We start from the raw sequence: 57,671 nt of genomic DNA on the forward strand, positions 1-57,671 counted from the left end.
CAGGCCCACTGCGGAGGCCTGCATCGGTGCCCTGAGGATGGCCGTCAAAAACCGGATGTATCCCGATCACGACCTGATCCACCATTCGGACAGGGGTATCCAGTACTGCAGCACGGACTATGTCAGGGTACTGCAGGCCAAGGGTATAGCGATCAGCATGACCCAATCGGGAAGTCCGTACGACAATGCCGTGGCGGAAAGACTGAACGGGATATTGAAGGACGAATACCGGATATCGGAGACCTTCAGGGACTATGGCGAGGCACTGGCACAGGTGATAAAGGCGGTGGACATTTACAACAACTTTAGGCCGCACATGGCCTGTGACCTGATCTCCCCGCAACAGGCTCATGAGAGCTGGGAGGAAGAAACCCCTCGGGGGATATTTCAACGACCAGTGCTCCAATGAGCTCCGTGTTTGCAGAGGCCAAAAGCAAAAAGGTAGGTAATGGATGACAACCGTAATCGGTAATAAAAAAACAATGACAACTAATATTGGTAAATAGAATATATTTGTAAACTTCAATCAGTAATTTCTTCGAATTCTGTAAACCTATTTCAGTATAAGACAATTAGTCTTTCCCACGGGTTTTCTTCGCTACTCTAACGGATCTCCTTCGGAACTTGTTCGGATCTCCTTCGGATCTCGTTCGGTTCCGACCGAACGAGATCCGAAGGAGATCCCTATCAGATCCCTAAGAATTCCTTGAGAGTCTCAAAGCAAACTCATCCCAATATGGTTCTCAATATATAGTTATCTTAAGGGAATATTGACTCCATTCTAGTTAATACCATCTCTTTGGTGGAAAAGAAACCGTAGCTCTATTTTATTGTTTTTTTCTTCTGATGCGATCTGGATTTACCCATTCATCATATAGCTTTCCCCAACCGTCGTAACGGATCAGGTATTTTCCATCTTTGATTTCCAATACCGTGGCTTGGTACCATGCAGATGACCAAATGACTTCCACCTTATCATTTACTTGATATGTGTTGTTGTTTTGAGGTTGTTGATCTTGCGGTTTGGAATTTACCTTTTGGTCGTTAATTAGAGGCTTTGGATTTTCTTTAGGTTTAGCATCTTCTTTGTTTTTTTTACCAATTCGCGTTCCTGTTGCAGCATGGCCACCAACTTCTCCAAAAAGTAAAATCAATTCATCGGTACTTTCCTTATACCAGAAGTCATAGGTATTCTTTGATAAATCCTGAATTCTGAAATATCGTTTACTATCTTCTGCATACCATGGACGTACTTCCTGTAAGGATCCTTTGGAATTTCCCCAGTCAAATGATCCTTTATTATTAATTTTCAAGGTTCGCATGGCTGCACCAGGCTCATAGCGTTGATAAATTGCATCGCTTTTCTGATGATAGGTTACTGCTCCTGGAATCCAGACATCCCAAGAGCCTGTTATGGCAGTTGGAAGATTTTTGATTTGAGCATTACTCAGCAGGTAGCAAAGTGGGATTAGTAAGATACTAATCATCATTTTTGTCTTCATAATTGGTTAATGTTTTGGTTTGTAATAGAATACAGTAACATCGAAGTTATCCAATAATTTTATTTTAAAATATGATTGTGATTAGCTTTATCCCCTTTTAAAAGGAAATTTGATCAGAAGGGGTTATATATGATGCTAAATTTGATGACAATGGTTTTGTCTAATGTAGATAGCATCGTATGGAGATGGGGTAAAAATATAGTAAGATGGAGCGCTAATTACATTCGTTTTTGTCCTTAAAAAATCGTATATTTGTATACTTTCACAGAGAATCTCATTCTTATCTTCAAGCCAGGCAAGCTTTCCTAAGAACTCACTCTCTTTAAAACATTCGATAACTTTAATTCTAATTAATGGCAAAAACTCAGCTTACATTCAAGAAAAAAGAAACAGCAAAAAGAAAACAATTAAAAAAACAAGAAAAGGTTGAACGTCGCGAACAAAACAAGACGAACAACAACAAAGGCAAATCCTTAGAGGAGATGTTTGCATATGTGGATGAATTCGGAAATATTTCTGATACTCCACCAGCACAACCTTATAAATTTAAGGAAGAGGATTTATTAAGACCTCAGGATATGGAGGAGGAATTTTTACATGGTAAAGTTTCATATTACAATGAAACAGGTAACTATGGATTTATTCGTGATAATTTATCGAGAGAAACCGTTTATTTCAATGATAAATTAGCAGGAATGCAACTTTCCTTAAATCAACAAGTACGTTATAAATACACCCGCACCAAACAGGGCAACCAAATAACAGAGGTTGAACTGGTCAAATAGGTTAAGGTATCGATATAATAAAGGGTTACAATTTGAATTGTAACCTTTTTTGATTCACATATAAATAACGCTTCAAAATTTTTATTATAGATGTTGTTATTAAATGGAATGTTTCATCTGGAATTATACCTAGCAATTGTATAGTTGATCCTTGGTGATCTCTATCGGTTAGTATAGTATTCACGTTTTGAGCAAACGAATAGACTAAATTTATGGCTAGTGTACTTTTTCCTACACCGCCTTTTTGATGGGCTATTGTTTTTATCTTCGACATTTATATTTGTATAGCAATATAACAGTATGACCATAATTAATATAATTGCCTGATTAGTTATGAATGGCAACTTACTTTGGTATTGCTTGTAATTAGAGGTAAAAAATGGACTGAACTATTATTCAATTTATTGACTTTTCATTTCCTCTCCTTTAAAACACGGATTTTTTTAATTAACTTATTTTAAAAATCCTGCCACATATTCTCCGGGTCGTATGGAACTCGATTTAGTCCTATTTCGTCCCAGGATTTATACTTATAATCCCTGCTAATAGAAATATAGTAAGACCATCTCCAAAAACATAAGGGATTGATTTTATAAAGACGAAAGACTTGTTTGTCTTCATCGGAAGGATTTGTTTCTTCTATGAAACGATTTATTGACGAGTTAGTCAAATAAGAATCCTTAAATCCAAATGACTCCTCTCGTGTAAAGGAGGCATTCGAATTAGAATATCTAAAAGGATCATTTCCATCTATCATCAATAAAATGTTCTTGTTGATTATTGGCAAGTTTACAATGATGACGACGATTGCTAGGGTTACAAAAATAAATTTCCATTTCATAGTTTGTTCTAATTTCATTTTGTGCTACCTGGGGGTTTACCGGCAACATTTGTCACACTTGTATTTCCGCTTTTTAGACAGGTTAAAAAACATGACTCACAAATACAATAATTTCCCCTAAAATACAACATTTGTTTTACAACAAACCGAGTTTATATTTTCGCATTTATATTTTATGTCCTCTTTTTAACCCTAGTTTTTGTGCCTTTTCAAATTTTTCACCCAAAGCGTTCTCAACTTGTTCTCTTTTACCACCAGAATAGGTTGGGGTGCTTTCTTCATTTCGCGCAGGCCTAATAAATCGAAAATAAAGGATTTTTAAATCCTTTTTTGACCCATGTTGTTTATATGAATAAGATGGGATTACATATACTTTTAATTTTTGGACATCCTCGTAAAGATAGTTATTGTGCTGCCCTCGCAGATCAATACATACGGGGTGCTCAGGACGCTCAGGTACAAATTCGTCGATTAGATTTAATTGACTTAGAATTTGAACCCCAGGTTCTTGTCCCTTCCCCTCAAAAACAATTTGTTGAACCTGACCTGGTTCTAGCTAAAGAACTTATTTTATGGGCAGACCATTTGGTATTCGTATTTCCTACATGGTGGGGAAATGTACCAGCTCTGGTTAAGGGATTCTTAGACCGGTGTTTTGTTCCGGGTTTCGCGTTTAGGGAAATTCAGTTCGATCATTATGAAAAGATGTTGAGCCCAAGAACTGCTCAAATTATTACCACCATGGATACTCCTGTGTTGGTAGATCAGCTCTTTAATGGTTCTCCACTAAAAAAGTCACTGATCAATGCGACACTCAAATTTTGTGGGGTTTCTCCCGTGCGAATGTTCAAGGCAAGCCCCATTAAGCATTCCAGTCTGGAACAAAAAGAAGCGTGGTTAAAGGAAGCTTATGCCCTAGGCATATCTTTAAACAAGGGTGTTTTAAGTCCATGGGATAAATTCAAAAAGCAAATAAACCCTTGGGTAAAAGCTATACGGTTACAGTTTTATCCCATGACTTTTTTCGCTTATGCCATTGGAGCCTTTGCATTTATAGGTACTACCGGAAATATAAACATCCCATTCTTTCTTTTGGCTTACCTTCTCTTGTTTTTATTGGAAGTCATTGTCGTTTTCCATAATGATTTTAATGACTTTGAAACGGATAAACGCAATCAATCTTTTAGTATGTTTTCAGGCGGATCCAGGGTTTTAGTCAGTGGAGTACTTCAAAAAGAACAATTGCGTAATGCCATTAAGATATTACTTGTTTTTTGCGCCATATTAACAACTTTAGTCTCCTGGTTATCAGTGAATTCATTTGTCTTAAACATAGGATTGATTCTAGTTTTTTTTCTATTAGCCATGTCCTATACAGCAAATCCATTAAAGCTATCTTACCGAGGTTTAGGTGAAATAACGGTTGGTTTCACACATAGCTTTGCGACCATATTATATGCATACGTACTATTTGGCGGTGCTATAACCGATACATTTCCTTGGTTGTTGGGGATCCCGCTGTTTTTGGCCATTGTACCGGCAATTATGATGGCTGGTATTCCCGATTATGAGGCTGATATGGCTGTAGGAAAAAGAACCTTAGCTGTTCAATGGGGCAAGACGATTTTAGCAAGGGTTGCAGCAGTATTGGTCATAGCTGCTGTAGGTTCTGTTTTCCTTATAGAAAATCTAAATGGTTTCAGGATCGAATATGGTTGGCCAATTTATATAGGCCTTTTACATGGAATTTATCTTTCCTATTTGTTATTTAAATTTGCCAACAAGAGGGATAAACCTAATCGGATTGATGGTATTATGGCAGTTGCATTATCCTATATTATGTGGTTTGTATTGCTGCCTTTTTTTAAGTTGATGTAATGATTTTTTACATTTAAAATAAAAAGGCGAACCAAGTAGAATTGGTTCGCCTTATTTTTAAAAATGAATGATCTTAATTTTGTAGAGCATAGTCGATCATGGCATCTAAGTCTTGCAATATTTTCTCACCTTCTGATCCTACTTTTTTGAAGACAATATTTTGATTTGGCCCTAATATAAAGGTAGTAGGTATGGTGTTGACATCCAAGGTGCTGTTAAACGATTTGTCGCTGTTGTAGTAAACAGGAAAAGTGTAATTCGGATTTTTTTCTACCCAATTTTTTGCATCCTCAAATGTATTTCCACTTCCTGTATTTAAAATTATAAACTTAACTTTTGGGTTATCCTTATATTTCAAATATACTTGATGTACATAGGGGAAGGAAGCTAAACATGGAACGCACCAAGTAGCCCATAAATCTAATACTACTACCTTACCTTGAAGGTCTTGACTCGTAAGGGATTTTCCATTCATATCCTTAATAGAAAGTTCTGATGGAAAAGTTTCTCCTTTAATGACCTTCTTTTCCAAACTTTTAAAATAGGCTCCTTTCCAGGCTTTATCTAACCCATTAACATAGGAACTTATCTCTTGATCTGATTTATTCTCTTTAATAAGTGTCTTTCTTAAGGAGGTACGGATCGTGCTGTCATAAGGCGTTAATTTATAGGCATGACTCCAAACCTGAAGTTCTTGATCTATATTTTTGTTATCAGCAAAAACCTGAGCTGCTTTTTTCAATAAATCCTTGCTTTCAACCAGTGGGTAATTCTTGGCTAACAAGGCGTATGCTTCTTGCTTGTGACCTGTTTTTTGCTGAATTAAACCCTGCCTTAATAAGACTTCGGATTGTACTTTGTTAATCTTTTCTTGTCTGGCATCGTCATGACCCACTAAGTATCCTGTTTCCGGAAAATATCGAACTAAAGTTACCGGATAATCGGCAATATTTTTTAAGACTAAATTGTTTAATTCTTGAGCTTTATCTAATAGGATATTATTGTCAATCAATAAGTCCACATAATAGGTATAAGTTCGCCAGGTGTAAGGATTTGGTTCTTTATCTAAAATAAATGGATAATAACTCAATGCCTTATCTGCATCTTTTTTACCGACATAATATTCAAATAAATAACCGTAAGCAGCTTGAAAAGCTTCTTCATTTTCCTTTGTCTTTTTGGGTAAGAGCTTATTAATCTCTGTGATTACATCAGCTGAATCCGGGATATCCAAAAGTCTGCCTAATGTATAGCTCATGCCTAAATTTGAATTTGGAAATTCTTTGATAACTACATTTCGAATGGAATCTACTTTTTGTTTTTCTCCTATGATAAGGAATCCCATGGTTACCTTATTTAGGTTACCATCCACAGTGGGGTTAGATCGAAACTTGTCTTCAATAACTTGCAGTGCTTGTTGTCTATACTTTTCCTTTGAGACCTCATCTTTTGCTGTTTTCATCCGGTACTGTAAAATCTTGAGGTTATTCTCGTAATTCGTAGGAAACAATTGTTGTTCTTTCTGAAAGTAAGCTAGTTGTTGCTGCTCCATACTTTTTGAATTACGGTTTTGATAAGCCGTACTGTAGCCTTTTGCCAAATAATTACCTTCTTTTAGTTTATTTCCTTCATAAACAAATATTTCATAGTGTGTGGTATCCGTTGGACGAATTACAAATTTCTGGTCTGCACTTGTAATAAAGAATGAACTGTAATTGGCATAGAAGGGTAGTTTGAAGTTAATTTCCCAATCTTGATTCACTTTTTTCATTTCCAATCGTTGTGGCATTTCATAAAAATTGGAATAGGAAAACTGTAAAAACAATTGCTTAATGGAGTCTGGAATTTGAACCTTATTAGCTAACAACTTAATTTTTATTTCATCCTTAGGACTTGCCTTCGTTGGATGAATAAGCACGGCATTTTCCTGCGCTTGCAGCGCAAGGTTATTGGCAAGGAGCAGGGTTGCAGCTATAAGTATAAATTTATTGATCATTTTGTTTCAGATTTATATTACTTAAAAGGATAGACTGAGCAATTGGTATACGAGTATCTTCTTGTGTAAAATTACCTTTTGTTTGTGAAAGAACAGCAACAGCGCGATTTGTTCTATTTAAATCGAACCAACGATGTCCCCATTCGCCCAATAACTCCAAGTGTTTTTCTTTCTCTATGGCTATGGCTAAATCATTTGCTGCGATTGTTTCAGGTAATAGGATCAATCCAGCACGCTTGCGAATGGCATTCACATCATCCACTGCAAGTTTGTTTTTGTTGAGCTTAAGCCTAGCTTCTGCGCGGATTAAATACTGCTCCGCAAGTCTTAATACCATATTGTATTCCATAACTGGACTACCAATGCTCGTTCTAATTTTATATTTGTAGGGAGTATAAAATGTTCCGGAAGTAATGGTATATGGTTTTAACCAATCGGTTTTTCTCTTATCGTCAACCTCAAAACTGTCCATTGTTTTTTGGAAAACATTATAGTATCCTCGAGCTGTTGCATTGACAGGAACCATGGAAAAACCTTCCCAGGTATTTACACCTGCAGTGGATGTATTAACCGTTTGAATTTGCCATAATGCTTCCTTACTAGTTTTCAGAAATACCTCATTTAAGTTGTTCATCAGTTGATATCGGGTATCTTCGATGACCTTTGATGCAGAAATTTCTGCGTTTTCATAGTCACCTTTATAAAGATAGACCCGAGCTAATAAAGCAGAAACAGCTTTTTTATTTGGTCTCACACGCTCTGTTCCTTGATAATCATCATCGATATCTGCCTCCGCTTGTTTTAAATCCTGAACCAAGAAGTTATAGACTTCCTCTGGACTAACTTGTCCTTGGGTATTCGAAGAACTCACATCTGAGTTGGTTACTAAAGGGATTTTTTTAAATAAGTTGACTAAATAGAAATAATGAAAGCTACGGGTGAATCTTGCTTCAGCACTTATTTGTTTTTTGATTTCAGCACTTAAGCTAGAATTTTCGACACCTTCAATTACTTTGTTACAATGCCCAATTGTGGAATAAGGCTGACTCCATAAGCGATCCAGGTAATCTGTATTTGGCGTAATATTATTGAGTTTATAGGCATCATAGCTGGTGAAAGCCGAGTAATAATCATCTGCAGTAATGGACATCAGCATTGCCAATAATCCAGAACCAAATTGATTATTAAAATTATTCATGTTGCTGTACACCCCAAGGATGGTTGCCTCGGCGGATTTGGCGTCTTGAAAGGCATTTTCTGCTGACACCTGATCTTTAGGTGGGTCAATATCTAAAAAGCTTTCACAGGATGATAAAAGAAGCGAAAGGCTGATGATACTGCTGTATATGGTCGATTTAATAAGTTTCATGATCTATGTGTAAGATTAATAATGTTCATTAAAAGGTAAGTTGTAAACCGAATGTATAGGTCCTAGGGCTTGGTGTTGCCGTTGTTTTAACAGAACCAAATGGGTTCACTTCAGATACATAAGTTCTATCAAAGCCTTGCATCTCTGGGTCCATGCCTCTAAAATTTGTCCATGTATATAAGTTCTGTGCAGCAAAACTGATCTGTAGTTGCGGGATGTTAATCTGCTTTGACCATTTTGACAGGTTATAACTTAATGCAAGCGTCTTTAATCGAATGTAAGATGCATCATCCCATACGGCAGAAGAGTAGCGGTAATAATCACGATAGTTGGTATAGGCATCATTAGAGGCGGTTGTTGTTGCTCTAGGGATATCAGTGATATCACCTGGTTTTTGCCATCTATCTAAAACGGTTACATCCATATTGGAAAGTCCACCAATATGACTAGCCATAGGTCCATAGGCTATACTAGGACCTTCTTGTTTGACAAATTGGAATAAGAAACTTAAGGACAAATCTTTAAAGGATAAATTATTGTTTAAGCCGCCATAGAACTTAGGCATAAGATTGCCTAAAACAACGAAATCATTGGCTTCATCTAATTCATCATCAGCATTTACATCTGTATATTGACCTAAACCTGTTTCAGGATCTACACCTATAAAATCATAACCTTTCACCACACGTACTGATTCTCCGATAACATAACTATAAGCTGAGGCCGAGTTTTCTAAATCGGGATAAGCCAATAATTTATTTTTAGGAAAGGTGAGATTCAGTTGGGTGTTCCAAGTGAAATTAGAGTTACGGAAATTGGTGCTATTCAATTCAAATTCCCATCCACTGTTTTCTACTAATGCAGGTTGGTTACCAAAGAAATATTCAAAGCCGGTTTGCGGCGCCAATTGAATTTCTATTAACTGATTACCTGAGCGATTATTGTAATAGTTCGTCGTTAAGAAAAGGCGATCGTTGAAAAATCCTAAATCTAAAGCTATCTCCCGTTTTTTATTCTCTTCCCATTTGAAGTTTGGATTGAAAACACGGACAGGGGATAGGCCAGCTATGCCTTGGTATGCAAAACCAGGTTCCCAAGTATCTAAGAACTGGTAATTCCCGATTTGGTCATTTCCAGTAATACCCAAACTTCCTCTTAATTTACCAAAACTTAAGATAGACTGGTCTCTCAAGAAATTCTCCTTTGAAAAGATCCATGCAAAGCCAATGGAGCCGAAATTACCGTAACGGTTGTTCGGGCCAAATCGAGAAGAACCATCTCTACGTCCAGATAAATTCACTAAATATTTCTCTTGGTAGGCATAACTAATCCTGGAGAAAATAGATTGATATCTGTAATCGCCGTATTGGTAATCTCCCACGCTTAAATCACCTGCAGCATGGATATTGTCTAATTGACTGTCGGATGGATAATTGGTTCCATTAAAAAATTTGCCTTCATTTAATGATTTCTGCCAAGTTCCACCAAGTAAGACGCCAATTTCATGGTTTCCAAATTGCTTGTTATAATTTAGCTGAGGCTCAATGATAAATGAGCTAAAATCGGAGTTACCATATCTTGCAGAAGCGGCAGTGCCCACTAATGGATTAAAACCAGTACTTGGTAAGGTTTGCAATTGATCCATTTTCTGCAATTGATAACCCATGTTTAATTTAGCATCCAATCCATCAAGTATCAAATAGCTTAGGCTAGTATTGGCTAATAAAGATTTTGACTTATTGGTATTGCCGCGAACTAAATAGGCCATAGGATTTTGTAAGCTTGTTCCGAACCAATAGAAACTTTGGTCGTCGTTATATAGAGGGTAATTTGGAGCTAGGTTATAAAACTGTGCTATATCAGTTGCTAAGGTATTATTATTGTCTGCATTGAAATTTGCGGATCCATTAATTCTGAATTTACCATTTTTGGATTGGTTAGAGATACTAAGCATTCCTCCTCCACGTTGGTAACTTCGATCTCCTGGTAAAACGTCACCTTGTTTACTGTAACTTCCACTGAGTAAATATTGTAAAGTAGAGGTTCCTCCGTTGAAGGATAATTGCATGGAATTAAAGGCGGCACTGTTACCAAACAGATCCTTTTGCCAATCCTGACTAATTCCTGAATCCCATAATTTAAGATCTGGAGCGTTCGTTTCATCTGGGGTAGTTCCATCATTGGTGAAAGCCTCATTTCTGATTTCCAAATATTGCTCCGTATTCATCATTTCTAGATTTTTGATGGCATGAGAATTACCAACCAGCAAGCTGGCGTTAATTTTTAATTCTTGTGCACTTCCTTTTTTAGTGGTAATTAAGATGACACCATTAGCTCCACGGGAACCATAAATGGCGGTTGCATCAGCATCTTTTAAAACATCAATACGCTCAATATCTTTTGGATTGATAAGCGAAAGTGGATTTTGGTTTCCCGAAGCACTGATGAATTGATTCATGGCATTGTCGGAGAAAGGAACCCCATCAACAATGTATAAGGGACTATTGCCATTATTGATAGAGTTAGCACCTCTTAATTGCACATTATAAGAGCCGCCAGGAAGCCCGCTGTTAGAGGATATACTAAGACCAGAAATGCGCCCTTGCATGGCTGCTAGTGGATCTAAAACAGGTTGTTTTTCTAAATCTTGTGCTGAAACACTGGATACAGAACCAACATTTTTGCGAACACTGGAAGTACCATAACCGATGACAACGACTTCATCAAGATTGCCAAGGTCTGGAACCATACTAATGTTTAATTGACTTGAACCAGAATAAGCTACCTCTTGGGTTTTATAGCCCATAAAGGTAAAAACTAAGGTACCTGAACTTGGACCATCGAAACTAAAATCCCCATTCGCATCCGTTTGAAAGGTTTGGTTGCTTTGTTTTATTCTAATGCTGACATTAGACATCGCTTGTTGATTTTCATCCCTTACTCTTCCTTGGATTCTTTGTTGTTGTTTGTTTCGAGTGGACTTTCCTTTAACCACAATTGTTTCGCCAATGACTTGATAATCCAAATTGTGGTTTTTAAATGCCTGATCTAAGATGACCTTGATCTGTTGGCCATCGCTTTGAATACTGAATTTTGCCTGATCGGTTATTTCTTTCGGGTCAAAGACAAATTTATAAGGGGTTTGCCTTTCAATTTCTTGGACAAGTTTTTCAAAACTTACCCTTTCCAATTTAAGGCTAATCTTTTGGCTGTATGCAAAGCTACTCCAAGAGAGGAGCATCAGGAACAAAAGTGAAAAATAATACTTCATAAATTATTTGATTAAGGTTGTGGTATTGTTATTTATTTGGTTGTAGTATTAAAGTTTGTTGGTTTTGAATGACATCAATTCCGGAGAATTTCAGAATTTGTATAACATCTGAAAATGGTTGATTTCGGTTGAACTTTCCACTCAATGTTTTATTTTGGTAGGCAGCATCGATTTCAAATGAAAAGTTATACCATCTGGCCAATTCTCGGAGTATTTCTGGTAAGCTTGAATCATTGAACTCGAAATATCCATCCTTCCATGCCAACTGATTTACTTTTAAATTGCGTTGAATTTGATTAGCACCTGACTGATTGTTATGTTCAAATAATTCGCCTGGTTTAAGAATGAATTGTTCTTCTTGTTGTTGGATTTGTATGGATCCTTTCTCTAAGAAAGTTTTGATGATTGGGTTCTCAGAAGGGTAATATTTTACATTAAATGCTGTGCCCAAGGCATGTATCTTTGTGCCTGCTACATAAACGATAAAAGGTCTGTTGGGATCTTTTGCTACATGAAAATACGCCTCACCTTCTAAATAGACATCGCGAAATTCTTGGTTAAAAGCTTTAGTAATACGTAAAGAAGAACCCGCATTCATACGAACGCGAGTTCCATCAGGTAAGATTGACTCAAATTCTTCTCCATTTGCAGTTAACAACTGGACTTGGTCATTTATGCTTGTTTTTTCAAGATTTAATAGTGTCTGATTAATCTTTGCAGCTTCATCTTTGTGGTCAAGTATAATGGTTCCTTGAAAAGTACCTGGTGTAAAAGATGTTTTGCTAATTTGTTGTTGGAAGGTTTCTGTATTTCCTGTTTCGGTTCTTTGCCAATATAATAAACTGATAACCGTGAATACCAAAATCAAGGCAGCTGCAGACCAATAAACAGAAGGTTTAAAACTTCTTAAAGGATTTGGTTTGCTGTCTTGTTTTTGAATGATCTTATCATGAAAGGCACTACGAAGATAATGGTCGATGGATTCTAGGTCTAGATCCTCAATTTTGGCATTGATTCGTTGTTTGCTAATGTGATTATACCAACTTTCTACAGCGTTTTTTTCTTGGTCGGAACATTGATTATCCACATATTTCCTTAAAATATCTTCCGTTATTTTAGGCTTAGTCATACTTTGATTGGTTAGTTCAGAAGTATGACAAATAAGAAGGTACTTAGTGGTACATTAAAATGAAAATAAATTTTAATTTTTGTTTTAGGATCAGTAAAGCTTTATAAATCTGTTTTTTAACGGTTCCTTCTGCTATCCCTAAATCAGCTGCAATTTCTTTATAACTCATGTTTTCATAACGGCTTTTCTTGAAAATGCTACGCATCTTAGGTGGTAAATGTTCTATTTCCTGGTTAATAATTTCTTGAAAATCCTTCTCCCGTAAGGTTTCTTCAGGGTTATAGGCGTAGCTTTGAAAAGAGGGGGTATCTAAGAGATTAAGGTAGGTTTGACCTAATTTATTTCTGGCGAGCTTATTTATAACAACATTCCTAATGGAACGGTATAAATAGGCATTGTAGGATTGTTGGATGCTTAAATTGTCAAGACTTTCCCAAAGATTGCTGAATACTTCTTGGACAATATCCTTTGCCTCATCTTGATCATCCATCATCTGATAGGCGTGCAAGAAGAGTTTTTTCCAGTGTGCCTCATATAACACTGTGAATATTTTCCTTTTTTCTTCCAAATCCATTATTCTTCAATACTACAAAATTTATTTTATTTTAATAAAAGTCAGATTTATAAGGTATTGAGGACTATGAATTGGTTTATTACTAAAATAGTTCAAAAATATGGTGTGATAGCTTATGCAATTTGAAGTATATTTTCATCATTACTTAAAGAATTTGCGATATTTATAATATATCCGTAGGAACCTTAATTTGCCTTTATGATAAATATGCCGAAGTTTATTATTGATGAGCAGACTATTAAAGACATTCAGTTGAAAGATTTGAATGGTCGTTCTGTTTTTGATTTTTTCGATGAAACGATTACCGAAGGTGCACATTACTTTTTGAAGGAATGGTTTTATGATCCAATTATTAATAAACAGTCTATTGAAGAAAGACAAATTAAAATTAGACGACTTGAACCACTTGCACAGGAAGATTTTCCATTTCACCGTGTCATTTTAAAGGACATCGAGAAGTTTGTCAAGGCTTCTCATTCTGGTGCAACAGCCTCCTTGAGCCTACTGGATTTTTTAGGAATTCAATCACCAATTTACTATTACAAGAAGCGCAATATCTTAGAAACGACCGAGTTTTTACTGCAGTCACATATTTTCTATAAGAAGATAAATGCTGTACAACATTATGATGATGTACAAGTAATGATTGATAAAATTCAATCTTATTTATCAAAGGTTTTCAAAAATGGGGATTATGATGTTGAGAAATTAAAGGTTAACATATTTAATATTGAAACTTATGAGCGTATGATTCGCTATGAGTTTTCTAATGTTATTAAGGAGGCCATCAAGTTTTTCTATGAGATCGATGCATTACTCGCCGTTGCGAAAGTTTCTCGAAGAAATGGTTTTTCCTATCCTGTTTTGCATGAGAAAAACAGTACTGGTAAAATTAAGATGACGGGTTTATACCATATCTTTCATAAAAATCCTGTCAGGAACGATGTAGAATTGTCTCAAGAAAAAAGGTTGTGGTTTTTAACAGGTGCAAATATGGCTGGTAAATCTTCCATCATTAAGTCCATTTCTGCTGCAGTTTATTTGACGCATATTGGTTTTCCGGTTCCAGCAGATACCCTTGAAACAGATATTATAGATGGCTTATTTACCAGTGTGAATTTACAAGATAATTTGGAGTTAGGTTATAGTCATTTTTATGTGGAGGCTATTCGTTTGAAGGAGATTATGGATCAAATAGAACCTAGTTCTAATGCCTTGGTTATATTAGATGAATTATTCAAAGGAACAAATCATAGTGATGCCTCGCAAGCAATCCTAGAGGTCATGCGCTATTTAGATGAAATAAAGGGGCCATTCGTGATTGTATCTTCACACATTACCGAATTAAGTGAGCAGTTGAAAAGTTTTCCATCTATTGCATTTATGAAAATGAAAATAGATGGGGACGAGGAAGGTTTACCGGTATTTACTTACAAAATTACTCAAGGTATTGCAGAAGAACGTTTAGGAATGTGGTTATTGAAAAGGAGTGGAGTCTTTGAGTCTTTAAATAAATTGGTACCTAAGAATTAACGATTTGGAAGGTCTATTAAAATAGTCGTTCCTTGTTCCGGTTTACTTTTGATTTTAACTGTGCCATGGTTTGCTTGGATTAATTTGTCTACTAGAACCAATCCAAGTCCAGTACCTCGTTCACCTGAAGTGCCAAAAGAAGGATCTTTGATGGTGTGGAATAAGGAGTCTATAAATTGTTGGTCAATACCTACACCATGGTCTTCAATGCTGATAGAAGTATTTTCTTTTTCTTTTGATGCCTTAATAGCAATCAATCCATTAGGGTTACTAAATTTAAGGGCATTGTCCAGTAAATTGCGGAGAATGACCGTAAATTGAATAGGATCAGCATATACCTGTATATCTTGCGCAATTTGAATGTCGATTTGAATCTCTTTTTCCAAGAATCGCTCTTCCATGGATTTGAGGGTTTCATTTACAATTTTAGCCAACATAATTCCTTCAGGCATGGTTTGTAAACCTTGCATATTATGTCTGCTCCATTCTAACAAATTATTCAGATTAATTTGTAAAGTAGACAATTGTTTATGGACTAGTTTTATAGCGGTTTCCTTCCATTCACTCGACATTTGCGTGCCAGAAAGATCTTTGAGCATTGAGGTAGAAGACTGCAATGGTGAATGAATATCGTGTGCAATGATGGCAAAAAGGTGTTTTAAATCACGGTTTAGATCATTAATTTGTGCGCTCTTTTCTTCAATCTCTTCTTGATATTTCTTTTGGATACTTCTTAAGTAATAACTTAAGACGATTAAAATTACCAATCCCCAAATAGAGTTAAATATTAATCTATGTTTAGCTACATGCTCTAAGAATGGAAAGGAATAATCTAGGTACTTAGGAATAATAATTGCGGCAGACACAAAAACAGATAAGATTATCTTGCTGATGTTATCGCGTAAAACCAATAAACTGAGGGCTATGAGACTAATTAAGAAATATTCAGTTGTATTGGGTGATATGAAATTAACAAAGGCTAAAAGGAGCCCCATAGAAGTTAGGAACCAAATTTGACCTGTTTTCAATTTTCTTTTAGCATGAAAGCCTAATGTAAGGATCATCAGACTAGCGCCAATAAAATTAGCAATGCCAATAATTGGGAACTTCCATATATTGATAAATCCGTAGATAAAGATGATAATACTGCAGCTAACAGTTATGATATTCGCTAGGCGAATTTCCTTTTTAACTAAAAAACTATCTTCATCTAAAATCCCTAAATTAAGAATACGATCAATGTTTTCCGGTATTTTCAAGCTATTAATATTTGGTTTTGTAGTATCCTTATTTCATAAAATAAACTACTTGATGCCTTCAATTTTATGAAAGATAGATGCAATTGGAATGTAGTTTATTCGCTACAAATATAGCCTTATATTTTAATTATTATGATGTGAGATAATGTTTGATTATAAAATTTTACCAAAAATCAATAAATATATATAAAAAATGTTGTTTAAACAGGTAATTGTATATGTAACAAAAATGGTTGCAGATCTGCAACCATTTTTTATTATTCCAAATGTGATAAAAATTGAATTTGATTACTTTTTAAGATAAAGATCAAAATATTTAGCAATCTTATCATACATATGGATTCTGTCTTTACCAGAAACATTATGCTCGTGGGTAGGGTATAGGAAATAATCTACTTGTTTTCCAGCTTCAATACATTTTTCTACGAAATCCATGCTATGCTGCTGCACAACCACTGGATCTTGAGCCCCATGTATAATCAATAGATGACCATTCAAACGATCAGCCTTATTTAACATGGATGACTTCTCATATCCTTCAGGATTTTCTTGTGGAGTATCCATATAACGTTCTCCATACATGATCTCGTAATATTTCCAGTCCATTACAGGACCTCCAGCAACTGCAGCTTTAAAAATATCGTTGTGTTTGGTCATAAATGAGCTGGTCATGAATCCGCCGAAACTCCAACCGAACATACCCATATTATCCTTGTCAACATAAGATTGCGATTTTAGGTAATCAATACCAACCATTTGGTCTGCCATCTCTGCTTCACCAAGGTTTCTATGCGTTACACGAGTGAAATCAAATCCACGCGCATCTGAACCACGATTGTCTAGTGTGAAAACGATATAACCGTTTTGAGCCATGTACATGTCGAAATAACCAACACCACCTAACCATCTGTCAGTTACCATCTGTGCATGCGAACCACCATACAAATAAACCATAACCGGGTATTTTTTTGTTGGGTCAAAGTTTACAGGATAGGTAATACGCGCGTTAAGCTGTGTTTTACCATCTGGAGAAGTGAAATTCTTAAACTCTATTTTCGGCAAATTAATCTTACCAGCGAAAGGATTTGGAGCAGTCAATACCGAGCTTACTTTTTTACTTTTAGCATCAATAACCTGTAGGTTATTTGGTGTGGTCAGGTTACTGTATTGGTCTAAGATGTACTTTCCTGAATTACTGATTGAGGCATTGTGAACACCATTTACTTGGGTTAATTGATTAGTCTTTCCGTTTTTTAAATCGACTTCAAATAAATGACGTTCCATTCCTTTATTGGTTGCACCAATATAATAGGCTTTTGTGCCTTTGGCATCAAAACCTTGGAAATCGGTTACAATGACATCCTGAAAGCCTAAGTGACGAATAAGCTTACCTTGTGTGTCATAAAGGTATAGTTGATTGTAACCATCTTTATCGGTTTGATATAAGAAGTGCTTATTGTTATTTGGAAGAAAAATTAATGGATTTTGTGGTTCTACCCAAGTTGTATTTTGTTCTTCAAATAAAGTCTTCACCAATGCACCAGATTTAGCATCGTATTGATTTACCTTTAAATGATCTTGACCACGATTTAAAACACCAACATATACAAAGTTTCCAGATGGATCCCAAGTAACCATGGTTAAGTATTGTTCTTTAGGCTCTCCGGTTTGCAGTTGAACGAATTGTTTACTGTCCGTATTATAGATATTCAAGGTTACTTCTTCACTTTTCATTCCCGCCATTGGATATCGGATATCCTTAATGGTAGCAACCCTGGTGTCCCATTGCGGAAGAGGGTAATTTGATACCATGCTCTCATCTTTACGGTAGTAAAGTAATTGCTTGTTATCAGGGGACCACCACATGCCTTTATCAATACCAAATTCATTACGGTGGGTGGCAGGATTACCATTAACAATTCCATCTATCGTATCTCTAGTAACTTGAATTACATCACCAGCAGCATTTATGATTTCGATATTGTTTCCATTAAGGTAAGCAGTTTGTATAAGTTTATCACTTAACTCTTCAGATTCAGCATCTAGAGGTAGGGCATAAGCAATTTTAGCTTGTTTAGTTCCAAGATTATATTGGATGCCGTAGCTTTTCTTTTGGCCATTAGCTCGGAAGCTAATGTTATCTGAATCTATCCATTGATAATCGGTTGGGAAAGTACGAAGGTTAAACTTTTCATCTGGAATTAAAGAGCTTAAAGCTTGTTTGATATCATTACTTGAGGCTAACTGTTTTGTCTGCCAATTATTGGAAGCTTCACGAGCAATCAGGTTTTGAAATGTACTATCTAAACTTGAAAATGCATCCATGTTACTTACCCATTTTGCGCCATAGATGGACTTTGGAGCAAATTTGCCAGGCCCCATAACGGTTTCATCAATAGTGAAATTCCGCTGACCGTAGGCAACCGATGAGCTCAATAAAAATATTACTAAAAGTTTTTTCATTAGTTATTGAATTTATGCTGACGAAATTAGGTATTTGTTGTAAGAAATGGAAGTAACTTATTAATAGGTTAAAGTCTTCATAGGCTAATTTCTTCAGTCAGAATGTTGGAGCTTTAAACTTTAACTCAATCCTATTATAGTATATTAAAAAAAGAGACTGCCCCTCGCGGGCAGCCTCTCCGATTAAATAATAAAAAACATAGATTAATTTACATCCCAGAAGATTTTGCTAGTCTGTGGGTCAATTTCACCCTGAGCTTGGACATTATCTTGATTGTAGCTGTATTCATTTTGAGGATACACTAATCGCAAAGGAATCTTGCGTCCTTGAGCACTTTGGTTTTGAGTAAGTGGTATATCGGATGGGAATCCCAATCGTCTATAATCTACCCAAGCTTCGAAGTTATTTATACTTGGCAATGCCAAATATTTTTGATTAATGATAAGTTCAAGTTTGTTGCTTGCATTGTCCCAATTGGCAGAATTGGCTAGCAAATTGTCAGCTTCAGTATCTGCTGTAGGGATCTCTAACCAATTGAAAGAGTCTTTTACTGCACTTTCATATACGGACTTAGCATTTCCTGGTAACCATCCACGTTGTATAGCTTCGGCTTGAAGGAATAGGCTTTCCATGGATGTAAAGAACCATAAAGGTTGAGTTCCATCTGATAGTATACCTGTCCCCACAACGATAGATTGATTTCCAGATTGTAATCCGGCAATAGTAGGGGATCCAAAGTATGAGCCTATCCATCTATCAGTTGGATCTTTGGGATTCTGAGCTGGAAGAAACAAATATTGATAACGAATATCGTCATTATCCTTATAGCGGTTCATCAGGTAATGACTTACCCTATTAAAGCCATCCATTAGAATTCCACTTTGATCAGCCACGTAGGTGTTGTAAACTGGATTTACCTGATTAATGTTGTTGGAGAATAGCAAGCTTAACATAGCTGTTTCACCAGCTTCGATAAAACCACTTCCATCTGCTGTTATTTTGGCAATTTCATCACTTGGATTAGTTACAAATTCAGATTGGTGAATTAACAATTTTAACGATTGTATATTAGCTAATTTTCTCCATTGGGTTAAATCACCTGCGAATAGTACATCGGATTTTGCTGTTGCTTCCGAGATTTCAGGGTTAGCTTTAAAGATTGCACGTGCTTCCTCTAGTTCAGCAAGCAGACCTTTATAAATGTCTTCACCTTTGTCATAGGCTGGGGCAACTGAACCTTCACCTTTCAATGCATCCGAGTAGGGTACATTGTTGTACATGTCTACCAAGTACATAAATCCAATTGCGCGAATGATTTTACCTGCACCGATAAAGAAGGTTTGACCGGTTTCCTCACCTTTTTTAATCATCAATTCCGCATCGTTTAGAACATCATACCAACTTGTTGTACTGTTGGCCCACTGACCTTGTTGGAATGTTGCGGTGATGTTATAGTTTTCCAATGGAATACTTTGCCCGTAGTCTGCTCCCCGACCATAGTAACCACACCATGATGCTGTCCAGGAATATTGAGTACCCATTCTGGTGGCTGTTTGTTTCAAAACCATAGGCAACAAATGCTGTGGAGTTACTAATGGATTGGTTGGGGCGTTCGGGTTGATGTTGATATCGAAAAAGCTGTCCTTACAGCCAGACAATGTTAGAGTTGTCGCTAATATTGCCAATAATATTTTTTGTTTCATTGCTGTCGAATTTAAATTAGAACCTTGCATTAATTGTAAATCCGAAATTCCTAACTGGAGGATTGGATGTAGAATTGATGTTACCAAAGGCATTAGGGTTTGAACCTGAGAAACTATCGAAATCAGGATCCATAAAGGTGTTTTCTTTTGGTAGCCATAGTGCTAGATTTCTTCCCACAAGAGAAATTGACACGCTTTTTAATGCTTTTTGTCGGGCGGCTAACCAAGTAGTTGGAATATCATAACTTAAGGCCATTTCACGTAATCTCCATTGATTGGCACTGACAATGAAATTGGAAGCTGTATTTCCAAATTCACCGGTGTAATAGTTATACATTTCTTCGTTCTCTCCAATCTTAGCAGTTGTGTTTTCGATATATTGTCCAGGGTTATTTGGATCTTCAATCACCGAGTTAGGAAGGATAAATGGCTGGCGGTCATTGTATGCTGTTGCAATAGAAACACCAGTCCAAGACATGTCAGACCCTAAGCCAAAGAAGGATGCAACATGTCCTCCTTTATATTCAAATAAAGCAGATAAGTTGAAGTTCTTATAATTTACGGATGGATTTAATCCAATAATCCATTTTGGCAATGTTCTACCAAAGTTAACTGGTGTAGTTGCTGTATAAGGACGACCATCGGCCGCTGATACGATAATTCTACCTTGATCATCTCGTTCGTAGTCTGTACCACGCATTACAAACGCTGGTTGTCCCACAATGGCGTAATTTGATGCTGCAACATAACCTCCACCAACTTGAAGTTGATTTAGCTTCTGGGCCTCATAAATACTGGTCACTTCTGAGTCGTTCCAAAGGAAGTTACCTCTGAAGTTGACTCCGCCATCAGTAAACTTGATTAATGGTGATAAATTAAAATCGAAATCTACACCTTCACTTATAAATGATGCAGCATTGGTATAGCTACGAGCAAATCCCGACGACTCGGAGATACTTACATCAATAATCTGATCAGAGTTAATGGAACGGAAATAAGTAGCTTCTAAAGTCAATCTATTGTTCCATAGACCAGCCTCAAAACCAGCTTCAGTAGTGTTAATACGTTCTGGTTTTAGGTTGTAATTATACGTGGTGTTGTTAGCTGTTAATCCAGTGATACCTCCTAAAGGAAATCCATTTGCTTGAGCATAGGTAGCTTCCAGTGAATAAGGGCTAATATCAGAGTTTGCAGTTTTAGTCCATGCACCACGAAGTTTTAAATAGTTAAAGAACTCCGATTGCATGTCTAGAGCATCCGAAAGTACGATTGCTGCATTGACCCCTGGGTAGAAATAAGAGTTATTTCCTGGCGCTAGGGTAGAGGTTTTATCCCATCGTCCTGTTACTTCTACATTCGCCCAGTTTTTATAGTTTAAACCTGCGCTTCCATAAACAGAGAAAAGACGTGATTTATAACCATTGGATCCACCAGTCAAATTTCCTGAACGGATGGCAATGTTTTGTAATTCTGGAATAATTAGATTATCCGTCCCTACGGAAGTCGTTCTGTATTCTTTTTGTCTCACAAACGTTCCTAAGATACCGTTGAACTTGAAGTCATCATCAATTTGCTTAGTGACATTGGCAAACAAGTCTGAAGTTAAAAAGGTTTGGTTCAAGGTGTATTCTTGAAGAGCCGCAGTGATATTGTCCTTTCCACGGCTTAGACCAAAAGCAGAAGAGGTAACACCTTCTGTAATGTATCGTTCAGCAATACCTCGGGATGTTAGACTGGCTCTATAGGTGAATTCTAACCAATCAAATGGTTTAAGTCCAAGATCAATGTTACTGATTAAATCTTGTTTTTTTCCTAAGTTACGCCAGTTACCCATAGAGAAGTATGGGTTAAGACCATAATTAGTAAACCAATTATCATACTTAGCCCATTTGTCATTTTTATAATCTTTATAAGAGGTTACTAAAATGTGTGCCGGAGTATTGATTAATTGGCTGAATAAACCATCATTACCACCCGTTCCCTGATTCGTAAAATATGTTTCTTGACCTACTTGATCGAAGATATTATAATTCTGTTGAGTGTAATTGAAGTTAGCACCTGCTCTAAAAATCCCGTATTCGCGTTGAGCATTCATCCGGATTCCATTTCTTCTGTTTTTATCTCCAGGGACAATACCTTTGATATCGGAGTTTTCTAAACTAAGGAAGAAGTCCTTGCTGTTGATTGAAACATTTGTTTGGTTGGTGACACCCGTATCGTAAAATTTCTGGCGTTCATCAGTTCCTTCATATTTGGTAGTTTGTTGGCTGCCATCTGGTAATGGAAGACCAATATTTGCCATGCTGCCATCAAAAGCAGGACCCCAAGACCAGTTTTCTTCGGGAATGATCATACCGTCAGCACCATTACCAAATTGTTTCTGTAGTTCTGGGAAGAAAGAAATGTTCTGCCATTGTGCAGAGTGACTGATGTTAATGGAAGTTGTCTCTGAGCCTTTTTTCGTAGTTACCAAAATAGCACCATTACGGGCATCCGGACCATAAATTGCAGCTGCAGCAGCCCCTTTAAGAACAGAAACATTATCTACATCATTCGGGTTGATAGATGAAAGGTAGTTTAATTCCATTGGAACTCCATCCATTACTAACAAAGGATTGTTGTTTCCGGTTAATGAACGAATACCACGAAGGTTGATTTTAACATCTTCAAATACCCCTGAGCTGGTCGTCGTCACATTTAATCCAGATACTTTTCCTTGTAGTCCATTTGCAATGTTTACTGCACTGGCCTTGTTGACTGTTTTGCTGTCGACCTGTTCTGCAGAATAACCTAGTTCCCGTTTTTCTCTTTTAACACCGAGGGCAGTAACTATAACTTCTTCTAGTTCATTTTCCGTTAGTGAAAGAGTTACATTAAGGTTTGTTTGTGTTCCTACAGCAACACGTTTTGATCCATATCCTATCGATGTGAATACTAAAGTTGCATTGTTTCCTTGTACAGCAATGGAATAATCACCTTGATTATTTGTCTGCGTAGCGGTATTAGTACCATTTACATGGACAGATACACCCGCTAGGGCTGCACCAGTCGATGCTGATGTTACTTTACCTCTTACTTGCCGTTCTTGTGCTGTGGCTGTTCCAACGAACAGCAAGCACATCAGAATGAAGCTGAGTAATTTTTGATTCATAATTTTGTGTTTCGTGAAAGGATGTTTAGTTTATCTGTTAAATTTTTTCAATAAGTAGTAGGCTTATTGGTTTTTCATTTAATAAAGTATGGGGTCAAATATATAAAGTTTTAATAATTAATAATATTTTCAATTAGTAGGAAATAATAAGTTCAATAGATTTTATTTAAAATGATTTCCATAATAAAAGGCTTGAATTGTGAAATAATTTGCTGAAATACTAAATAGTGTTTAACTACTTGTGTAATTAATAATGTTGGGTAAATAGCTGTTTAAGCAAATATTTAAGAGAGGATATAGGTGATTAATAAGGTAATGCTAAAGCTGATCAATCAATAAATCTTTTCTATTGATTTACGGATATTTAGGTCCTTTAATTTTTTTGTAACAAGTTTGTGTGTTGTATCTTAGATCTTTAATTATACAATAAAATGAAATAAAATAGACAGGCAATTGAGGATATTAGACTATCTTCGGCTTTGTCAAATGACAAGATAAATCACGCTATTTATTCTATTTTGTAAAATACATACTATGCAGACTTCCTTATTTTTGAAATCCGATACATTAAAGGCCCATCAGGCTACGGAGAAATTGGTTATTAAACATATCAAGGAGATTGATACGGATAAGAAGTATGGTGAGTTTTTGAAAAAGTTTTATGTTTTCCATACTACAGTAGAAGAAGCTACCGCTGAATATTTAAATGCATTTAAACCTCATTATCAATTTGAAGAATCTTCTATAGACATCAAAGCGGACTTGGATTTTCTTGGGTTTCCGACTCCTAGGCAAATGGAATTCAACTTTCCATCTATTGATAATTACGCTGATGCCCTAATAGCACAATATGTTTTAATGGGTTCCAGTTTAGGGAGACCATATATAGCGAAAATGCTCCAGGACAGAGGAATTGAAGGTCCCTTTAATTTTCTGAAATCAAATACGGAAGAGTCTTCGGATAGATGGACCAAATTTAAAGAGTTATTAGACGAAGAATTAGGAGAAAAAGACAAGGAACATCTCAAAAACAAAGCAAATGAAGTTTTCAATGCAATGGCAAATCTATTTGCCTGAGGTAAATGGATTCAAAATTATCATTTAAATATTGCAAGGTTAAGAAGCCCTTTCATTAACCATTATTGAAAGGGGAACATGAGTTTTACAGTTGTGCCTTGATTTATTTTACTGCTAATGCTGATATCAATATCCAATTTATCGGCTATCCTTTTTACAATGGACATACCTATACCGGATCCTTCAAATCCGGTTGAATTGGACATCCTTTTAAACATTTGATAAATAGTTTCTAATTCTTTTTCGTCAATACCAATTCCATTATCTGAAATAGTATATATAACTCCGTTATCTGTTTCTACAGAGCCTATAATTACTTTTGCAGATTCGGATTTAGAAGAATATTTAATAGCATTACCAATTAAGTTTAAAAACAGCTGATACAACAATGTTTTTTCTCCTTGCACAGGTAACAAGTTTTGAACTACAATTTCTACATTATTTGAACCATATCGGTATTTACTGTTATCTATAATTTCATTTATAAAGTTCTCCGGTTCAATAGTTTCCTTTTCCATATAGAAAGCATTGGCCTTGGAAAATTGATGTATCTTATCCAACATATTTAAAGTAATCTGAACTGACTCTAATATATTGGAACTCATTTTCTGTAATAGATTGGGGCTGATTTCCTTTTTATATTGTAAGAATTCTGTCGATATCTTGATAGCGGACAAGGGGTTTTTCAGATCATGACTTATGGTATAAGCATACGTGTCTAAGGCATTGTTCATTTCAATTAATTGTGAATTCAACATCTCGATTTCAGCGGCCTTATTTAATAAGGAATCTCGAATTAACTCTCTTATCCTTGCTAGGAAGTGTAGATGTTTCAGGCTCCATTTTTTTGAAGATCCATTGACCTGTTCCTTCCATACTTCAAATGATGTTCTTGGCGAAGGAAATAATTGACCTGTCTTGTTACTTTCTTGATAATGTTTTTCTGGTTTTCCAGCCCACTCTCGATCGATTATTATTTCTTTTCTAAACCAACATATATAAAAATTCTTTAAGTGATCAATTTCTATAAATGCCAAACCGGCTATATCTTTTTCAAAGGTTTCATTTATTTCAGGTACTTTAAAAAGCTCATGTGTTGTAAAAACATGATTATTTGCTAATTGATTTAGACGATTGAATTGTGATCTAAGTATTTCTTTATTTGGAAATAAACCTTCTTGATAAATGGAATCATCATAACTGATCGCTATTCCATCAGCATTTAATTTGTCCATTAATTCCTTAGAGAAGGTTTTTAATTCAAGGAAAATATTTGATTTCAATAATAACTTTTCCTTTAATTGTAATTCGAGCGTTTGAACTTCATTCAGATAGGACATTTCTTCTCTATCCTCTAATTGTTGATGCTTGTTAGCCGCAAAGTTACAGGTCATCAACGCAAAGTTTCGAATTGCCAAATCGATATGTTTGGGCGATTCATGTTGGCAACATACCAATCCCCAGAGTTCTCCTCTAATGATGATGGAAAAACTAATGCTTGATCTAAATCCTGCATTCTTCAAATATTGTAGATGGATTGGTGATAACCTTCTAATGGAAACCTCTTGAAGATTGATTTTTTCATTCGACTCTGAAATTATCTTTGAACCTGATTCATCGGTGTCAACTATAAATCTACAGTGTTTTGTTTTATATAATTCTCTGGCCTGCTTTGGAATATCAAATTCTGGATAGTTTAAACCTAAATAAGAATCTAATTTCGATGTCATCAAAGTTTCAGCAATTACGACGCCACTTCTATCCTCATTAAACTGATAAACCATAACTCGGTCAACTTCTAAGTTTTTAGAAATTATTTCTGTTAAAATCTTCCAGACGTCTTGTTCTTCATTTTGAAGATTGATAAGCTTATTGTTCATGATATTAGTTTTACTAATATCCGTGCTAATGCAGTATTCAAATTCTAAATAGACTTTATCTTTTTCATTTGATAAACTCAGGTAGAAAGATTTTCCATTTAATTCGATAAGTTGAGTTGACCGTTTATACTCTAGACTTGCACTAATCTCATTAAAAATGTTATGGAGTTCCTTTTCGTCATTGGTTAAAGGAAAGATGATCTGAGCGACATTCTTATTTAGAATTGAGGAATGGCCAATCGTTGAAATGTATTCACTGATATTATCACTGACAGCCTCAATTTGACCATCCTTATTGGAGATGATTAGAAAACCTACGTTTTGTATAGTTCCGAGAAATTGAATTTGCTCGTCTTCACAGTTAATTTTATCCATTTTTGGTTTGTCAGTGTGTTATATAGGAAAGTAATTTAAGGCGTTCTTAAAGCTTTCCAATATGCTGCAAAGTAGATAGAATAATTTGAATAATACCGATAAATAGAAATTTATATAAAATATAAAAGGCTATTCTCTTAATTATTGGAATAGCCTTAATCTATAGTCTGTTTTAAGAATTATAGTTCCAAATCTCCTTCGTTTCCTACATCTTCCTTACTGACGGTTACTATTTTTTTAATCATGCCAAACAACATGGTGATTTTATTTGAACCACTATCCCAATAATGAGCCTCCTCAGGATTTACTTTTAGAATGCGAATATTGGGGTCTGTTTTTCCCTTTTCAAACCAACCTTCCATCATTTTGTTCCAATATTTATCAATACGTTCTTGATCTCGGGATAGGCTAGCAGTGCCATTGACGCTCAAGAATGTATAATTCTTAGGGTCAGCGTAGAAAACCGAAATCTTATTGTCTTTTTCTAAATTTTTAAAGGTTTCACTTTCTGCCGATAAAATGTACCATACATTGCTGTCTTCATCCACCTCTTGGCGACTCATAGGGACTCCATGAGGATAAGGAGAATCTGCATTAAAGCTACAAATTGTTCCAATGTCAATTTGATCTATAATAGCTTTGAATTTTTCATGTGCTTCTTTGTTTTTGATATTTTTCTCTGCCATAGTTATTTCTTTTATAGGGAACAATCAAATAATATGGAATGTTTAGAATAATGTATTTCGTTCAATAAATGCGATTTCCTCAGCTATTAATATCGTTTTATGTAAAGCGTTATTGACTAATTAGTTTTTTTATTTCTTGAATGTCATCAATTTCTGAAGGACTTTTATCCCGCCGCCACCGCACTATCCTTGGAAACCTGAGAGCTACTCCAGATTTATGTCTATTACTAAGTGCTATTCCTTCAAATGCGATTTCAAATACAAGTTCTGGTTTAACCGTTCTTACGGGCCCGAATTTCTCTAAAGAGTTTTCACGGACAAATTTACTTACCTCAGCTATCTCGCTATTGTTAAGACCAGAATAAGCCTTAGCAATAGTTACTAGTTTATCCCCATCTTTCACCGCAAAAGTATAATCGGTATAATGTCCGCTTCTCCGTCCACTACCGCGTTGAGCATATATTAATACAGCATCTATGGTCATAGGGTCTATTTTCCATTTCCACCAATATCCTTTTTTACGTCCCACCAGATAAGCAGAATCTTTAGCTTTTAACATTAATCCTTCCGCATTTATATCTGCAGATTTTTCTCGAATTTCTTTTAGCGTTTCCCAATCTCCAACAATAATTTCTTGAGAAGGAATGAATTTCTCTGAATTAATTTCCTTCAAAAGCTGAAGCAATTTTTCTCTTCTTTCTCTGAGGGGTAAGGTTCTGATATCTTCCCGATTATCCTCCAAGATATCAAATGCAATAAACCGAATTGGCACTTCTTCCAAAAGTGTTTTACTGATGTTTTTTCGGTTTAACCTTCGCTGCAATTGATTGAAATTCATAACCCCAGATAGGTTATAAGGAACAATTTCACCATCAATGACAAAATCCCTCTCCAATCCTTCGAATTCATTTAAAAGCTCAGGAAATTGTTCATTTACCATTTCTTCTCCTCTAGACCAGATAAACAATTCCCCAGCACGAAAAATAATCTGCCCACGGATGCCATCCCATTTATATTCTATTTGCCAATTTTCAGGTATTCCTAAACTTTCTAATTCATCATTAAGCGGATTTGCTAGGCAAAAGGGATAAGGAGCTGATAAATTATGATTAATATGTACCCCTTTTATAAAATCCTCAAAGCTGATTTCATTTGGGTCCCATTCCGACATTAAACTGTGTGCTACTAAATTAGAATCCACTTGATAATAATTAGCAAAAGCATTGATCAAGGTCTTGGAAGAAATGCCAATGCGGAAACTACTGCCTAATAATTTATTGAATACAAAACGTTCCACTTGACCTAACTGTGCCCAAGATTCTTTGATGTAAGCCTGAACCTCCGTATCGCTTTTATGTTGCAAGGAGATGATTTCTTGCATCCAAGTATTTAATGGTTTATCAATTGTACGAGTGGCAGGAGGAATAATAAGGGAAATCGTCTCAGCTAGATCTCCAACTGCTGTATAACTTTCTTGGAACAGCCATTCTGGTATTTGGCTAATTTGTGCTGCCCATTCACGCATAGCTGAGGTCTTAACAGATCGCCTAGGACGTTTTCCAGTAAATAACCGCATAAACCAATACTTGTCCAATTCAGAAGATTCACCCAAAAAGGTTTCAATTGCAGTTATTTTGCTGTTGGTCTTATTTGTGCTGTCAAGCGCATTAATCAATTTTGCGAATACCTTCATTTTATTGAATTACAGTTTCATCAATTTCCTCCTCTACACCAAATTCTGTTTTAATCTCCTCAGCTTGAATTCCTAGCTCTTGGAGGTACCTAGAAAACTCGGCTTTAAAACCATGCGTAACATAGACTTTTTCAGCCTGTGATTCTCGAACTGCCGTAAGCAAACCTTGCCAATCTGCATGATCACTAATTGCAAATCCAGCATCGGCAGAACGCCATCGCCTAGCACCCCGGACTTGCATCCAGCCTGAGCAAATGGCTGTATAGGATTTAGGGATGCTCTTGAGCATATTTGATCCAAATAGGGAAGGAGGGACAATGATAATCCCCGAATTAAAGTTCTTGGGTTTATTGTTGAAATCAATGTCTTTGTAAGCTGGTAATTCGATGCCTGAGGTAGTGAAGGCTTGGTTTATACGCGATATAGTATAATGTACATATAGATCACCAAGGCCATCCAACGCTTTCATAATCCTTTGGGCTTTTCCTAGAGCATAACCAATGAGAATTGAAGTAATTCCTTCCCTCTGATTGTTTTGAACCCAATCTCGTAAATTTTGATTAATCTGCTCAACAGGAAGCCAATTATAAATGGGAAGTCCAAAGGTACTTTCTGAAATTAGTTCATGGCATTTTATAGGTTCAAATGCCGTGGATAATCCATCATTTTGTAATTTATAATCTCCAGTTACCACTGTGACTTTTCCTTTGTATTCCATCCTAATCTGGGCCGAACCAATAATATGTCCAGCTGGGTGTAAAGAAACCTTAACACCATTTATTGTCAATTCTTGACTGTAATCAACTGCCTGCACTTTGATGTCTATGCCCAATCGTAATCTCAAGATCGGTTCTGTAAGCTTATGGCACAAGTAGTTTTTCATCCCAACACGTGCATGATCTGCATGTGCATGGGTGATAATGGCAAAGTCAACAGGTAACCAAGGATCTATATAAAATTTCCCAGGTTCACAGTAAATGCCCTCTTTTCTGAATGTTAACATCGTTTTTCTATAGTCTTCTCTGTTAGAACATGAAGAAGGTCAAATTGTTCAAGACATATTAACAACGAAATCATGGAGACTACGATAGTAAGTACGGAGATAATAAATTGATGGAAAATATTGCAGAAATTTATAAATAGAATAAACTCAATTTTCTTTTAACTCCACAAATTGCTGATAACATCCTTGAATATATTTTAAAAAATCATATCTGTTCCAGTGTTCAGATTGGCTTACTGTTGGGCGATATTTTTCCACAAAAGTGACCAATTCTTCTTCTTTTATATTGGTCGTTCTCCTAATGATTTCTAATGTAAATAAGCTATCAATTTTACTTTCATTAGCTAAGCTTAAGATGTTACGCTCCATTTTTCGAGCTCTAAATCCATTTTTGCTAATCAGCTCGTAAAAGAAAGTTAAAGGTTTTCCACTGAAAGGGTTAAGTAAGGAAAGGGGAGGACGACCTCCATAATAGATGCCATTTCTGTTGTTTCTCTGCTTCTGAATTTCTCGGGTTATTTTAAGTTCATTATTAGTGGGAGTTCCGGTTACTAGAATCTCTTGTAAAACGATGCCTTTTTTCTTTAGATAAATAGAATCATTTAAATTGTTTCCAAAGAATTGTTTTGTTTCCCAATTTTCATGTCTGAATTCCAACGTATCTCCCGTTTTATAGTCGATGGAGAATTTTCCATAATTATCAGAAACGGCATGAGATTTAGTGCTTAGATTCAAAACATTTATTCCTTTTAATGCTGTAGCGGTTTCATAAGCATAGATGCCCGCTTGAATAGCTTTTCTTTCTTGTCCATTTACAAAGTGTAGCAATCCAATTATTGTAAGAAGCAGGGAAAAGAAATTCTTTATGACAATTTTCATGAATTTAACGTACTAAGTGTATCATTTATTTAAACTGGCTTGGTACAGATTTTTGAAACATCATTATTGCTTAAAAGTAAGTTTATTTTTGATCTAGAAAGTTTGTTTAGCATAATTTAACATCTGTTTTTATGTAGTCAAATTGTTCAAGTATTTTCTAATTATGGCTAGGATTTTGTTAGTATTGATATTGCTTGTTAAAGGGTCTTAGACTACTTATAATGCTTCCTTTAGCATGATTATCTATAGAAAAGCTTTGAAATAGAGAAAGAAATGAAACAACAACATAGATTCAACTATAATCATCTAAAACACATACTAACCGGAAGTTTATCACTTTTATTAGTTACGGGATATGCTCAGGAAGTGAAAAAACAGCCTGTGGAGAAAGCTAAGCCTACGCAACCAACAGCTGAATCACAATCCGGCGTTATGGATTCTATTGAAATTGTTCGAGAGTATCGCCCTGTTTTAGCAGATGCGGTAAAGGTTCGACGTAGCCCAGATATGAAGATTGATAGAAAGGCTTTAGAATTAGAACTTCGCCAGATAGCGGCAAGTATGTATTATTCAAAAAACGTATTCAAAGAGCCTTATCATAGCCCATTACCTCAACGCTATCCCAATTCATTGGCTAGCAATATCGATAACAACAGAATCGGTATTTTGGCTTATTTAGCGGGTGAAAACCCAAGGGCAACTTCTATTCTGCAGCAAGTAAAACCATTAGATGCTTTCTATCAAAGCGCATTGATCGCATTAGGACGTATTGCTATTAAAAATGGCGATAAACCAGCTGCACGAAATTTATTTTTTAAGGCATCTGCCCTCAATTACGATGAGGAATTGAAATCAGATGCTCTATATAACTATGCCAAAACTCTATTTGAACTTGATTCCTTACAAGCTTCGTTGAAACCTCTTCAGGAGTTTATCATCATGAAAAATAAAGACCTGGTTGCTGATGCTAATAATGCAGAGACTACAGAATCCAGAATGGCTAAAGTCTTGGCCGGTTCCAGTAATTTTCAAGTAGGGGTCTATTTATTGGAATCATTCAATAATAAAGATCAAAAGGCAGAGCAAGTATATCAAAGAATTACCTATTACCGTGGATTGGAGTTCTATAATGAACGAGCATTTGAAAATAGTATTTCCATGTTTATGCGATCGGAGAAATATCAGTATGATCCGGAGATGGCCGCTTTAGCGACTTATTGGAAAGCGGAGGCCATGTATGAAGTTCGAAAATATGGTGAAGCAGTAGATAACTTTACCAGATTCCTGCAGATGCCAGCTGCGAAAAATACTTCGGTATACAATTATGCGAATTATGCCTTGGCATATGCAGCATTCCGTATTAATAAGTATAGCCTAGCAGCTAATTATTTTGAACGCTTTTTAGCTTCGGAGGAAGGATCTTCAGATAAAAATATTCGATACGATGTATTAGCTCGTTTAGGAGATTCCTATCTATCCATGCGCGATTACGGAAGAGCAAATGATTATTATGATCAGCTGATTAGTGCAAAAGCTCCCAATCAAGACTATGCCTTATTTCAACACGGAATTATACAAGGACTGCAAGGTGACAATGAGGCTAAGCGCAATACTTTGAAGTCGGTGGTGCAGAAATTTCCAAAGTCAAACTATGCGGACGATGTAGCCTTTGAGATCCCTTATATCTCTTTTGTAAAAGGAGATTACGATGAAGCCATAGAAGGGTTGCAAAAGATGATTAAGCAATATCCACGCAGTAGTTATGTGCCTAGAGCATTAATGACGATTGGACTTGTGCAGTATAATAAAAATGACACCGAAGCCGCCAAAGCTACCTTTGAACGAGTGATTAAAGAGTATCCTACAACTGGAGAGGCTTCTCAAGCATTACATTCCATCGAGAGTATCTACCTGGATCAAGGAGATGCTACAAGCTATATTCAGTTTGCTACCAGTAGTAATATTAAAGACTTAAGTGAAGCAGAGCAGGATAACCTAGCATTTCAGGCAGGCTTTACCTTGTTTTCAAGAGGTAGATATGGCCCAGCAGCAGAGGCTATCGATGCCTATTTTGATAAATTCCCAAAACCTAGAAAAGAAAAGCACGCACGCTTTATCCGTGGAGTGAGTTTATACCATACTGGAAGACCGGAGGAAGCCTTGCATGACTTGAATATCATCTTGAACGATTGGACAAGTCCATATACAGAGCAAACCCTGGTTACTGTCGCTGCCTTGTATCTAAGCTTAAAAGAGTACAATGAAGCTATTGTTCACCTCAAAAAGTTAGAACTTAATTCAGATTTTAAAAACAACTATGGTTATGCTGTTACTAATTTGATGATTTGTTATTATGAGATTGGTGATTTTGAACAGATGGATAAGTATGTAAAATTAGTTAAAGAATATAAAGGAGCCACTGAACAGGAAATAGCTACAGCACATTTATACAGTGCAAAGGCTTTGCAACAGAAAAAGAGTGTTACGGCTGCAACAAAAGAACTTAATCTGGCAGCCTTAAAAAGCAAGTCGGCCGCTAGTGCTGAAGCAAGGTACTTATTGGGGCTAATGCAATATAACAGTAAACAATACGATAAAGCTCAGGAATCTGCCTTTGATGTGATCAATAATATGGAGGAACAAGATTATTGGGTAGCAAAGAGTTTTCTGTTGCTGGCAGATACTTATGCTCGAAAAGGAGATAAGGCCCAAGCAAAAAGTACCTTAGAAAGTATCCTTGAAAATTATGAAGGAGATGATGATATTATCCCTGGTGCTAAAGATCGTTTGCAAAAACTGAGATGATGAGACCATTCAATAATTTTAGAAGTTTTGTTATTAATTCTGACAAGCAGAAGTTAGTAACTGTTGAAAACCTAATCTTAAACATTATTGTCTCAGTATAGGGAGAATATAGTGTAACTTCTTCATCAGGATTTGATGATTTCGTAAATTTTAAAGGGAACAGAGGTAATCTCCCATATGTTAATAAAACAACTTATAAAAAGATGAGTCATATTTAAAGATAGGGAGATGGTGATTTTTAAGGACATAACTGCTTGACATGGTTTAAGAAATTAGTAATATCTTTTAAATTCACTGACCATATTACCTACCCCTTAAAAAACCAAAAGCCTGTAAGTTCTCACTTACAGGCTTTTTTCAGTGCTCCCAACTGGGCTCGAACCAGTGACCAAAAGATTATGAGTCTTCTACTCTAACCAACTGAGCTATAGGAGCTACTTATTTAACATCAAAATAAAACAACCTTCTGCCTTATTTGACGATGCAATTATCGATATTTGGGACGAGAAAACAAAATTTTTTATATGCAAAATATCAAAAATGTTATTCTAGATTATGGGAATGTCATCTATATGATTGACTTTGCGCGAGTTCGACAAGCATTCCTGGATTTAGGAATTTCACAAGTAGACGAGTTTTTTGGTCACAGGGGGCAAGACTCCTTATTTGATGCCTTCGACCGAGGTGAAATTACAGCTGCCGAATTCCGTGATGGGGTAAGGGAAAAGGCAAACCGACCTGACCTTACCGACCAACAGATTGATGATGCCTGGAATTCCCTGCTAGTAGGTGTGCCTGCTGGAAAACACGAATTATTAGAACAATTACATGCTCGATACCGTATGTTTCTCCTGAGTAACAACAATGAGATTCATTATGCCTATTGCATGAACCACATCAAAGAAGTCTACCAGGTAGAAAGTAACGATCAATTCTTTGAGAAAACCTATTATTCGCATTTGGCAGGTCTAAGAAAACCCGATCTAAAAATCTTCGAGTTGGTGCTTCAGGAAAACGATCTAGATCCTTCAGAAACCCTGTTTATAGACGATAGCCCGCAACATTTGGAAGGAGCGAAGCAATTAGGGATTCATACCGCATTATGTACGAGAGAGCATCCTTTAGAAGCAATTGTGAACGAATTCGGTTTATTAAAATAACACTTGTGTAATTCATTGTCTTTCGCTACCTTTGCAGTCCAAGAATATTACGACGAAAGGAGGTATATAAAAAGCTATGATTATTGTAAATGTAAAAGAAGGAGAATCTCTAGATAGAGCATTAAAGCGTTTCAAGAAGAAATTCGAGAAAACTGGTGTGTTAAGAGAACTACGCTCCCGTCAAGCTTTCGAGAAGAAATCGATCACTCGTCGTACCCAAATTAAGAAGGCGATCTACAAACAAGGATTAAACCAAGATAACGGTTAATTCCATGTTGTATAACATACAGAAAGGCCATTCCTTATCGGATGGCTTTTCTTATTTAACAATATGCTGATATAAGCCACAGCATCCCAATAATCAATAGCAATAGGGGGATAGCTTCACCCAGAAATAACCTGAAATTCATGGTCTTGTTTTAGGAGTTATGAATTATGCTGGTCGAAATGAGTGGATTGATAAAAATCATGTTAGCAGCTATTGAAAGCCATCAAAAAAATAGTATTTTTGGCCTGCCGCCTGCGTAGTTCAATGGATAGAATATCAGATTCCGGTTCTGCCGATGTGGGTTCGACTCCCGCCGCGGGCACTAAATACAAAAACAAGAAAGGCTAATCGATCCCGATTAGCCTTTTATTTTACACCTTACCCACTAAGGTTTTACAAATTAATGTGCGTGATCATGTTCATCTTCACCTACTAAATGCAATTCGAATTTTAAATCCAAATCATTAGCTCCACCGAATTTGGTGTAATCTTTATTGAAGATGTCTGTTTTTGTATCAAGGCTAGCTTTAACACCTGGGTTCAAGTGTCTCAATACATAGTTGAAAATAAATGTACTTGTCTCTTTCTTCACGGTAATATATCCAACAGTTCCTACTTTTACTCTTGTGCCATCTGCTTTTTTATCAGCATACGTTACAGTTAAAGCATCTTGAGGAATACCTAATAAAAATGCAAAGTGTATATCATCACGTTCTACGAAAGTCTGTTGGCTTTCGCGTCCTGCGAAATCACGTACAGTTAAATTAAAGCGGTAAGATTTACCTACTTCCAAGTGTACATGCGCGCCTACATCAGGTAATAAGTTGTTCCCTTTAAATTCAATTTTCTCTACTTCTGCACCTTCGAAATCATTGTAGTGGAAATGATCATCATGTGCTTCTGCTTTTACCTCAGTAAAGGTTAAAGTAGCTCCTGAAACTTCTTCTTGATCAACCTCTTGTGCAGGGTCATCTTTAGAGCATGCGGAAAATAAGGATACAGAGATTAAAGCGATGAATAGGATATTTAATTTTTTCATGATTTTGATTTTAATGTTTTTTAAAAGTTATAGTGTAATGATAAGACGATGTTTCGTCCTTGACGATCGGCATAATACCGGAATCGATCCATATAATCCTTATAGGATCTGTTTAACAGGTTCTCTACACGTAAAGCAACGGATGCCTTGTTATTTCCCAACTGGAAAGGCTGCGCTGCATAAAAATGAAATAAATGATAAGCCGCAGGTGGAGCTGCAAAGTCAGAACCTGCCTCATAACGATCTTGCTTTGCTACAAATTGATGACTGAACTTGATATAGCCTTCATTCTTTCGGTCATAGGTCCATTGCAGACTATGTGTCATTTGATCCGAAGGGATATAAGGCAAATAGCTGTTTAGGTCCAAGTTTTTAGCTCGTACTAGTCCGGCATTCACCTGATAGCGAAATGAAGGATCTATTTTCCAATTCAAATTCAAGTCCAGCCCGTAGAATAAAGCATTATGTTGCGTATAGCTAAATACAGGAAAAGTACCGCGAATGGTTTGTCTAACAGAATCCGGGTTCGGCATGGAGTATATGTAATTACTGATGTATTGCCCATATACATCTGCTTGAAACTGGAAGTTCTCGCTTTGTCTACTTATGGAGTTGATCCATTTATAGCCTTGCTCAGCCTTTAAATTAAGACGTCCAATCTCATAAATCCCTGCACCATGATGTAAGCCGTCACTGTAGAGTTCGTTCGCTGTAGGCGCTCGCCAGGCCAATCCTAGAGATGATTTTAAACGCCACAGGTCGTTGATGCGGTATAAGCCCCCTAAAGATCCCGAGAAGTTGTGAAATTCTCGGTTATCTTCCAATTTATAAAGTTGGGGAAGAGCATCATCCTTGTCCATATACTTATACCGATATCCTGCAGCATCAAAATGTCTGTAGTCATAGCGCCAACCAGCCTCGGCAGTAAATCGATTCCAGGTCTTTTGGTGCAAACCAAATAAACCAATTGACCAGCTGTCAAAATTTGGAATGATCGGTGTTGTTCCTGTGCCTGGTACATTGTTATTGACTTGTGTTCCAGCCTGCATACCTATGCTATGTCCATTTTTACTTAGAATTGCTTCTAGATTCTGCGTTTCCAAAACCATATCCGACATGGGTACATCGTCACTCACGGAACGGCGAAGGTCAAATTCTTGACGGTGATTTCTCTGCCATCCGTATTGTACCTCTAATTCATATCCAGACTGAAAACTGTTTTGGTATTTTAAGCGCCCCAATTGATGCGATACTTGTTGTCTAGGAGCACCGATATCGTAACTGAAACCATAGTTTTCCAATGGCTTTCCATGCTCAATACGTGCTAAAATATCCTCTACGGTTCCCACATGAGCGCCATAGAAAACACCCAGATCCGTTTGGAATCTGCTGTAGTAAGCATCGAATTTCTGGTTTTTAAGTTGATACTGAAGTTGCCCAGAGAAATTGAATTCCTCTACTCCAGTATTACCCATATAATAATCGGCAGCCTTGCTGTTTCCCAATTTTTTACCTGAAGCCTGTACTTTCCAGCCTAATCCTGAGATGGCTTTTAATCCGCCCGAAAGCTGTGCATTGATAGCGGCTCCTCGACCATTGCTGTATCCTATAAGATCAGCTAAGCCTTGTATTTTATCCGTATTTATGTTGCTCGATTTTGCGATTAATACACCTGCCAAAGCATCAGCTCCATAACGCACTGCCTGAGCTCCTTTAATCAATTCAAATTGTTCAGCTGAAAAAGGATCTATTTCTGGGGCGTGTTCTAATCCCCATTGTTGTCCTTCCTGCTTAATGCCTTGGTTTAATAAAAGGATACGGTTACTATGAAGTCCATTGATTACCGGTTTAATAACACTATGCCCAGAGCTTAATAAACTAACCCCCGACATATTGCCAAATACCTCTGCCAATACCTTGCCCTTGCTCTCTTGAATCTGTTGTTCATCCAAGCTTTGTCTAACCGCAGTAACTTGCTCCTGACGTACCGCGTTTACTTGAACTTCTTCAATTCGCTGCTCATCCTGTGTCAAGGTGATGCTAATTCTATTTCCATTAATATTTTCTAAGGAAATAGTTTTACTAACATAACCTAAAGCGGTAACCTTAAGTTGATTATCCGTTTTTCCTATTGGAGTTTTAAAGCTGAATTTTCCCTCAAGATCAGTTTCTGTTGATTGTTTGGAGTTCAATAAAGTTACTGTGGCAGAGGCTATACCCTTTGCCTGTTTATCAAGGACAACGCCTTGTAAATATGAATCATTAGTCTGTGCCAATCCAACAGTCCAAAGACAAAGGAGTAGCCCTGCTAATAGCAAGTTGCGCATGTGTAATTTGAATTACCTGTAATTTGTGTAATCGTGTAAAAGAACCTATTTGATGATTAGGCTAGGGAAGGAGGTGCACGAAGCCCCTTACTATACAATTTCGGGAGAAATATAGCTAGAGTAGGCTGTGTTAAATATTCTTTTTTGAGTTCGAATGAAAACGGCGTTAATTGCCAGTTCCATTCCAACAACTGATCGACCTGCTGCTGATAATACAAAAAACAATAGGTACAATCATCATGATCGGATGTATGATGGTGATCGTGATGTGCGGTACTGCAGGACGTATGATCGGCTGTTGGGTGATCATGTTGATGCAGGGATATCAAGGCCAGGGAAAGGAATATTATCCCTATCCAAGAGCTTGCAATAAATTGTTTTAAATTTCTTATCCCTGAAATCATCTGGCAAAGATACATCAAATGCAATTAGGTTGCAAGGATAAATATACTTTGTTGCGTTATGATCTCGGGTGATACTGGGTAATGACGCTTTGTAAGTATTCCTTATCAATATGGGTATAGATCTCGGTGGTTGTAATACTTTCATGTCCCAACATATCCTGAACAGCACGCAAATCTGCACCACCTTCTACTAGGTGGGATGCAAAACTATGCCTAAAGCTGTGCGGACTTATTTCTTTTCTAAGTTTTATTTTAGCGGCTAAATCTTTAATAATCAGAAAGATCATGACACGAGAGAGCGGGTTGCCTCGTCGGTTCAGGAATACATAATCTTCCATCCCCATTTTGATGGGTTGATGAATACGCACCTCCTCAAGGTAAATCTTAAGGTATTTTATCGCTTGTTCACCAATAGGAATTAGCCTTTCTTTATTGCCTTTTCCTTCGACTTTAATAAATTCAACATCGAGAAATAAATTGGAAATTTTTAGGTTACAAAGTTCTGACACCCGCAATCCACAACCGTATAATACCTCTAGAATGGCTTTGTTTCGCATGCCTTCAGGGGCAGACAAATCTATCGCAGCTATCAGATCGTCAATTTCTTGTATACTCAGTACTTGGGGGATCTTTCTAGTAATTCGGGGTGTTTCTAATAATTCCGCAGGATTATTATCCCTGTCGTATTCGATTTGTAGAAAGGCGAAAAACGTTTTGATCCCTGATAATAAGCGTGCTTGAGTGTACGCGGCAATATCAAAATCATTCATCCAGGTTAAGAATTTCTGTAAATCCTTACTGCTGATTTCGCTTAAGTTAAGCTCGGTAATGTCACAATATCGTTGTAGTTTTTGGACATCATTCAGGTAGGCATCAATGCTATTGTTGCTAAGTCCGCGTTCTAAAAGCAAATAACGCTTGAAATCTTTTTTGATGCTAACCCAATCCATTCGTTAAATATATATAAAAAAAGACGATTATTCGTTTGGTGCTTTAATTAACAAACAAAATATTGTATTTTGGGACATTATTTTATAATGACCGTTCTAGATTAAAAAAAAGATTATGAAAATTCTGAAACCTTTGGCTTTAGCCTTCTTATTACCTTTTACGGTAGAGGCGGCGAGTGCCTATGTTCCAAGCTCTATTACTACCGAAGCGAAAGTTATTTTGAAATCCGATTCATTGAAATGGGATGCCAAATTGCCTTTTGACCAGACTGTTAAGCAAGGAAAGCTAGCGAATGGCTTCCAATATTACATTCGTAAAAATACCGAGCCCGAAAAACGTGTAACCATGTATTTGGCGGTGAAGGTTGGTTCTATATTAGAAAATGATAAAGAACAAGGTTTAGCACACTTTTTAGAGCATATGAACTTCAATGGTTTGAAGCATTTCCCTAAAAACGAATTGGTGGATTACTTACAACGTGCAGGCGTACGCTTCGGATCCGATTTGAATGCTTATACCGGTTTTGATGAAACAGTTTATCAATTACCTATTCCTTCTGATGATCCTGAGTTATTGAAGAATGGTCTACAGGTGATGCGTGACTGGGCTCAGGACGCGATGTTGGAGACTGATGAAATCAATAAAGAGCGTGGTATCATCATGGAAGAAATGCGTGGTGGACGTGGTGCTATGCAACGTATGCGTGATCAATTCATGAAAGTAATGGTGAACGGTTCGCGCTATGCTAATCGTCTACCTATTGGAACTGAAGAAGTGGTGATGCACTTCGACCCTAAGTTAATCCGTGATTTCCATAAACAATGGTACCGTCCAGATTTACAATCTATTATCATCGTAGGTGATGTAGATCCTGTACAAATGGAAAATGAGGTAAAACGCCTTTTCTCGGATATGCGCGTAGAGAAAAAACCAGCTGTTCGCACGAAATATAAAATTGACCTCCTAAATAAAAATCAGTTTATCAAAGTTACAGATCCAGAGATGGCTTATACTGTTGGGCAGATAATGATTAAACATAAAGAGGATAAAGTAGAAACAGTTAAAGATTACCGCCGTGAATTGATTAAAGGTATTTATACCCAAATGCTTAATGCACGTTTAGGTGAATTGACTCAATCGGCAACTCCACCATTTGTTCAAGCAGGTGTTGACATTGAATCCTTAATGGGTGGTCTAGATAATTTCTCGGCTTATTTCGTGTCTAAACCTGGTGAATTTGAGTCTGGCTTTAAAGCTTTAATTCGCGAATTGGACCGTGTAGATAAATTTGGTTTTACCGAGTCTGAATTCAAACGTACCGTTTCGGCTTACAACAAGTCTAACGAAACTTCTTACGTTGAGCGTGATAAACGTAAATCCGATAGCTATGTAAACAGCTACTTGCAGCATTTCTTAAATGACGCACCTGCATTAAGTAGTGAAGATCGTTATCAGATTACAAAACAACTATTGCCTTCTATTACATTAAAAGAAGTCGTAGCAGTTGGTGAAGAATATTATGTTGATAATAATCGCGATGTTGTCATTCTAGCTCCTGATGCTGAAAAAGCAAAATTACCTGAAGAAGCTCAAGTGAATACGTGGTTTGCAGATGTGGATAAAGAGCAATTAACGGCTTATGAAGATAAAGTTTCAGATTTACCGTTGTTGAGCAAAGAACCAGTAAAAGGAACGATTGCATCAGAGAAAGCTATTGATAAAATCGGTGCTCGCGAATTGGTGTTAAGCAATGGTGTGAAAGTTGTATTAAAACCTACTACCTTTAAGAATGATGAGATCTTAATCCAAGCTTATAGCCCAGGAGGTACATCTTTATACAGCGATGCAGATTATATGTCAGCTTCTTTCGCTAGTAACTTGGTAAATAGCAGCGGTATTGGTCAAATGAATACCATTGAATTGCAAAAGTACATGACTGGAAAAGAGGTGGATATCAGCCCATATATTTCAGAGCGTACCGAAGGTCTATCTGGTTATTCGGATAAAGAAGGCTTAAAAACTGCATTTGAATTGATCTACGGTTATTTTACAGAGCCTAGAATTGATGAAGATGTATTCCAAAGCACCATTAGCCGTAACATCACCATGTTGGCTAACCGTGAAAATGATCCAAACTTTGTGTTTAGCAAAAACATCATCAATACGTTATATGGCGATAACATCCGTCGTAATCCTGCTGATAAGAAAGAATTGGAGCAAGTAAATAAAAACCGTGCATTAGAGATCTATAAAGATCGTTTTGCTGATGCATCTGACTTTACATTTGTTATTGTAGGTTCATTTACTGACGAAGAAATTAAGCCTTACTTAGAAAATTATTTAGCAGCTCTTCCAACTACAAACCGTAAGGAAGAAGCTAAAGATCTAAAAATCTTAGAGCCCGCTAAAGGCGTTGAGAAAATTGTCAAAAAAGGCCAAGAGTCTAAAGCGAATGTTCGTTTGTCCATTTACGGTGATTACAATTACAGTGATGCGGAGAACATGAATATGAGTGCGCTACAGACGATCATGTCCAATTTATTGATCAAACGTCTACGTGAAGAGGAAAGTGGTGTTTATGGAACTGGAGCTCGTGCTTCTTACTCGAAAAACCCTACAGAACGTTATTCATTTAACGTAAGCTTCGGTACGAGTGTAGATAAATACAACTCTTTGATAAACTCAACCATTGATGAATTCCGTAAGATGAAAGCTAACGGTCCAACAAAAGTTGACTTGGATAAATTCGTAATTGAAGAAAAACGTCAATATGAAGTTGGTGTTCGTGAGAACAGATATTGGTTAGGTCAGATCATGGGCGCCCTTCAGGTAGGTCGTGACATTACTTATCCTACGCGCTATGTTGAAGAATTGAATAAGGTAACTCCTGAAACAGTGAAAGCTGTAGCAAACAAGTACCTGAAAGAAGATCAATTGTTCAAGTTTATCTTATTGCCTGATGAGGTGAAAAAATAAGCGAATAGCTGAAAATAATAAAAGGCTCGGAATTAATTCTGAGCCTTTTTTATTGTATTACCTAGTTCTATTTACTTTTCTTTCATCTTGACATATCGATGCTCAAAACAATCAGCACAATTTTCCTTAAGAATCAATAGGCTGTCCTGTCTGATGACAGCTACCTTAATCTGATCACCTTCATCATAATACCAGGATTCTTGACTCATCAGAGGGATTTTTCCAAACTTTAAGCCATATGGTCTGGCCGATAGTAATTCTCCATTCTGATAGCTGAAAACACTGTCCTTAGTGATCTGTAAGTGTCGAGATTGATTGCTGCTCTCTGGCGTTGTCGTCCTACCGGCAAATCCGCCGGATGATTGCTGCCATTGCCAATTCCCTTCAATCTTTGGTTTCTTGGGTCCGGATTGTCCTGCAGCACAAGACCAAATCAAGGGAGCAGCTAAACAGATATATACCAATTTTTTCATCCTCAATATATTTTAAGGTAGAATTTTATCAATCCTTCGATTCTTTTGTATTACTAAACACCTAATAGTTCGTATTGTTTGAAATGCTGTTTTCTTCTTGTTTATTTTTTATCCTGAAATGAGCTTATCATGAGCCTGTTTTTTAGACTATTACCATTCGTGTCAAGTTCGTATTTGCCTCCATATTGCTTCGAGACTCTAAGGGAATTTTCTCGGATCTGATAGGGATCTTTTTCGGATCTCGTTCGCTTCTAACCGAACGAGATCCGAAGGAGATCCGAACAAGTTCCGAAGGAGATCCGAAGAAGTGTCGAATAAAAGACATCAGACGACAGACAAAAGACAACAGAAAGTGATCGGAAAAAAGGAAAAAGAGTAAAGGAAATTTGCCATTTACAACTCAGAGCGAAGCGAAGAGTCTCATTTATCTACCCAAAGACTACGTCATCGAGAATCGAAGATGATCGAACTTCAAACTAAACAAATCAAAAATGTTAAGTTCATTGAATATTGGATATTGGTCGAAGCATGCTTCGACCCTACGGTTAGGGGTGTTTTAGGTTGTATTTTTTACATTATCCGTAGGGGCGATGCATGCATCGCCCGCATAAACATTAATTCTTTATAGTTTAATAGGTCTGCGTCTGTTGTCTGGTGTCTGTTGTCTATTTCCTGTTGTCTATTTCTGTTGTCTAATGTCTTGTGTCTTTCCCACAAAAAATGCCGGATATAAAAACTATATCCGGCATCCTTAAAATATATTCGATTATTCAAACCAAGCTAAGACTTCGTCTTTAGTTGGCATGTTAACGTCTAATTTCATTTTTTTACGCATTCCGCCAAGGTCATTGAATACCTTGTTCGGGTTCGCTTCTTTTAACGATTCAATGGTCATAAAGCCCATTTTCTGAAGTACTGGTACCCATGCTTCTGGAATTCCTTGCTCCACATAATCACTAACTGAAGCGACTTTAGCTGCTTTTTCAGGACGCATTTGTGGGAAGAATAGAACTTCCTGGATAGAAGGGTTGTTCGTCAAGAACATGATTAAACGATCCATTCCAATACCTAAACCTGAAGTAGGAGGCATACCGTACTCTAAAGAACGTAGGAAGTCTTGATCGATAAACATCGCCTCGTCATCACCTTTCTCCGATAATTTCAATTGATCTTCGAAACGCTCGCGTTGATCAATAGGGTCATTTAATTCTGAGTAGGCGTTGGCAATTTCCTTTCCACATACCATTAATTCAAAACGTTCCGTTAATTCAGGATTATCTCTATGTTTTTTGGTTAATGGAGACATCTCAATAGGATAATCGGTAATGAAGGTTGGTTGGATGAAGTTTCCTTCACATTTCTCACCAAAGATCTCGTCAATCAATTTTCCTTTACCCATAGTATCATTCACTGGAATACCCATTCCTTTAGCCGCTTCACGTATTTGATCTTCTGTTTTACCAGTAATATCAAAGCCTGTGAATTGTTGGATGGCAGCAGCCATACTGATTCTTGGATATGGTGCACGGAAGTCGATTTCATGCTCACCAAAGGTAGCCTTTGTTGTGCCGTTTACTTCCATAGCACAGTGCTCTAGAAGTTTCTCGGTGAAATCCATCATCCAATGGTAGTCTTTATACGCTACATAGATCTCCATGGCGGTGAACTCTGGGTTATGCGTGCGGTCCATACCTTCGTTACGGAAGTTTTTGGAGAACTCGTATACACCATCAAATCCACCAACGATTAAACGTTTTAAGTATAATTCATTCGCAATACGTAGGTATAAAGGAATATCCAAGGCATTGTGGTGTGTAATGAATGGACGTGCAGCTGCTCCTCCAGGGATAGATTGCAAGATTGGAGTTTCCACTTCCATGTAACCAGCGTCATTGAAGAAATTACGCATCGCGTTGAACAATTTCGTACGTTTTACGAAGATTTCTTTGTTCTGTGGATTGACAATTAAATCTACGTAACGCATGCGATAGCGTTGTTCCGGATCTGTAAAAGCATCAAAAGTCTTACCTTCAGCCTCTTTTACGATAGGAAGCGGACGCAATGCTTTGGTCAATACGGTTAAAGTCTGTACGTGAATACTGATCTCACCAGTCTGTGTAGTGAAAACAAATCCAGTAATACCAACAATATCTCCAATATCTAAAAGCTTTTTAAATACGGTATTGTATAAGGTCTTATCTTCGGTAGGGCAGATGTCATCGCGCTTAACATAGGCTTGAATACGTCCTGTGGAATCTTGTAATTCCATGAAAGACGCACTTCCCATAACTCGGCGGCTCATGATACGACCTGCGAAGCTAATGCTCTTATAGTTTATTTTATCTCTTTCGTAGTTTTCTAAAATATCTTCTGCAGTGGCATTCACTTCAAATTTTTCTGCAGGGAAAGGGTTAATGCCTAGGTCAATTAAGGCTTGAAGGTTCAGTCTTCGTTGCTGTTCTTGTTCTGATAATCCAATACTCATATTTTTTCGGACATGTAATGAACTGCAAAAGTATGAAATTAGAACTACTATACGCCATGAGCAAAGGAAAAAAGGAGATAAAAAGAAGGATTTCTTTGGAAGTTCGATAAGTTTTTGCAAATTTTGCCCATCTCTTCATGATAGACATGATGGGCACGGGTGCCTATAGGTAAAAATGTGGAATGAAATATTTTCACTTTATTGTTTTTGATCAAAAAATAATTTATCTTTGCACCTCAATTGTTGAATATATAGTAATCATAAGATAAAATGAAAAAAGATTTGCATCCATCAAACTACAGATTAGTTGTATTTAAAGATATGTCGAATGACTACGCTTTCATGACTAAATCTTGTGTTGACACGAAAGAAAGTATTACTTGGGAAGATGGCAATGAATATCCATTAGTGAAATTAGAGATTTCTCACACTTCACACCCATTCTACACTGGTAAAATGAAATTAGTAGATACAGCAGGACGTATCGATAAGTTCCGTAGCCGCTACAACAAGAAATAATTTAATTTCTGTAGAAGAATTTAAAGGGAATCCCGATAAGTCTATTATCGGGATTTTTTGCGTATTTTTACCCCATGTCGCTAACCGTAATATTATATGATAAGGCGCAGTGGCGTATGCAACTCTTGCCTTTGACAGCTACTCGGCCTGTAGGAAACCTAAGAGTCGGTATTTGTACCCTCCAGGAGAAATGGCAGTATTGCTTGAATGCCTCGGTTAGTTATTTGACTACGGATTATTTACAACCTTTCTTTCATCAAGAGTTTGCTGCTAGCAAGGATTATTTGGTCATACGTGCCAATATCCTGCCTTCTGATGCCTTATTAGAAGAGCTTGCGAAATTGCAGGTCGGTGAGGTATTGGTCGATCAGGAGAGCTGGATTGCCATGAAATTGGACTACTACCCGGATGATGTTTCCGAATTGCTGCATCAGCTCAAACCAATTGCCTGTTCGATTCAGGTGGATGCTATTCAATTTCCAGAAGATATTTTCCTAAAAAACAAAGAACAACTTTTATTTGACTTCCGTTGGATCACCAAAGGTCGTAGCTCTGCATCACTAAGTGAACAGAACATGGTTTTTGGCGATTGGCTGTTTATTGAGGAAGGGGCCCAGGTAGAAGGGGTGAGTCTGAATAGTTTGGAAGGTCCAATTTACATTGGGAAGCATGCGAAATTAGAAGAAGGTAGTTTTTTACGAGGCTATGTGGGGATTGGAGAAGGAACCAGGGTTAAAATGGGGGCAAAGCTGTACCCCAATTTAAGTATAGGACCTGGAAGTACGGTGGGTGGAGAACTGAATAATACCGTTATCTGGGGGAATAGCGCGAAAGGTCATGATGGGTATTTAGGTTGTTCGGTAATTGGGGAAGGTTGTAACCTTGGTGCAGGCACATCAAATTCAAATTTAAAAAACAATTGGCAGTCGGTCGGGTTATTTGATTATGAAGGGCTTAAGACGCGTGATACGGGTTTGTTGAAGTGTGGGTTGATAATGGGTGATCATGCCATGTTGGGGATTAATTCTGCCGTCAATACAGGCTCTGTAATTGGGGTTGCGGCACAGGTTGCAATTTCAAATATTATTCCCAAATTTGTGCCTGATTTTAGCTGGTTAGTTGGAGGCGATATGCAAACTTATAAGTTTGATAAATTTGCGGAAATGATAAACCGAAGACAACAAATAACAGGTGCCGATTATTCCGATAATATGACCATATTTGAACAGATATATAATCAAACAACTCGTCTTCGAGACGAGGTAATCAACAATAAAACAAAAAGTAATTATGCGTAAAAACATTGTAGCCGGTAACTGGAAAATGAATTTGGATTATGAGCAAGGATTAAGCTTGTTTTCAGAAATTGTAAATATGGTAAAAGACGAAGTTCGTGGTGGGCAGGAGGTTGTGGTATGCAGCCCGTTTATCCACTTGGCTAGTCTTTCTAAATTAGGTGCTTCGGCTCCTCATGTTTCCATCGGTGCACAAAATATTAGCCAAGAGCCTTCAGGTGCTTTCACTGGTGAGATTTCTGCTACACAAGTGAAATCTACAGGTGCTAGCTATGTGATTCTTGGACATTCTGAGCGTCGTGCTTATTTCGGTGAGACCGATGAGCTATTAGCAAAGAAAGTAGATGCTGCCTTGGCGCATGATCTATTTCCTATTTTCTGTATTGGAGAAACAAAGGAGGAGCGTGAGTCTGGTGCTTTTTATGATGTCATTAAAAGACAATTAACCAAAGCTTTATTTCATTTAGATGCTGCGGCATTTGGTAAAATAGTATTAGCATACGAGCCTGTTTGGGCAATTGGTACAGGTTTGACTGCTACCCCTGAGCAAGCTCAAGAAGTACACGCTTTTATTCGTCAGACCTTGGCTGAACAATATGGTCAAGAAGTTGCCGATAATTGCAGTATCCTTTATGGTGGTTCAGCAAACCCTTCAAATGCACAAAGTTTGTTCTCTCAACCGGATATTGATGGTGGATTGATTGGCGGTGCATCCTTGAAATCGAGAGATTTCTTGCAAATTATTAATGTTTTTAACGGATAATATATGAAGTACTCAGCAGTTACTTTTACCTCCTCTGCGATGGAGGAGTGGCAAAAGGATTTGCTTGTCGCTGAATTAGCAAACCTTGGTTTTGATACTTTTGAAGATCAAGACCAAGGTTTTGTGGCTTACGTTCCTTCAGCGAGTTTGGATATCCAAGCTTTGGAAACGTTATTGTTAAATGAGGCTGGAGATTACGATTTAAGCTATGATGTTCAAGAATTAGAACAGCAAAATTGGAATCAGCTTTGGGAAAGTAATTTTAGCCCGATCATTGTAGATGATCAATGCTATGTGCGTGCTACTTTCCATGAAGATAGACCAGAATTCCCTTATCAAATCATTATTGATCCGAAAATGTCCTTCGGGACAGGTCACCACCAGACCACTTCCATGATGCTTTCTTTTATTTTGGAAAACGATTTCGAAGGAAAGCGTGTTTTAGACATGGGCTGTGGAACTGGGATTCTAGCTATACTAGCTGCACAAAGAGGAGCAAAGGACTTATTGGCGGTGGATTATGACCCGATCTGTGTGGAAAGTGTAAAAGAGAATAAGGTTTTGAACAATGTTCCTAATATCACGGAGAAGTTAGGATCTAAAGAAGCTATTAAAGGGCTGAAGTTTGATGTTATTCTTGCCAACATCAATAGAAATATTCTTTTGGATCAGTTAGAGGTTTATGCACAGGATTTGGGAAGTGCTGGAGATTTGTATCTTTCAGGATTTTATGATGGAGAGGATTTATCGATATTGACAGAAAAAGCAAAGTCCTTGGGATTTGATTACCAAGATAAGAAAGTGCTAGACACCTGGTGTGCAGCCAAATTTATTAAAGCTTAATTCCATGCGGATTCATTTTATTGCCATCGGTGGTAGCATCATGCATAATTTGGCTATTAATTTAGCTGAACAAGGGCATCAGGTTTCAGGATCTGACGATCAGATTGTGGAGCCTTCCAAGTCACATTTGTTAGCTGCAGGTTTATTGCCTAAGGAATTGGGCTGGTTCCCGGAGAAATTAGACGAGAATGTTGATGCTGTCATCCTGGGGATGCATGCCGATAAGGATAACCCTGAATTGCTGAAAGCACAAGAGCTAGGTGTGAAGATTTATTCTTTCCCTGAATTTGTCTATGAGCAAAGTGTCGATAAAACGCGAGTAGTGATTGCTGGTACCTATGGTAAAACAACTATTACCAGTATGGTCATGCATGTTTTAAAGAAATTAGGCAAGCAATTCGACTATTTGGTAGGGGCGCAATTGGAAGGTTTCGATGACCTACTGCAATTGAATCCGGAAAATAAGCTTATTATTATCGAGGGAGATGAATATTTTGCTTCATCCATCGATCGTAAATCAAAATTCTTAGATTATAAACCCAATATCGCCTTAATAAGTAATATTGACTGGGATCATTTTAAAACGGTAATTGCAGAAGAAGAATATTACAAGCAATTTGAAGACTTTATACGGAGTATTGTTCCTAAAGGAGCATTGATCTATAACAAGGATGATGCAAAAACAAGGGAAGTGGTGGAGCGTACCATGGATATAAAGATCAATAGACACGGTTATAAGCTTCCTGAGTACACGATTAACAAGGGGGTGACGTATTTGCATGTGGGAGAGGAGAAGATCCCTCTGAAGGTTTTTGGTAAGCATAATCTTTCTAATATCGCTGGCGCCTTTACGGTTTGTGAATGGTTAGGGGTGAAACGCGATGAATTTTTCAATGCCATACAGGATTTCAAGAGTTCTATTCGCTATTTGGAATTTGTTGCTAGTCAAAATGGATCGGTTGTTTATCAGGATTTTGCCCATACTCCAGGTAAGCTAAGGTCAAGTATACATGCCGTAAAAGAGCAATTTCCCAATCAAGCTCTTGTAACAATTATAGAGCTAAACGCTTATGACAGTTTAGATCAAAATTTTATTCATGCGTATTCCGGCGCAATGGATGAATCAGATTTTGCTGTCGTATTCGTTAATACATCTCTTATTAAAGAAAAAAATATCGAAATAGATAAATTAATTCATAGTTTATCTGTAGCCTTTAATCACCGCTCTTTTCAAGTAATAACGCAACTGTCTGATTTAGAGGTATTTTTAGAAACCTTTAAATCTGGGGGTTATAATTTGCTATTTATGAGTTCAAACAATTACAATGGCGTAAATATGACAAGTTTTGCGGATAAATTTTTGAGAAATTTTTAAGATTCTTTCAATATTTTTTTAAAATTTTAATATAGGGATTTTGATTTATAACTTATTTGTTTAAATTTGATAATTACTTAATAAATAAATATTTTACATTTTACCCATGAATGCATTAGGAAAGAAAATCAGATTACTTAGACACCAGAAGGGGTGGAGTCAAGAGGATGTAGCCAAGAGGCTAGATATCTCAATTCCAGCCTTTTCTAAGATCGAGACAGGAATTACAGATGTAAATTTGTCAAGACTAAACCAAATTTCTAAACTGTTTGGTTTATCATTAGTACAGTTATTATCAACTTCTGATCCTGAGGAAGATAAACAGATTCAAAACGAAGTTAATGAGCTGCAGAAGCGCCTTCAGGCGCGTGAAGTCGAGGTAATCGACTTGCAGAAGAAGGTAATTGACTTATATGAGCAATTACACAAGAAATAGTTAATTTCTTTTGGAATAGAGAGGTCCCCAGTTATAATTTAACTGGGGACCTTTTGTTTTGGGCAATTTCTAGATGTCCGGTTAAAGAGGAATTGATAAAGAATAAAAAAATGCGCATCTGTTGAGATGCGCATTGCGATTATTTCTTAAAGTAAAGTTTGTTTTGTTTAACCTAAATAAGATTTTAGGATTTTGCTTCTAGAGGTATGTCTCAAGCGTTGTAACGCTTTATCTTTAATCTGGCGAACACGCTCTCTAGTTAAGCTGAATTTCTCGCCTATCTCTTCTAAAGACAATTGATGGTTTGAACCTAGTCCGAAGAACAATACAATGATTTCTCTTTCGCGCTCAGTTAATGTAGCAAGCGAACGTTTGATTTCTTCTGATAAGGACTCATCGATTAACGAGCTATCTGTATCTGGGTCACTGTTTTCCAATACATCCAATAGGGTGTTCTCTTCGCCTTGCACGAATGGAGCATCCATCGATACGTGACGACCAGAATTACTTAATGTATCAGATACCTTGTCAACGGTAGTTTCCAAGATGTCTGCTAATTCTTCTGGTGATGGCTCACGTTCGTATTCTTGCTCCAATTTAGAGAAGGCCTTGCTGATTTTGCTTAACGACCCTACTTGGTTCAAAGGTAAACGGACAATACGAGATTGCTCTGCAATTGCTTGTAGAATAGATTGACGAATCCACCAAACGGCATAGGAAATAAACTTAAAACCTTTTGTTTCATCAAAACGCTTAGCTGCTTTTATTAAGCCTAGGTTGCCTTCGTTAATCAAGTCTCCTAAAGTAAGACCTTGATTCTGGTATTGTTTTGCTACTGAAACAACGAAGCGTAGGTTGGTTTTTGTTAATTTCTCTAAAGCTACTTGATCTCCTTCGCGAATACGTTGGGCTAGGATAACTTCCTCCTCTGCGGAGATTAAGTCTACTTTGCCAATTTCATGTAAATATTTGTCTAACGATTGCGACTCACGATTCGTGATGGATTGGGTAATTTTGAGCTGTCTCATTTAAAATATATAAACCTTTCTATTCTGAAATGTTTGCAAACATAACGAATTTTATCCAATTAATTCTAATATTATTGTAAATTATTAACTCATTATGAGTTAGTTAGCGGAGTTGAGTTGATGTTAAACTCATTGCAAAAATCATTCCAAAAGTTGTTCCACCGGAAGAATATCTCCCGTAACCGTATTTATTTCTAAAAAATAAAACTTTTTAATTGAAAATATACAATCCTCCTTTTATATTTATAAAACAATATGTGGAACTGATTGTTTTGAATTTATAAATTAACTTTTAACACTTTGAATATATGGCTATAGTCATACACTTAGATGAAATGATGGCAAAAAGGAAGATGTCCTTGAATGAATTAAGTGAAAAGGTTGGAATTACGTTATCCAACCTCTCCATTATAAAGAATCAAAAAGCCAAAGCTATTCGATTAAATACCTTAGATGGGATATGCAGGGCCCTGGATTGTCAGCCTGGCGATATCCTTAAATTTGTGTAATCGAATCGGGGTTTTCGAATCGGTAACCGCGAAGGAAATCGGCTACTTCCATGCGTTTTTTACCTTCAATCTGAAGGGATTGCAAATGAATAAAACCATCTGTAGTGGCATACTTAAGCACTTTCTTTCCGTCGCAAAGAATAGTCCCTGGTTGAAGATCATGGTTTTTGATTTCCTTTGTGCTACTGAAAACCTTAAGGTTTTTTCCGTCAAGATTCGTATAAGCTGCTGGATAGGGACTTAATCCTCGGATTAGGTTATAAACCACATCTGTATTTTTATTCCAATCAATCAAACAGTCTTCTTTAAATATTTTTGGTGCATGTTTGACAGTTTCTGTTGAAGTCAAAGAGTCTTGAGAAATTGGATTAATCTCCTTGTTCTCTATAGCATTAACGGTTTTTATCAAAAGCTCAGCACCGCTTTCCATTAATTTGTCATGTACAATGCCCGCATTATCTGTTTCATTGATATTAATTTCTTGGGACAATAGAATATTTCCGGTGTCAATTTCATGCTGTAATAGAAATGTTGTTACGCCGGTTTTCTTTTCACCATTGATGACCGCCCAATTGATAGGTGCCGCACCACGATAGTTCGGTAATAAGGATGCATGGACATTTACAGTGCCATGTACTGGCATATTCCAAACCATTTCAGGCAACATGCGAAAAGCGACCACTACTTGAAGATCGGCTTGATAGGACTTTAGTTGTGCTATAAATTCGGGATCTCGTAATTTTATGGGTTGCAGTACAGGGATGTTGTTTAGTACTGCAAATTGCTTAACAGCAGACTCATGCAGCTTTTGACCTCTCCCTGCAGGTTTGTCAGGAACTGTCACGACAGCTACAACATTTTTTCCTGTATCCAAAAGTGCTTTTAAGGAAGCCACAGCAAAGTCTGGGGTACCCATAAATATGATTCGCAACATATATTCTATTTTATTTTCTAGTGCTTGGGATTCCGTATGTACGGATGACAATTTTTTTTAACTTTGCGAAGTTACAAATTATATTTAAGCTTGAATTTTCCATATTTCCTTGCAAAGCGTATTACCCTGTCAGGACAACGTACCTTCTCTAAATTGATCGTACGGGTGACCATAGGTGCATTGACCTTGGCTATTATGGCGATCATTATGGCGGTTGCCATCTTGAACGGTTTTAAAAAGGAAATTACAGAAAAGCAACGTGGTTTTTTCGGTGATATCATCTTATTGAAAAATGATACCAACGATTCCTATGTCAACTCACCAATATCGCTGAGTAAAGAGCAGATTGCCAACCTGGAAAAAAATCCTAACATCGTTGATATCTATCCCTTCGCAACCAAAGCAGGGATAATGAATGTTAAAGGAGAAGTGGAAGGTGTCTTATTGAAGGGGATTGATCCGGATTATGATCAGCAATTTCTTTCGAAGACTATTTTAGAAGGCGATACGATAAATTTTGCTGCTGAGGATGCAGAGAATCAATTGCTCATTTCATCTTTAACAGCCAATCGCTTGAATCTGAAAGTAGGAGAGAGCTTCATCATGTACTTTATTCAAGAGCCCGTACGAAAGCGTAAATTCACGGTAAAAGGGATATTCAGTACCAATTCCGAGGAATTGGATAAAGTTTATGTCATTGGTTCCTTGTCCTTAATCCGTAGACTGAATAACCTCACGGAAAGTGAAGTAGGTGGTTATGAGGTTAGGGTAAAGGATTTTAATCAATTGGGGGTGACAACTGAACAAATGAATGATGCTCTTGATAATAGTATGTATGCGACCAATGTGGTGATGCAAATGCCTGATATCTTCAATTGGTTGAATATGCTGGACATGAATGATAACATCATATTTGTGTTGATGGTCGTGGTGGCAGTTATTAATATGATTTCAGCATTATTGATCAGTATTCTAGAGCGCTCTTCTATGATTGGCTTGCTTAAAGCTCTGGGCATGCAAAATAAACGGATTAGAACCGTGTTTTTATATAATTCCTTATACCTGATTGGTTATGGTTTACTCTTAGGTAACATTTTTGCGATTCTGATTTATTTCTTTCAAACCAAGACAGCCTTTTTTAAACTTGATCCTAGTGTTTACTATGTATCCTTCGTACCTATGGATATCTCTTGGATTACAGTACTTTGGCTAAATGTTGCGCTGGTTGGAATAGCTTTAATAACGCTCTTTATACCTTCCATGCTGATTTCTAGAATCTCACCTATCAAAACGATTCAGTTCAAATAGGTAGCTACAATCCAAGCGAAACTTCATAAGCTTATCCTTAAATTTCCGTATATTTCCCTTGTCGATATAGAAAAAGTCGATTAGTGGACCCGTTATTTTTAGGTAGTATTATATGAACAACAAAATATTCGATCATCTTATTCATGCTTTTGAAGCCCCGCTGACCAATCCTGTACTTATTTTCTCCTTGGTATTATTTATTATCCTTTTATCGCCCATCTTATTACGTCCTATTAAGATTCCGGGGATTATCGGTTTAATTATATCGGGGATGATTATAGGTCCACATGGATTGAATTGGCTAGAGAAGAACTCGGCAGTGGATCTGTTTTCTACGATCGGTTTACTCTATATCATGTTTATAGCCGGTCTGGAATTGGATATGAATGAGTTTAAGAAGACCAAGCATAAGAGCTTTTTATTTGGGTTTTTTACTTTCATTATCCCTATTTCGATAGGTTTTCCGGTCTGTTATTATGTGCTAGATTATAACCTATTGACCAGTATTCTTATCGCCAGTATGTTTGCGACACATACCTTGGTTTCTTATCCGATTGTTAATCGATATGGTATTTCCAAGAATGAGGCTGTAGCTATTACCATTGGGGGTACTATCTTAACGGATACAGCAGTTCTAATCATCTTGGCGGTAATCAAGGGGGCATCTCAGGGTGCTATTGATAATGAATTCTGGGTTACTTTGGGTATTTCCTTTGCTATTTTCTTATTCATTATGTTTGGAGTGATTCCAAAGATTGCCAGATGGTTCTTTGAGAAGGTGGAGAGTGAAAAAACAGGGCATTATATCTTTGTATTGACCGTAGTATTCTTTGCGGCATTCTTGGCAGAGATGGCTAATCTGGAGCCAATTATTGGTGCTTTCGTTGCTGGTCTTGCCTTGAATAAATTGATACCGCATTCTAGCGCTTTAATGAATAGAATTGAGTTTATTGGTAATGCAATATTTATTCCTTTCTTCTTGATATCTGTAGGAATGATTGTGGATATTTCAGTATTTACTAAAAGCGCAGGATGGACTGTTATTCACGTTGCTGGGGCATTAACATTTGTTGGTATTGTGGGTAAGTTTCTTGCAGCAACTGCTACGAAATGGGCTTTTAAATACTCCAATAATGAGCGAAACTTAATCTTTGGATTAAGTAATGCCCATGCTGCTGCCACATTAGCGATCATTATGGTAGGTTATAACCTGGGTATTATTGATGAGAATGCATTGAATGGTACTATCGTTTTGATTTTGGTGAGTTGTATTATAGCTTCCTTGGTGACAGAAAATGCATCTAAGAAAATTGTATTGGAAGGAAGGCAACATGTGGAGCACGTCGAGCATGTGGAAGCACATGAGGAACAGATTATGATTCCTATTGCGAACCTTAATAATATGGAAGCCATATTGGATTTTGCTACTTTAATTAAATCTAATAAATCGCCCCATCCATTGAATATTCTATCTGTTGTACCAAATGATGAACAGGCAGAACGTAACTTGGTTTTGGCGAGACAGACCTTGGATAAAATATCGAAATATGCTTCTGGATCAGAGACAGATGTAGATTTGATAACTCAAGTAGATTATAATATTGCAAACGGAATCAGTAGGGCTTCCAAACAAGCTGAGGCAGACTGTTTGATTCTTGGTTGGCCAAGTGCAACCAGTTTTGTGGAGAAAATAGTAGGTGAGAAGGCGGAGAGTATTCTAAATCGTACCGATGCCAACCTGATTATGTGTCGTATAGAAAAACCATTTATCACCAACAAAATGATCACCATTTTTGTTCCTCCTTTAGCGGAGTCTGAAGTTGGCTTCCATTATTGGATGGAGAAAATGACTAAGTTGGCACAAGAGATTTCATTACCTATCATTTTTGTGTGTAATGATCGCAGTAAATCTGCTATTGAAACACAGTTAGAGACCATGCAATCCAGTGTTCCAGTATCCTTTGAATTGTATGAAGATTGGGACAATATCTATGGTTTAGCAACTTTTAGTAATACTGATTCTTTATTGGTATTTGTATCTTCTAGATACGGAGAAGTGTCTTACCGAGATTCCTTGGATGGTATTGCTAAACGAGTTGGTAGGTATTATAAAAACCAAAACTTACTACTTATATTCCCATCCAGATTGGAAGATCAACACATTGATGAATATGAAGATATTCAGACGGCGCCAATTTTCCGTAAGATAAGTCGAGAAATTGGCAACATGTTTGGTAAGGATAAGAATTAATAAAACAGCACTAATTATGGCAGATAAAATAACGATTGACGGACAAAGTAAACTTCAAGTTCCAGATTTGGTCACCATTCCATTTATTATTGGTGATGGAATAGGACCAGATATATGGCATGCATCTGTTCTTGTATTTGATGCTGCAGTAGCTAAATGCTATGCAGGAGCACGTAAGATTACATGGAAAGAAGTATTAGCTGGTGAGAAGGCTTTTAATGAAACTGGAAACTGGTTGCCAGAAGAAACTTTATCCGTGTTTAAAGAATATTTGGTTGGTATCAAAGGTCCATTGACTACCCCGATTGGTGGTGGTATCCGTTCCTTAAATGTTGCTTTAAGAAAGGAACTGGACTTATATGTATGCCAACGACCAACAAAATGGTATGAAGGTGTGCCTTCGCCAGTTAAACATCCGGAGAAAGTAGATATGGTCGTTTTCCGTGAAAATACAGAAGATATCTATGCCGGGAT

General features: G+C 36.9%; 44 protein-coding genes and 2 tRNA genes (1 of these 46 only partly in view). 21 read left to right on the forward strand and 25 right to left on the reverse strand.

The window, feature by feature from the left end:
* Positions 1-55: 55 nt before the first annotated feature.
* Positions 56-409: an integrase core domain-containing protein gene (locus ABD676_RS08030; protein WP_425565281.1), complete on the forward strand. Its 354-nt coding sequence runs from the start codon at positions 56-58 to the stop codon at positions 407-409.
* 418 nt (positions 410-827) lie between these two features.
* On the opposite strand, the gene ABD676_RS08035 is transcribed toward ABD676_RS08030, so the two are convergent.
* On the reverse strand, positions 828-1,502 hold the full coding sequence (locus ABD676_RS08035; RefSeq protein WP_344674082.1) for an agenet domain-containing protein: 675 nt from the start codon (positions 1,500-1,502) through the stop codon (positions 828-830).
* Positions 1,503-1,855: 353 nt separating this feature from the next.
* On the opposite strand from ABD676_RS08035, the gene ABD676_RS08040 reads away from it, so the two are divergent.
* On the forward strand, positions 1,856-2,287 hold the full coding sequence (locus ABD676_RS08040; RefSeq protein ID WP_344674083.1) for a cold-shock protein: 432 nt from the start codon (positions 1,856-1,858) through the stop codon (positions 2,285-2,287).
* Between the two features lie 25 nt (positions 2,288-2,312).
* Here the strand turns inward: ABD676_RS08040 and ABD676_RS18215 are convergent, their stop codons facing one another.
* Together ABD676_RS18215 and ABD676_RS08045 are read right to left on the reverse strand one after the other, a co-directional pair.
* Positions 2,313-2,561, reverse strand: coding sequence for an AAA family ATPase (locus ABD676_RS18215; RefSeq protein ID WP_425565275.1), 249 nt, complete (start codon positions 2,559-2,561; stop codon positions 2,313-2,315).
* Positions 2,562-2,744: 183 nt separating this feature from the next.
* Positions 2,745-3,146: a hypothetical protein gene (locus tag ABD676_RS08045; protein WP_344674084.1), complete on the reverse strand. Its 402-nt coding sequence runs from the start codon at positions 3,144-3,146 to the stop codon at positions 2,745-2,747.
* Positions 3,147-3,485: 339 nt separating this feature from the next.
* Between ABD676_RS08045 and ABD676_RS08050 the strand changes: the two genes are divergently transcribed.
* Positions 3,486-5,006 (forward strand): NAD(P)H-dependent oxidoreductase, encoded by a 1,521-nt coding sequence (locus ABD676_RS08050; protein WP_344674085.1) that lies wholly within the window; start codon positions 3,486-3,488, stop codon positions 5,004-5,006.
* A gap of 73 nt (positions 5,007-5,079) precedes the next feature.
* Here ABD676_RS08050 and ABD676_RS08055 read toward each other — a convergent pair whose 3' ends face one another.
* Genes ABD676_RS08055 through ABD676_RS08075 form a run of 5 tightly spaced genes read right to left on the reverse strand, consistent with a single transcriptional unit; the run spans position 5,080 to position 13,345 of the window.
* Positions 5,080-7,002, reverse strand: a complete 1,923-nt coding sequence (locus ABD676_RS08055) for a TlpA family protein disulfide reductase (RefSeq protein WP_344674086.1) — start codon at positions 7,000-7,002, stop codon at positions 5,080-5,082.
* Positions 6,992-8,371: a RagB/SusD family nutrient uptake outer membrane protein gene (locus tag ABD676_RS08060; protein ID WP_344674087.1), complete on the reverse strand. Its 1,380-nt coding sequence runs from the start codon at positions 8,369-8,371 to the stop codon at positions 6,992-6,994. Before ABD676_RS08060 ends, ABD676_RS08055 begins: the two co-directional genes overlap by 11 nt.
* A 28-nt stretch (positions 8,372-8,399) precedes the next feature.
* Positions 8,400-11,642: a SusC/RagA family TonB-linked outer membrane protein gene (locus ABD676_RS08065; protein WP_344674088.1), complete on the reverse strand. Its 3,243-nt coding sequence runs from the start codon at positions 11,640-11,642 to the stop codon at positions 8,400-8,402.
* 28 nt (positions 11,643-11,670) lie between these two features.
* Positions 11,671-12,771 (reverse strand): FecR family protein, encoded by a 1,101-nt coding sequence (locus tag ABD676_RS08070; protein ID WP_344674089.1) that lies wholly within the window; start codon positions 12,769-12,771, stop codon positions 11,671-11,673.
* A 43-nt stretch (positions 12,772-12,814) separates the two neighbouring features.
* On the reverse strand, positions 12,815-13,345 hold the full coding sequence (locus tag ABD676_RS08075; protein WP_344674090.1) for an RNA polymerase sigma-70 factor: 531 nt from the start codon (positions 13,343-13,345) through the stop codon (positions 12,815-12,817).
* 207 nt (positions 13,346-13,552) lie between these two features.
* On the opposite strand from ABD676_RS08075, the gene ABD676_RS08080 reads away from it, so the two are divergent.
* Positions 13,553-14,878 carry a MutS-related protein gene (locus ABD676_RS08080; protein WP_344674091.1) on the forward strand — a complete coding sequence of 442 codons (1,326 nt, stop codon included), beginning with the start codon at positions 13,553-13,555 and terminating at the stop codon, positions 14,876-14,878.
* On the opposite strand, the gene ABD676_RS08085 is transcribed toward ABD676_RS08080, so the two are convergent.
* From ABD676_RS08085 to ABD676_RS08100, 4 genes are all read right to left on the reverse strand, one after another.
* A complete protein-coding gene (locus tag ABD676_RS08085) occupies positions 14,875-16,137 on the reverse strand; it encodes a sensor histidine kinase (protein WP_344674092.1) in 1,263 nt (420 codons plus the stop codon). The genes ABD676_RS08080 and ABD676_RS08085 overlap by 4 nt on opposite strands.
* 288 nt (positions 16,138-16,425) lie before the next feature.
* Positions 16,426-18,600 carry a S9 family peptidase gene (locus ABD676_RS08090; RefSeq protein WP_344674093.1) on the reverse strand — a complete coding sequence of 725 codons (2,175 nt, stop codon included), beginning with the start codon at positions 18,598-18,600 and terminating at the stop codon, positions 16,426-16,428.
* A 204-nt stretch (positions 18,601-18,804) separates the two neighbouring features.
* On the reverse strand, positions 18,805-20,304 hold the full coding sequence (locus ABD676_RS08095) for a SusD/RagB family nutrient-binding outer membrane lipoprotein (RefSeq protein WP_344674094.1): 1,500 nt from the start codon (positions 20,302-20,304) through the stop codon (positions 18,805-18,807).
* 16 nt (positions 20,305-20,320) lie between these two features.
* Entirely contained in the window at positions 20,321-23,455 is a 3,135-nt protein-coding gene (locus tag ABD676_RS08100; RefSeq protein WP_344674095.1) for a SusC/RagA family TonB-linked outer membrane protein, read from the reverse strand.
* Between the two features lie 534 nt (positions 23,456-23,989).
* Here ABD676_RS08100 and ABD676_RS08105 point away from each other — a divergent pair.
* Positions 23,990-24,532: a biliverdin-producing heme oxygenase gene (locus tag ABD676_RS08105; RefSeq protein WP_344674096.1), complete on the forward strand. Its 543-nt coding sequence runs from the start codon at positions 23,990-23,992 to the stop codon at positions 24,530-24,532.
* Positions 24,533-24,594: 62 nt separating this feature from the next.
* Here the strand turns inward: ABD676_RS08105 and ABD676_RS08110 are convergent, their stop codons facing one another.
* The 5 genes from ABD676_RS08110 to ABD676_RS08130 form a co-directional block, all read right to left on the reverse strand.
* Entirely contained in the window at positions 24,595-26,787 is a 2,193-nt protein-coding gene (locus ABD676_RS08110; RefSeq protein ID WP_344674097.1) for an ATP-binding protein, read from the reverse strand.
* Between the two features lie 179 nt (positions 26,788-26,966).
* Complete coding sequence (locus ABD676_RS08115) at positions 26,967-27,473, reverse strand: pyridoxamine 5'-phosphate oxidase family protein (protein ID WP_344674098.1); 507 nt, start codon at positions 27,471-27,473, stop codon at positions 26,967-26,969.
* A gap of 109 nt (positions 27,474-27,582) precedes the next feature.
* A complete protein-coding gene (locus ABD676_RS08120; protein WP_344674099.1) occupies positions 27,583-29,166 on the reverse strand; it encodes an ATP-dependent DNA ligase in 1,584 nt (527 codons plus the stop codon).
* 1 nt (position 29,167) lies between these two features.
* On the reverse strand, positions 29,168-30,169 hold the full coding sequence (locus ABD676_RS08125; RefSeq protein ID WP_344674100.1) for a ligase-associated DNA damage response exonuclease: 1,002 nt from the start codon (positions 30,167-30,169) through the stop codon (positions 29,168-29,170).
* Between the two features lie 147 nt (positions 30,170-30,316).
* Entirely contained in the window at positions 30,317-31,048 is a 732-nt protein-coding gene (locus ABD676_RS08130; RefSeq protein WP_344674101.1) for a hypothetical protein, read from the reverse strand.
* 273 nt (positions 31,049-31,321) lie between these two features.
* On the opposite strand from ABD676_RS08130, the gene ABD676_RS08135 reads away from it, so the two are divergent.
* On the forward strand, positions 31,322-33,853 hold the full coding sequence (locus ABD676_RS08135; protein WP_344674102.1) for a tetratricopeptide repeat protein: 2,532 nt from the start codon (positions 31,322-31,324) through the stop codon (positions 33,851-33,853).
* A 361-nt stretch (positions 33,854-34,214) separates the two neighbouring features.
* Here ABD676_RS08135 and ABD676_RS08140 read toward each other — a convergent pair.
* Positions 34,215-34,288, reverse strand: a tRNA-Ile gene (locus tag ABD676_RS08140).
* Positions 34,289-34,377: 89 nt separating this feature from the next.
* On the opposite strand from ABD676_RS08140, the gene ABD676_RS08145 reads away from it, so the two are divergent.
* The 3 genes from ABD676_RS08145 to ABD676_RS08155 all read left to right on the forward strand — a co-directional run bounded on the left by ABD676_RS08145 (position 34,378) and on the right by ABD676_RS08155 (position 35,603).
* Positions 34,378-35,013, forward strand: coding sequence for an HAD family hydrolase (locus tag ABD676_RS08145; RefSeq protein WP_344674103.1), 636 nt, complete (start codon positions 34,378-34,380; stop codon positions 35,011-35,013).
* A 76-nt stretch (positions 35,014-35,089) separates the two neighbouring features.
* Positions 35,090-35,281: a 30S ribosomal protein S21 gene (rpsU, locus tag ABD676_RS08150; protein WP_344674104.1), complete on the forward strand. Its 192-nt coding sequence runs from the start codon at positions 35,090-35,092 to the stop codon at positions 35,279-35,281.
* Positions 35,282-35,531: 250 nt separating this feature from the next.
* A tRNA-Arg gene (locus ABD676_RS08155) sits at positions 35,532-35,603 on the forward strand.
* Positions 35,604-35,681: 78 nt separating this feature from the next.
* Here ABD676_RS08155 and ABD676_RS08160 read toward each other — a convergent pair.
* Together ABD676_RS08160 and ABD676_RS08165 are read right to left on the reverse strand one after the other, a co-directional pair.
* Positions 35,682-36,320, reverse strand: a complete 639-nt coding sequence (locus ABD676_RS08160; RefSeq protein ID WP_344674105.1) for a hypothetical protein — start codon at positions 36,318-36,320, stop codon at positions 35,682-35,684.
* A gap of 20 nt (positions 36,321-36,340) precedes the next feature.
* Positions 36,341-38,647, reverse strand: coding sequence for a TonB-dependent receptor (locus ABD676_RS08165; RefSeq protein WP_344674106.1), 2,307 nt, complete (start codon positions 38,645-38,647; stop codon positions 36,341-36,343).
* Between the two features lie 154 nt (positions 38,648-38,801).
* Here ABD676_RS08165 and ABD676_RS08170 point away from each other — a divergent pair, with 154 nt between their 5' ends.
* Positions 38,802-39,020: a hypothetical protein gene (locus tag ABD676_RS08170; protein ID WP_344674107.1), complete on the forward strand. Its 219-nt coding sequence runs from the start codon at positions 38,802-38,804 to the stop codon at positions 39,018-39,020.
* Between the two features lie 87 nt (positions 39,021-39,107).
* On the opposite strand, the gene xerD is transcribed toward ABD676_RS08170, so the two are convergent.
* Positions 39,108-40,001: a site-specific tyrosine recombinase XerD gene (xerD, locus tag ABD676_RS08175; protein WP_344674108.1), complete on the reverse strand. Its 894-nt coding sequence runs from the start codon at positions 39,999-40,001 to the stop codon at positions 39,108-39,110.
* Positions 40,002-40,116: 115 nt separating this feature from the next.
* On the opposite strand from xerD, the gene ABD676_RS08180 reads away from it, so the two are divergent.
* Positions 40,117-42,978 (forward strand): M16 family metallopeptidase, encoded by a 2,862-nt coding sequence (locus ABD676_RS08180; RefSeq protein ID WP_344674109.1) that lies wholly within the window; start codon positions 40,117-40,119, stop codon positions 42,976-42,978.
* Between the two features lie 71 nt (positions 42,979-43,049).
* Here the strand turns inward: ABD676_RS08180 and ABD676_RS08185 are convergent, their stop codons facing one another.
* Complete coding sequence (locus ABD676_RS08185) at positions 43,050-43,451, reverse strand: hypothetical protein (RefSeq protein ID WP_344674110.1); 402 nt, start codon at positions 43,449-43,451, stop codon at positions 43,050-43,052.
* A 766-nt stretch (positions 43,452-44,217) separates the two neighbouring features.
* Entirely contained in the window at positions 44,218-45,936 is a 1,719-nt protein-coding gene (gene lysS, locus ABD676_RS08190) for a lysine--tRNA ligase (RefSeq protein ID WP_344674111.1), read from the reverse strand.
* Between the two features lie 270 nt (positions 45,937-46,206).
* Between lysS and ABD676_RS08195 the strand changes: the two genes are divergently transcribed.
* The 6 genes from ABD676_RS08195 (at position 46,207) to ABD676_RS08220 (ending at position 51,167) form a co-directional block, all read left to right on the forward strand.
* Positions 46,207-46,455, forward strand: a complete 249-nt coding sequence (locus ABD676_RS08195; protein ID WP_344674113.1) for a type B 50S ribosomal protein L31 — start codon at positions 46,207-46,209, stop codon at positions 46,453-46,455.
* 74 nt (positions 46,456-46,529) lie between these two features.
* Entirely contained in the window at positions 46,530-47,753 is a 1,224-nt protein-coding gene (locus tag ABD676_RS08200; protein ID WP_344674115.1) for a putative sugar nucleotidyl transferase, read from the forward strand.
* Positions 47,746-48,513 carry a triose-phosphate isomerase gene (gene tpiA, locus ABD676_RS08205; RefSeq protein ID WP_344674116.1) on the forward strand — a complete coding sequence of 256 codons (768 nt, stop codon included), beginning with the start codon at positions 47,746-47,748 and terminating at the stop codon, positions 48,511-48,513. The genes ABD676_RS08200 and tpiA overlap by 8 nt, the downstream gene beginning before the upstream one ends.
* Positions 48,514-48,516: 3 nt before the next feature.
* Positions 48,517-49,356 carry a 50S ribosomal protein L11 methyltransferase gene (prmA, locus tag ABD676_RS08210; RefSeq protein WP_344674118.1) on the forward strand — a complete coding sequence of 280 codons (840 nt, stop codon included), beginning with the start codon at positions 48,517-48,519 and terminating at the stop codon, positions 49,354-49,356.
* A gap of 4 nt (positions 49,357-49,360) precedes the next feature.
* Positions 49,361-50,731 carry a UDP-N-acetylmuramate--L-alanine ligase gene (locus tag ABD676_RS08215; protein ID WP_344674120.1) on the forward strand — a complete coding sequence of 457 codons (1,371 nt, stop codon included), beginning with the start codon at positions 49,361-49,363 and terminating at the stop codon, positions 50,729-50,731.
* Positions 50,732-50,837: 106 nt separating this feature from the next.
* Positions 50,838-51,167, forward strand: coding sequence for a helix-turn-helix domain-containing protein (locus ABD676_RS08220; protein WP_093096800.1), 330 nt, complete (start codon positions 50,838-50,840; stop codon positions 51,165-51,167).
* A gap of 167 nt (positions 51,168-51,334) precedes the next feature.
* On the opposite strand, the gene ABD676_RS08225 is transcribed toward ABD676_RS08220, so the two are convergent.
* Positions 51,335-52,195 carry a sigma-70 family RNA polymerase sigma factor gene (locus ABD676_RS08225; RefSeq protein ID WP_093096797.1) on the reverse strand — a complete coding sequence of 287 codons (861 nt, stop codon included), beginning with the start codon at positions 52,193-52,195 and terminating at the stop codon, positions 51,335-51,337.
* A gap of 308 nt (positions 52,196-52,503) precedes the next feature.
* Here ABD676_RS08225 and ABD676_RS08230 point away from each other — a divergent pair, with 308 nt between their 5' ends.
* The gene (locus tag ABD676_RS08230; protein ID WP_344674128.1) at positions 52,504-52,704 is read left to right on the forward strand and encodes a helix-turn-helix domain-containing protein; all 201 of its coding nucleotides are present in this window, start codon (positions 52,504-52,506) and stop codon (positions 52,702-52,704) included.
* Here the strand turns inward: ABD676_RS08230 and fmt are convergent.
* The gene (fmt, locus tag ABD676_RS08235) at positions 52,691-53,638 is read right to left on the reverse strand and encodes a methionyl-tRNA formyltransferase (RefSeq protein ID WP_344674130.1); all 948 of its coding nucleotides are present in this window, start codon (positions 53,636-53,638) and stop codon (positions 52,691-52,693) included. The genes ABD676_RS08230 and fmt overlap by 14 nt on opposite strands.
* A 90-nt stretch (positions 53,639-53,728) precedes the next feature.
* Here fmt and ABD676_RS08240 point away from each other — a divergent pair, with 90 nt between their 5' ends.
* The 3 genes from ABD676_RS08240 to icd all read left to right on the forward strand — a co-directional run.
* Positions 53,729-54,946, forward strand: a complete 1,218-nt coding sequence (locus tag ABD676_RS08240) for an ABC transporter permease (RefSeq protein ID WP_344674132.1) — start codon at positions 53,729-53,731, stop codon at positions 54,944-54,946.
* A gap of 112 nt (positions 54,947-55,058) precedes the next feature.
* Positions 55,059-57,197, forward strand: coding sequence for a cation:proton antiporter (locus tag ABD676_RS08245; protein WP_344674133.1), 2,139 nt, complete (start codon positions 55,059-55,061; stop codon positions 57,195-57,197).
* Positions 57,198-57,213: 16 nt separating this feature from the next.
* Positions 57,214-57,671 carry the beginning of an NADP-dependent isocitrate dehydrogenase gene (icd, locus tag ABD676_RS08250; protein ID WP_344674135.1) on the forward strand. 805 nt of this gene lie beyond the right edge of the window, so the window shows 458 of its 1,263 coding nt (coding positions 1-458); it begins with the start codon at positions 57,214-57,216; its stop codon lies off the right edge, out of view.

It is taken from the genome of Sphingobacterium kyonggiense (genome assembly GCF_039536825.1).
GTDB lineage: Bacteria > Bacteroidota > Bacteroidia > Sphingobacteriales > Sphingobacteriaceae > Sphingobacterium > Sphingobacterium kyonggiense.

What these genes read in the sequence shown, in the direction of transcription:
- ABD676_RS08145 (WP_344674103.1), top strand. Translation starts at nt 34,378, where the DNA reads ATGCAAAATATCAAAAATGTTATTCTAGATTATGGGAATGTCATCTAT.
- ABD676_RS18215 (WP_425565275.1), bottom strand. Translation starts at nt 2,561, where the DNA reads ATGTCGAAGATAAAAACAATAGCCCATCAAAAAGGCGGTGTAGGAAAA.
- ABD676_RS08080 (WP_344674091.1), top strand. Translation starts at nt 13,553, where the DNA reads ATGCCGAAGTTTATTATTGATGAGCAGACTATTAAAGACATTCAGTTG.
- ABD676_RS08090 (WP_344674093.1), bottom strand. Translation starts at nt 18,600, where the DNA reads ATGAAAAAACTTTTAGTAATATTTTTATTGAGCTCATCGGTTGCCTAC.
- prmA (WP_344674118.1), top strand. Translation starts at nt 48,517, where the DNA reads ATGAAGTACTCAGCAGTTACTTTTACCTCCTCTGCGATGGAGGAGTGG.
- ABD676_RS08170 (WP_344674107.1), top strand. Translation starts at nt 38,802, where the DNA reads ATGAAAACGGCGTTAATTGCCAGTTCCATTCCAACAACTGATCGACCT.
- ABD676_RS08075 (WP_344674090.1), bottom strand. Translation starts at nt 13,345, where the DNA reads ATGGATTTGGAAGAAAAAAGGAAAATATTCACAGTGTTATATGAGGCA.
- ABD676_RS08070 (WP_344674089.1), bottom strand. Translation starts at nt 12,771, where the DNA reads ATGACTAAGCCTAAAATAACGGAAGATATTTTAAGGAAATATGTGGAT.
- ABD676_RS08105 (WP_344674096.1), top strand. Translation starts at nt 23,990, where the DNA reads ATGCAGACTTCCTTATTTTTGAAATCCGATACATTAAAGGCCCATCAG.
- lysS (WP_344674111.1), bottom strand. Translation starts at nt 45,936, where the DNA reads ATGAGTATTGGATTATCAGAACAAGAACAGCAACGAAGACTGAACCTT.
- ABD676_RS08245 (WP_344674133.1), top strand. Translation starts at nt 55,059, where the DNA reads ATGAACAACAAAATATTCGATCATCTTATTCATGCTTTTGAAGCCCCG.
- ABD676_RS08195 (WP_344674113.1), top strand. Translation starts at nt 46,207, where the DNA reads ATGAAAAAAGATTTGCATCCATCAAACTACAGATTAGTTGTATTTAAA.
- ABD676_RS08040 (WP_344674083.1), top strand. Translation starts at nt 1,856, where the DNA reads ATGGCAAAAACTCAGCTTACATTCAAGAAAAAAGAAACAGCAAAAAGA.
- ABD676_RS08050 (WP_344674085.1), top strand. Translation starts at nt 3,486, where the DNA reads ATGGGATTACATATACTTTTAATTTTTGGACATCCTCGTAAAGATAGT.
- ABD676_RS08045 (WP_344674084.1), bottom strand. Translation starts at nt 3,146, where the DNA reads ATGAAATTAGAACAAACTATGAAATGGAAATTTATTTTTGTAACCCTA.
- ABD676_RS08065 (WP_344674088.1), bottom strand. Translation starts at nt 11,642, where the DNA reads ATGAAGTATTATTTTTCACTTTTGTTCCTGATGCTCCTCTCTTGGAGT.
- ABD676_RS08220 (WP_093096800.1), top strand. Translation starts at nt 50,838, where the DNA reads ATGAATGCATTAGGAAAGAAAATCAGATTACTTAGACACCAGAAGGGG.
- ABD676_RS08060 (WP_344674087.1), bottom strand. Translation starts at nt 8,371, where the DNA reads ATGAAACTTATTAAATCGACCATATACAGCAGTATCATCAGCCTTTCG.
- ABD676_RS08215 (WP_344674120.1), top strand. Translation starts at nt 49,361, where the DNA reads ATGCGGATTCATTTTATTGCCATCGGTGGTAGCATCATGCATAATTTG.
- ABD676_RS08200 (WP_344674115.1), top strand. Translation starts at nt 46,530, where the DNA reads ATGTCGCTAACCGTAATATTATATGATAAGGCGCAGTGGCGTATGCAA.
- ABD676_RS08160 (WP_344674105.1), bottom strand. Translation starts at nt 36,320, where the DNA reads ATGAAAAAATTAAATATCCTATTCATCGCTTTAATCTCTGTATCCTTA.
- ABD676_RS08115 (WP_344674098.1), bottom strand. Translation starts at nt 27,473, where the DNA reads ATGGCAGAGAAAAATATCAAAAACAAAGAAGCACATGAAAAATTCAAA.
- ABD676_RS08095 (WP_344674094.1), bottom strand. Translation starts at nt 20,304, where the DNA reads ATGAAACAAAAAATATTATTGGCAATATTAGCGACAACTCTAACATTG.
- ABD676_RS08030 (WP_425565281.1), top strand. Translation starts at nt 56, where the DNA reads ATGTATCCCGATCACGACCTGATCCACCATTCGGACAGGGGTATCCAG.
- ABD676_RS08180 (WP_344674109.1), top strand. Translation starts at nt 40,117, where the DNA reads ATGAAAATTCTGAAACCTTTGGCTTTAGCCTTCTTATTACCTTTTACG.
- ABD676_RS08185 (WP_344674110.1), bottom strand. Translation starts at nt 43,451, where the DNA reads ATGAAAAAATTGGTATATATCTGTTTAGCTGCTCCCTTGATTTGGTCT.
- ABD676_RS08135 (WP_344674102.1), top strand. Translation starts at nt 31,322, where the DNA reads ATGAAACAACAACATAGATTCAACTATAATCATCTAAAACACATACTA.
- ABD676_RS08055 (WP_344674086.1), bottom strand. Translation starts at nt 7,002, where the DNA reads ATGATCAATAAATTTATACTTATAGCTGCAACCCTGCTCCTTGCCAAT.
- ABD676_RS08120 (WP_344674099.1), bottom strand. Translation starts at nt 29,166, where the DNA reads ATGAAGGTATTCGCAAAATTGATTAATGCGCTTGACAGCACAAATAAG.
- ABD676_RS08100 (WP_344674095.1), bottom strand. Translation starts at nt 23,455, where the DNA reads ATGAATCAAAAATTACTCAGCTTCATTCTGATGTGCTTGCTGTTCGTT.
- ABD676_RS08110 (WP_344674097.1), bottom strand. Translation starts at nt 26,787, where the DNA reads ATGGATAAAATTAACTGTGAAGACGAGCAAATTCAATTTCTCGGAACT.
- ABD676_RS08225 (WP_093096797.1), bottom strand. Translation starts at nt 52,195, where the DNA reads ATGAGACAGCTCAAAATTACCCAATCCATCACGAATCGTGAGTCGCAA.
- tpiA (WP_344674116.1), top strand. Translation starts at nt 47,746, where the DNA reads ATGCGTAAAAACATTGTAGCCGGTAACTGGAAAATGAATTTGGATTAT.
- xerD (WP_344674108.1), bottom strand. Translation starts at nt 40,001, where the DNA reads ATGGATTGGGTTAGCATCAAAAAAGATTTCAAGCGTTATTTGCTTTTA.
- ABD676_RS08125 (WP_344674100.1), bottom strand. Translation starts at nt 30,169, where the DNA reads ATGTTAACATTCAGAAAAGAGGGCATTTACTGTGAACCTGGGAAATTT.
- ABD676_RS08165 (WP_344674106.1), bottom strand. Translation starts at nt 38,647, where the DNA reads ATGCGCAACTTGCTATTAGCAGGGCTACTCCTTTGTCTTTGGACTGTT.
- ABD676_RS08130 (WP_344674101.1), bottom strand. Translation starts at nt 31,048, where the DNA reads ATGAAAATTGTCATAAAGAATTTCTTTTCCCTGCTTCTTACAATAATT.
- ABD676_RS08230 (WP_344674128.1), top strand. Translation starts at nt 52,504, where the DNA reads ATGGCTATAGTCATACACTTAGATGAAATGATGGCAAAAAGGAAGATG.
- fmt (WP_344674130.1), bottom strand. Translation starts at nt 53,638, where the DNA reads ATGTTGCGAATCATATTTATGGGTACCCCAGACTTTGCTGTGGCTTCC.
- rpsU (WP_344674104.1), top strand. Translation starts at nt 35,090, where the DNA reads ATGATTATTGTAAATGTAAAAGAAGGAGAATCTCTAGATAGAGCATTA.
- ABD676_RS08035 (WP_344674082.1), bottom strand. Translation starts at nt 1,502, where the DNA reads ATGAAGACAAAAATGATGATTAGTATCTTACTAATCCCACTTTGCTAC.